Annotated in this window: 55 protein-coding genes (2 of these 55 running past the window's edge); 24 read left to right on the top strand and 31 right to left on the bottom strand. The window is 65.4% G+C overall.

Translation table 11 applies throughout. The features are described from left to right. The 8 genes from xdhA to DFK10_RS05540 all read left to right on the top strand — a co-directional run. Positions 1–596, top strand: the 3' end of a protein-coding gene (gene xdhA / locus DFK10_RS05575) for a xanthine dehydrogenase small subunit (RefSeq protein WP_109387457.1). Its footprint begins 799 nt before the window's first position; only the last 596 of its 1,395 coding nucleotides appear in the window; its start codon lies beyond the left edge, outside the window; the stop codon is at positions 594–596. After that, positions 593–3,028: a xanthine dehydrogenase molybdopterin binding subunit gene (xdhB, locus tag DFK10_RS05570; RefSeq protein WP_109387455.1), complete on the top strand. Its 2,436-nt coding sequence runs from the start codon at positions 593–595 to the stop codon at positions 3,026–3,028. Before xdhA ends, xdhB begins: the two co-directional genes overlap by 4 nt. Further along, complete coding sequence (gene xdhC / locus DFK10_RS05565) at positions 3,025–3,771, top strand: xanthine dehydrogenase accessory protein XdhC (protein WP_109387453.1); 747 nt, start codon at positions 3,025–3,027, stop codon at positions 3,769–3,771. Before xdhB ends, xdhC begins: the two co-directional genes overlap by 4 nt. Then, the gene (locus DFK10_RS05560; RefSeq protein WP_109387451.1) at positions 3,768–5,291 is read left to right on the top strand and encodes an ABC transporter ATP-binding protein; all 1,524 of its coding nucleotides are present in this window, start codon (positions 3,768–3,770) and stop codon (positions 5,289–5,291) included. The genes xdhC and DFK10_RS05560 overlap by 4 nt, the downstream gene beginning before the upstream one ends. A 24-nt stretch (positions 5,292–5,315) precedes the next feature. Continuing rightward, the gene (locus DFK10_RS05555; RefSeq protein ID WP_109387449.1) at positions 5,316–6,401 is read left to right on the top strand and encodes an ABC transporter permease; all 1,086 of its coding nucleotides are present in this window, start codon (positions 5,316–5,318) and stop codon (positions 6,399–6,401) included. After that, positions 6,401–7,315, top strand: coding sequence for an ABC transporter permease (locus tag DFK10_RS05550; RefSeq protein ID WP_109387447.1), 915 nt, complete (start codon positions 6,401–6,403; stop codon positions 7,313–7,315). The genes DFK10_RS05555 and DFK10_RS05550 overlap by 1 nt, the downstream gene beginning before the upstream one ends. Before the next feature lie 50 nt (positions 7,316–7,365). Then, positions 7,366–8,451 (top strand): BMP family ABC transporter substrate-binding protein, encoded by a 1,086-nt coding sequence (locus tag DFK10_RS05545; protein WP_109387445.1) that lies wholly within the window; start codon positions 7,366–7,368, stop codon positions 8,449–8,451. Between the two features lie 195 nt (positions 8,452–8,646). Continuing rightward, positions 8,647–9,726, top strand: coding sequence for an NAD(P)/FAD-dependent oxidoreductase (locus tag DFK10_RS05540; RefSeq protein ID WP_109387443.1), 1,080 nt, complete (start codon positions 8,647–8,649; stop codon positions 9,724–9,726). A gap of 6 nt (positions 9,727–9,732) precedes the next feature. Here the strand turns inward: DFK10_RS05540 and DFK10_RS05535 are convergent, their stop codons facing one another. After that, positions 9,733–10,614, bottom strand: a complete 882-nt coding sequence (locus DFK10_RS05535; protein ID WP_109387441.1) for a LysR family transcriptional regulator — start codon at positions 10,612–10,614, stop codon at positions 9,733–9,735. Positions 10,615–10,716: 102 nt separating this feature from the next. Here DFK10_RS05535 and DFK10_RS05530 point away from each other — a divergent pair, with 102 nt between their 5' ends. Both DFK10_RS05530 and DFK10_RS05525 read left to right on the top strand, forming a co-directional pair. Then, on the top strand, positions 10,717–12,255 hold the full coding sequence (locus DFK10_RS05530; RefSeq protein ID WP_109387439.1) for a proton-conducting transporter transmembrane domain-containing protein: 1,539 nt from the start codon (positions 10,717–10,719) through the stop codon (positions 12,253–12,255). A 30-nt stretch (positions 12,256–12,285) separates the two neighbouring features. Beyond that, complete coding sequence (locus DFK10_RS05525) at positions 12,286–14,643, top strand: YbcC family protein (protein WP_235866774.1); 2,358 nt, start codon at positions 12,286–12,288, stop codon at positions 14,641–14,643. Positions 14,644–14,702: 59 nt separating this feature from the next. On the opposite strand, the gene DFK10_RS05520 is transcribed toward DFK10_RS05525, so the two are convergent. Further along, positions 14,703–17,201, bottom strand: a complete 2,499-nt coding sequence (locus tag DFK10_RS05520) for a GcvT family protein (protein ID WP_109387435.1) — start codon at positions 17,199–17,201, stop codon at positions 14,703–14,705. Between the two features lie 333 nt (positions 17,202–17,534). Here DFK10_RS05520 and panC point away from each other — a divergent pair, with 333 nt between their 5' ends. The 3 genes from panC to DFK10_RS05505 all read left to right on the top strand — a co-directional run bounded on the left by panC (position 17,535) and on the right by DFK10_RS05505 (position 19,604). After that, positions 17,535–18,386, top strand: a complete 852-nt coding sequence (gene panC, locus DFK10_RS05515) for a pantoate--beta-alanine ligase (RefSeq protein WP_109387433.1) — start codon at positions 17,535–17,537, stop codon at positions 18,384–18,386. Next, positions 18,383–19,195, top strand: a complete 813-nt coding sequence (gene panB / locus DFK10_RS05510) for a 3-methyl-2-oxobutanoate hydroxymethyltransferase (RefSeq protein ID WP_109387431.1) — start codon at positions 18,383–18,385, stop codon at positions 19,193–19,195. Before panC ends, panB begins: the two co-directional genes overlap by 4 nt. Positions 19,196–19,388: 193 nt before the next feature. Next, positions 19,389–19,604 carry a hypothetical protein gene (locus tag DFK10_RS05505; protein ID WP_109387429.1) on the top strand — a complete coding sequence of 72 codons (216 nt, stop codon included), beginning with the start codon at positions 19,389–19,391 and terminating at the stop codon, positions 19,602–19,604. An 82-nt stretch (positions 19,605–19,686) separates the two neighbouring features. On the opposite strand, the gene DFK10_RS05500 is transcribed toward DFK10_RS05505, so the two are convergent. Beyond that, the gene (locus DFK10_RS05500) at positions 19,687–20,673 is read right to left on the bottom strand and encodes a 2-hydroxyacid dehydrogenase (RefSeq protein WP_109387427.1); all 987 of its coding nucleotides are present in this window, start codon (positions 20,671–20,673) and stop codon (positions 19,687–19,689) included. A gap of 110 nt (positions 20,674–20,783) precedes the next feature. Here DFK10_RS05500 and DFK10_RS05495 point away from each other — a divergent pair, with 110 nt between their 5' ends. The 3 genes from DFK10_RS05495 (at position 20,784) to DFK10_RS05485 (ending at position 22,566) form a co-directional block, all read left to right on the top strand. After that, positions 20,784–21,302, top strand: coding sequence for an SH3 domain-containing protein (locus DFK10_RS05495; RefSeq protein WP_109387425.1), 519 nt, complete (start codon positions 20,784–20,786; stop codon positions 21,300–21,302). Positions 21,303–21,406: 104 nt separating this feature from the next. Beyond that, positions 21,407–22,324, top strand: coding sequence for a cation diffusion facilitator family transporter (locus DFK10_RS05490; protein WP_109387423.1), 918 nt, complete (start codon positions 21,407–21,409; stop codon positions 22,322–22,324). Then, complete coding sequence (locus tag DFK10_RS05485; RefSeq protein ID WP_109387421.1) at positions 22,321–22,566, top strand: hypothetical protein; 246 nt, start codon at positions 22,321–22,323, stop codon at positions 22,564–22,566. Before DFK10_RS05490 ends, DFK10_RS05485 begins: the two co-directional genes overlap by 4 nt. Here the strand turns inward: DFK10_RS05485 and DFK10_RS05480 are convergent. From DFK10_RS05480 to DFK10_RS05455, 6 genes are all read right to left on the bottom strand, one after another. After that, positions 22,540–24,558, bottom strand: coding sequence for a M3 family metallopeptidase (locus DFK10_RS05480; protein ID WP_109387419.1), 2,019 nt, complete (start codon positions 24,556–24,558; stop codon positions 22,540–22,542). The two genes, DFK10_RS05485 and DFK10_RS05480, sit on opposite strands and share 27 nt — an antisense overlap. Further along, entirely contained in the window at positions 24,555–25,616 is a 1,062-nt protein-coding gene (locus DFK10_RS05475; RefSeq protein WP_109387417.1) for a HesA/MoeB/ThiF family protein, read from the bottom strand. The genes DFK10_RS05480 and DFK10_RS05475 overlap by 4 nt, the downstream gene beginning before the upstream one ends. Beyond that, positions 25,613–26,065 carry a dUTP diphosphatase gene (dut, locus tag DFK10_RS05470; RefSeq protein ID WP_109387415.1) on the bottom strand — a complete coding sequence of 151 codons (453 nt, stop codon included), beginning with the start codon at positions 26,063–26,065 and terminating at the stop codon, positions 25,613–25,615. Before dut ends, DFK10_RS05475 begins: the two co-directional genes overlap by 4 nt. A gap of 52 nt (positions 26,066–26,117) precedes the next feature. Then, positions 26,118–27,311 carry a bifunctional phosphopantothenoylcysteine decarboxylase/phosphopantothenate--cysteine ligase CoaBC gene (gene coaBC / locus DFK10_RS05465; protein WP_109387413.1) on the bottom strand — a complete coding sequence of 398 codons (1,194 nt, stop codon included), beginning with the start codon at positions 27,309–27,311 and terminating at the stop codon, positions 26,118–26,120. A 70-nt stretch (positions 27,312–27,381) separates the two neighbouring features. Then, a complete protein-coding gene (locus DFK10_RS05460) occupies positions 27,382–28,173 on the bottom strand; it encodes a ChaN family lipoprotein (RefSeq protein WP_109387411.1) in 792 nt (263 codons plus the stop codon). After that, positions 28,170–29,048 (bottom strand): RNA polymerase factor sigma-32, encoded by an 879-nt coding sequence (locus DFK10_RS05455; RefSeq protein WP_109387409.1) that lies wholly within the window; start codon positions 29,046–29,048, stop codon positions 28,170–28,172. The genes DFK10_RS05460 and DFK10_RS05455 overlap by 4 nt, the downstream gene beginning before the upstream one ends. Positions 29,049–29,371: 323 nt before the next feature. On the opposite strand from DFK10_RS05455, the gene DFK10_RS05450 reads away from it, so the two are divergent. Next, positions 29,372–30,883, top strand: a complete 1,512-nt coding sequence (locus DFK10_RS05450) for a YifB family Mg chelatase-like AAA ATPase (protein WP_109387407.1) — start codon at positions 29,372–29,374, stop codon at positions 30,881–30,883. On the opposite strand, the gene DFK10_RS05445 is transcribed toward DFK10_RS05450, so the two are convergent. From DFK10_RS05445 to rsmI, 4 genes are all read right to left on the bottom strand, one after another. Further along, positions 30,853–31,749, bottom strand: a complete 897-nt coding sequence (locus DFK10_RS05445; protein ID WP_109387405.1) for an alpha/beta hydrolase — start codon at positions 31,747–31,749, stop codon at positions 30,853–30,855. The two genes, DFK10_RS05450 and DFK10_RS05445, sit on opposite strands and share 31 nt — an antisense overlap. Further along, entirely contained in the window at positions 31,746–32,684 is a 939-nt protein-coding gene (gene gshB / locus DFK10_RS05440) for a glutathione synthase (RefSeq protein ID WP_109387403.1), read from the bottom strand. Before gshB ends, DFK10_RS05445 begins: the two co-directional genes overlap by 4 nt. Positions 32,685–32,773: 89 nt before the next feature. Continuing rightward, a complete protein-coding gene (locus tag DFK10_RS05435; RefSeq protein WP_109387401.1) occupies positions 32,774–33,142 on the bottom strand; it encodes a YraN family protein in 369 nt (122 codons plus the stop codon). Continuing rightward, complete coding sequence (gene rsmI, locus DFK10_RS05430; RefSeq protein WP_109387399.1) at positions 33,139–34,002, bottom strand: 16S rRNA (cytidine(1402)-2'-O)-methyltransferase; 864 nt, start codon at positions 34,000–34,002, stop codon at positions 33,139–33,141. The genes DFK10_RS05435 and rsmI overlap by 4 nt, the downstream gene beginning before the upstream one ends. Before the next feature lie 114 nt (positions 34,003–34,116). Here rsmI and DFK10_RS05425 point away from each other — a divergent pair, with 114 nt between their 5' ends. The 4 genes from DFK10_RS05425 (at position 34,117) to murJ (ending at position 39,944) form a co-directional block, all read left to right on the top strand. Continuing rightward, positions 34,117–35,319, top strand: coding sequence for a penicillin-binding protein activator (locus tag DFK10_RS05425; RefSeq protein ID WP_109387397.1), 1,203 nt, complete (start codon positions 34,117–34,119; stop codon positions 35,317–35,319). Then, positions 35,279–38,083: a [protein-PII] uridylyltransferase gene (locus DFK10_RS05420; protein WP_235866769.1), complete on the top strand. Its 2,805-nt coding sequence runs from the start codon at positions 35,279–35,281 to the stop codon at positions 38,081–38,083. The genes DFK10_RS05425 and DFK10_RS05420 overlap by 41 nt, the downstream gene beginning before the upstream one ends. Positions 38,084–38,153: 70 nt before the next feature. Next, entirely contained in the window at positions 38,154–38,390 is a 237-nt protein-coding gene (locus DFK10_RS05415; protein WP_109387393.1) for a YdeI/OmpD-associated family protein, read from the top strand. A gap of 12 nt (positions 38,391–38,402) precedes the next feature. Then, positions 38,403–39,944, top strand: coding sequence for a murein biosynthesis integral membrane protein MurJ (murJ, locus tag DFK10_RS05410; protein WP_109387391.1), 1,542 nt, complete (start codon positions 38,403–38,405; stop codon positions 39,942–39,944). Here the strand turns inward: murJ and DFK10_RS05405 are convergent. Continuing rightward, a complete protein-coding gene (locus DFK10_RS05405) occupies positions 39,941–40,618 on the bottom strand; it encodes a rhomboid family intramembrane serine protease (protein ID WP_109387645.1) in 678 nt (225 codons plus the stop codon). The genes murJ and DFK10_RS05405 overlap by 4 nt on opposite strands. 97 nt (positions 40,619–40,715) lie before the next feature. Between DFK10_RS05405 and trpS the strand changes: the two genes are divergently transcribed. After that, on the top strand, positions 40,716–41,735 hold the full coding sequence (trpS, locus tag DFK10_RS05400) for a tryptophan--tRNA ligase (protein WP_109387643.1): 1,020 nt from the start codon (positions 40,716–40,718) through the stop codon (positions 41,733–41,735). Here the strand turns inward: trpS and DFK10_RS05395 are convergent. Together DFK10_RS05395 and DFK10_RS05390 are read right to left on the bottom strand one after the other, a co-directional pair. Beyond that, on the bottom strand, positions 41,732–42,331 hold the full coding sequence (locus DFK10_RS05395; RefSeq protein WP_109387389.1) for a hypothetical protein: 600 nt from the start codon (positions 42,329–42,331) through the stop codon (positions 41,732–41,734). The genes trpS and DFK10_RS05395 overlap by 4 nt on opposite strands. An 82-nt stretch (positions 42,332–42,413) precedes the next feature. Continuing rightward, positions 42,414–42,878, bottom strand: coding sequence for an MmcB family DNA repair protein (locus tag DFK10_RS05390; protein ID WP_109387387.1), 465 nt, complete (start codon positions 42,876–42,878; stop codon positions 42,414–42,416). 161 nt (positions 42,879–43,039) lie between these two features. Here DFK10_RS05390 and DFK10_RS16420 point away from each other — a divergent pair, with 161 nt between their 5' ends. Further along, positions 43,040–43,183 (top strand): hypothetical protein, encoded by a 144-nt coding sequence (locus tag DFK10_RS16420; RefSeq protein WP_217810064.1) that lies wholly within the window; start codon positions 43,040–43,042, stop codon positions 43,181–43,183. Between the two features lie 229 nt (positions 43,184–43,412). Here DFK10_RS16420 and DFK10_RS05385 read toward each other — a convergent pair whose 3' ends face one another. Then, positions 43,413–43,964, bottom strand: coding sequence for an HdeD family acid-resistance protein (locus DFK10_RS05385; RefSeq protein WP_109387385.1), 552 nt, complete (start codon positions 43,962–43,964; stop codon positions 43,413–43,415). Between the two features lie 21 nt (positions 43,965–43,985). After that, entirely contained in the window at positions 43,986–44,306 is a 321-nt protein-coding gene (locus DFK10_RS05380) for a hypothetical protein (protein WP_109387384.1), read from the bottom strand. Positions 44,307–44,442: 136 nt separating this feature from the next. On the opposite strand from DFK10_RS05380, the gene DFK10_RS05375 reads away from it, so the two are divergent. Beyond that, positions 44,443–45,972 (top strand): ATP-dependent DNA helicase, encoded by a 1,530-nt coding sequence (locus DFK10_RS05375; RefSeq protein WP_109387381.1) that lies wholly within the window; start codon positions 44,443–44,445, stop codon positions 45,970–45,972. A 3-nt stretch (positions 45,973–45,975) separates the two neighbouring features. Here DFK10_RS05375 and DFK10_RS05370 read toward each other — a convergent pair whose 3' ends face one another. The 13 genes from DFK10_RS05370 to DFK10_RS05310 form a co-directional block, all read right to left on the bottom strand. Next, complete coding sequence (locus DFK10_RS05370; RefSeq protein WP_109387379.1) at positions 45,976–46,731, bottom strand: TIGR02186 family protein; 756 nt, start codon at positions 46,729–46,731, stop codon at positions 45,976–45,978. Beyond that, complete coding sequence (locus DFK10_RS05365; RefSeq protein ID WP_109387377.1) at positions 46,731–47,654, bottom strand: sulfite exporter TauE/SafE family protein; 924 nt, start codon at positions 47,652–47,654, stop codon at positions 46,731–46,733. Before DFK10_RS05365 ends, DFK10_RS05370 begins: the two co-directional genes overlap by 1 nt. A gap of 57 nt (positions 47,655–47,711) precedes the next feature. After that, positions 47,712–48,515: a purine-nucleoside phosphorylase gene (locus tag DFK10_RS05360; protein ID WP_109387375.1), complete on the bottom strand. Its 804-nt coding sequence runs from the start codon at positions 48,513–48,515 to the stop codon at positions 47,712–47,714. Beyond that, entirely contained in the window at positions 48,499–49,467 is a 969-nt protein-coding gene (locus DFK10_RS05355) for an ABC transporter permease (protein ID WP_109387373.1), read from the bottom strand. Before DFK10_RS05355 ends, DFK10_RS05360 begins: the two co-directional genes overlap by 17 nt. Beyond that, positions 49,467–50,567, bottom strand: coding sequence for an ABC transporter permease (locus tag DFK10_RS05350; protein WP_109387371.1), 1,101 nt, complete (start codon positions 50,565–50,567; stop codon positions 49,467–49,469). Before DFK10_RS05350 ends, DFK10_RS05355 begins: the two co-directional genes overlap by 1 nt. A gap of 2 nt (positions 50,568–50,569) precedes the next feature. Further along, complete coding sequence (locus DFK10_RS05345) at positions 50,570–52,174, bottom strand: ABC transporter ATP-binding protein (RefSeq protein WP_109387369.1); 1,605 nt, start codon at positions 52,172–52,174, stop codon at positions 50,570–50,572. A gap of 98 nt (positions 52,175–52,272) precedes the next feature. Continuing rightward, positions 52,273–53,271, bottom strand: a complete 999-nt coding sequence (locus DFK10_RS05340) for a BMP family ABC transporter substrate-binding protein (RefSeq protein WP_109387367.1) — start codon at positions 53,269–53,271, stop codon at positions 52,273–52,275. A gap of 157 nt (positions 53,272–53,428) precedes the next feature. Continuing rightward, a complete protein-coding gene (locus DFK10_RS05335) occupies positions 53,429–53,839 on the bottom strand; it encodes a GNAT family N-acetyltransferase (RefSeq protein WP_109387365.1) in 411 nt (136 codons plus the stop codon). Further along, positions 53,836–54,417: a tRNA (adenosine(37)-N6)-threonylcarbamoyltransferase complex dimerization subunit type 1 TsaB gene (tsaB, locus tag DFK10_RS05330; protein WP_109387363.1), complete on the bottom strand. Its 582-nt coding sequence runs from the start codon at positions 54,415–54,417 to the stop codon at positions 53,836–53,838. Before tsaB ends, DFK10_RS05335 begins: the two co-directional genes overlap by 4 nt. Then, entirely contained in the window at positions 54,407–54,967 is a 561-nt protein-coding gene (locus DFK10_RS05325) for a NifU family protein (RefSeq protein ID WP_109387361.1), read from the bottom strand. Before DFK10_RS05325 ends, tsaB begins: the two co-directional genes overlap by 11 nt. 156 nt (positions 54,968–55,123) lie before the next feature. Further along, on the bottom strand, positions 55,124–55,468 hold the full coding sequence (locus DFK10_RS05320) for a hypothetical protein (RefSeq protein ID WP_109387359.1): 345 nt from the start codon (positions 55,466–55,468) through the stop codon (positions 55,124–55,126). 190 nt (positions 55,469–55,658) lie between these two features. Beyond that, positions 55,659–56,114 carry a universal stress protein gene (locus tag DFK10_RS05315; RefSeq protein WP_109387357.1) on the bottom strand — a complete coding sequence of 152 codons (456 nt, stop codon included), beginning with the start codon at positions 56,112–56,114 and terminating at the stop codon, positions 55,659–55,661. 56 nt (positions 56,115–56,170) lie between these two features. Next, positions 56,171–56,461 carry the 3' portion of a branched-chain amino acid aminotransferase gene (locus tag DFK10_RS05310; RefSeq protein WP_109387355.1) on the bottom strand. It continues 570 nt past the right edge of the window, so the window shows 291 of its 861 coding nt (coding positions 571–861); its start codon lies beyond the right edge, outside the window; its stop codon occupies positions 56,171–56,173.

Here is a 56,461-nt window from a genome sequence, read left to right as displayed (position 1 = left end):
AGATGGTGCGCCGCTACGGGTCCGAACAGGTGCGCAACGCCGCCACGATCGGCGGCAACATCGCCAACGGGTCGCCCATCGGGGACAATCCCCCGGCCCTGATCGCGCTGGGGGCGACACTGCACTTGCGCCACGGGCAAACCCGGCGCGAGATGCCGATCGAGGATTTCTTCCTCGATTACGGCAAGCAGGATCGCCAGCCCGGCGAATTCGTCGAGGCCGTGACGATCCCGAAAGCCGCCCCGGCGCTGCGCTGCTACAAGATCTCGAAACGGTTCGACCAGGACATCTCGGCGCTTTGTGGCTGTTTCAACGTGACCGTGGCCGTTGGCGTCGTCACCGGGGCGCGCATCGCCTTCGGCGGCATGGCCGGCATCCCGAAACGGGCAGGCGCGGCCGAGACGGCGCTGACCGGCGCAGCCTGGCAACCCGAAACGATCGAGGCCGCAACCGCCGCCCTCGCCGAGGACTTCCAGCCGCTCACCGATATGCGGGCCTCTGCCGCCTACCGGCTGGAGGCCGCACAAGGCCTGTTGCGGCGGTATTTCGATGATCTCGATGGAAAGGGCCAACACGTTCTGGAGGTGACCCCATGAGCGTGCACAAGCCAAGCCCCCATGACGCCGCCGCCCTGCATGTCACCGGGCAGGCGCGCTATGTCGATGACATCCCCCTGCCCGGCAACGCGGTGCACCTGGCCTTCGGGCTGTCCTCCATCGCCCGTGGCCGCATCACCGCGATGGCGCTTGATAAGGTCCGGCAGGCCCCCGGCGTGATCGCCGTGCTCACCGCCGCCGACCTGCCCGGCGCCAATGACGTTTCGCCGTCGATCCATGACGAACCCCTGCTCAGCGATGGAGACGTGCATTATGCGGGTCAGCCGCTGTTTCTCGTGGTGGCCGACAGCCATCTTGCCGCGCGCAAGGCCGCGCGGCTGGGCGAGGTTACCTATGAAGAAGAACCGCCCGTCCTCACGATCGAGGACGCGCTGGAGAAGGATTGGCGCTTCGAGGACGGCCCGCGCATCTACACCAAGGGCGACGTGGACGCCGCGCTGGCCGCCGCCCCGCACCGCTTGTCGGGCCGGATCGAGATGGGTGGGCAGGAACATTTCTATCTCGAAGGTCAAGCGGCGCTGGCCCTGCCCCAGGAAGGCGGCGACATGGTCGTGCATTCCTCGACCCAGCACCCGACCGAGATCCAGCACAAGGTGGCCGACGCGCTGAACATGCCCATGCATGCCGTGCGGGTCGAGACCCGGCGCATGGGCGGCGGGTTCGGCGGCAAGGAAAGCCAGGGCAACGCGCTGGCTGTCGCCTGTGCCGTCGCGGCACAACTGACCGGGCGGCCGGCCAAGATGCGCTATGACCGCGACGACGATATGACCATCACCGGCAAGCGCCACGATTTCCGCATCGACTACACGGTGGGACATGACGCCGAGGGGCGCATCCTCGCCGTCGATTTCACCCAGTATACCCGCTGCGGCTGGGCGCAAGACCTGTCGCTGCCCGTGGCCGACCGCGCCATGCTGCATGCCGACAATGCCTATCTGCTGCCCAATGCGCGGATCACCTCGCACCGGCTGCGCACCAACATGGCCTCGGCCACGGCCTTTCGCGGCTTCGGCGGACCGCAGGGCATGGTGGGGATCGAACGGGTCATGGACCACCTGGCGCACGATCTGGGCATCGACCCGGTCGAGCTGCGCCGCCGCAATTACTACCGCGCGGCCCCGCTGGCAGAAACCGGCAAACCGGAAACAACGCCGCCCACCCCCGGCAACAAGCTGGACCCCGGTGATGTCGCCAGCCGCGGCGCAACGCAGGTCAGCTCCGGTCTGGGGGCGGCAAAGCGGTTCGGCGGGGAATTCTCGCCCGCGCAACCGGCCGAGGACAGCAACACGACCCCCTATCACATGGAGGTCACGGATTTCATCCTGCACGAGATGACCGACAGCCTGCTGGAGCGCGCAGATTACGCCAGTCGCAAGGCCGCGATCACGGAGTGGAACGCCAGTAATGACCGCCTGAAAAAGGGCATCGCCTTCAGCCCGGTGAAGTTCGGCATCTCCTTTACCCTGACCCATCTTAACCAGGCCGGGGCGCTGGTCCATGTCTACCAGGACGGCTCGGTCCACATGAACCACGGCGGCACCGAAATGGGCCAGGGCCTGTTCCAGAAGGTCGCCCAGGTCGCGGCCAGCCGCTTTGGCCTGCCGCTCGACGCGATCAAGATCACCGCCACGGATACAGGCAAGGTGCCCAATACCTCGGCAACCGCCGCCTCTTCCGGGTCCGATCTGAACGGGATGGCGGTGAAGGCCGCCTGCGACACGATCCGAGACCGGATGGCCGAATGCCTGGCCGAACTGCATCAGGTGCAGCCCGCCGAGGTGGTCTTTGCCGAGGGCGAGGTGCGCGTCGGGACCGAGGTCATGCCCTTTGCCCGGGCTGCCCAGATCGCCTATGAAAACCGCGTCAGCCTGTCGGCGACCGGGTTCTACAAGACGCCCGAGGTCGCCTGGGACCGGATCGCCGGTAAAGGCCGCCCGTTCTTCTATTTCGCCTATGGCGCGGCAATCACCGAGGTGGTGATCGACACCCTGACCGGCGAAAACCGTATCCTGCGGACGGATATCCTGCACGACGCCGGCGCCTCTCTGAACCCGGCGCTGGATATCCGCCAGGTCGAAGGCGGCTACGTGCAGGGCGCGGGCTGGCTGACCACCGAAGAGCTGTGGTGGGACGATGCTGGCCACCTGCGCACCCATGCGCCCAGCACCTACAAGATCCCGGCCTGTTCCGACCGGCCCGATATCTTCAACGTCGCCCTTTGGGAGGGCGAGAACCGCGCCGAAACGATCTACCGGTCCAAGGCGGTGGGGGAGCCGCCCTTCATGCTGGGCATTTCCGCCCACTTGGCATTGTCGGACGCCTGTGCCGCCTGCGGGCCTGCCTTCCCCGACCTACAAGCCCCTGCCACCGCCGAAGAAGTGCTGCGTGCGGTCAAGAGGGCGCAGGCATGATCCGTGTCCGGGTGGCATCGACGGCAGGCTCGACCCCGCGCGAGGCGGGCACCGAGATGCTGGTCGGCCCGGATCAAATAGAGGGCACGATCGGCGGTGGCGCGCTGGAATGGCAGGCCATCGCCACCGCCCGCCGGATGATTGCCGAAGACCGCGACGCCCACAGGGAAACCGTGCCGCTGGGCCCATCCCTGGGCCAGTGCTGCGGCGGATCGGTGGTGCTTGAATTCGCCCAGGCCGAGGCCCTGACCGCATCGGAAGGTCGCCCACTTTGGATCTGGGGAGCGGGCCATGTTGGCCGATCCCTTGCATCCGTCCTTGCCCCCCTTCCGGATTTTGCCCCCAGTGTGATCGACGTAGAGGCCGACCGGTTTCCGAACGCCCTGCCCGATGGGGTCACCCCGATCGTGGCGGCAGAGCCACCCCGGCTGGTCCGGCACGCGCCGACACAGGCCGACCACCTGATCGTCACCTATTCCCACGATCTCGACCTCAAGCTATGCGACGCCTTGCTGCACCACGGCTTCGCCAGTTGCGGCCTGATCGGTTCCGCGACCAAATGGGCGCGGTTCCGGTCTCGACTCGCTGCCTTGGGGCACACGGACGCACAGATTTCACGCATTGCCTGCCCGATCGGGGATCCGTCCCTTGGCAAACACCCGCAGGCCATTGCCGTTGGCGTCGCCGCCAGTCTATTGTCGGCGTCGGGCCGGCAAAAAGCCCAGGGGGACAGGACAGGATGACACGAACGCTGCTGGCGCTTGCTGGGCTGACCAAGGCCTATCCGGGCGTCGTCGCAAACCGCGACGTTTCCTTTGAAATCCAACAAGGCGAGGTTCATGCCCTCTTGGGCGAGAACGGCGCGGGAAAATCCACCCTGGTCAAATCGATCTACGGACTGGTCAAGCCCGATAGCGGGGTGATGCACCTGAACGGTCAACCATTCGAGCCTGCCGATCCAAAGGCTGCACGCGCGGCCGGTATCGCCATGGTTTTCCAGCACTTTTCGCTGTTCGACGCGCTGAACGTCGCGGAGAACGTTGCGCTCGGCATGGAAAACCCGCCGCCATTGCGCGACCTGGCGGCGCGCATCCGCGACGTGTCGGAACAATACGGGCTGCCGCTGGACCCGTCGCGCATCGTGGGCGACCTGTCGGCAGGCGAACGCCAGCGCGTCGAGATCATCCGCTGCCTGTTGCAGGACCCCAAGCTGCTGATCATGGACGAGCCGACCAGCGTTTTGACTCCGCAGGAGGTCGAAATTCTCTTCGAGACCCTGCGCAAGCTCAAGGCCGAGGGCACGGCGATCCTCTATATCTCGCACAAGCTGGAAGAGATCCGCGCCCTCTGTGACACCGCCACGATCCTGCGTCTGGGCGAGGTGGTTGGCGATTGCGTCCCGTCCGATGTGTCGGCCCGCGAAATGGCGGAGATGATGGTCGGCGGCACGCTGCATGTGCCCGAACGAGAGGCCGGCCCCGAGGGCGATATTCTGTTGAAGCTGGAAGGGCTGTCGGCCCGCTCGCCACAGGAATTCGGCACGCCGCTACGCGACATCTCGGTCGAGGTGCGCGCGGGCCAGGTGCTGGGCATCGGGGGGGTCGCGGGCAACGGACAGGACGAATTGCTGCTGGCCCTTTCGGGCGAAATGCCGACCGCCCCGCAAATGGTGCAGTTCAAGGGCCAGCCCATCGGACAAGTGCCGCCCAATGCCCGGCGTGGGCTGGGCCTGTGCGCAGCGCCCGAAGAACGGTTGGGCCACGCCGCAGCACCCGACATGACGCTGACAGAGAATGCCGCCCTGTCGGGCAAGACCCGGAAGAACCTTGTGAAGAACGGGTTCGTCGATTGGGGCGGGGCGCGAGATTTCGCCAGCGTCATCATCGACCGGTTCGATGTGCGCACACCGGGAACCGAAAACGTGGCGCGGTCGCTGTCGGGGGGCAATCTGCAAAAATTCGTCATCGGCCGGGAAATCCTCCAGGACCCCGAGGTGCTGGTCGTGAACCAGCCGACATGGGGCGTCGATGCCAGCGCGGCAGCGGCGATCCGTCAGGCCATCCTTGACCTTGCAGCCAAGGGCGCCGCCGTCATCGTCATCAGCCAGGATCTGGATGAGCTGATGGAAATCTCGGACAATTTCGCCGCCCTGAACGAGGGCCGGCTGAGCGCCCCGCGCCCGGCAAAGGGCCTGACCATCGAAGAGGTCGGGCTGATGCTGGGCGGCGCCCATGACATGGAGGTGGCGCATGTGGACGCCTGATCGTTTCGGTAAGGGGGCCTTGGCATGATCACGTTGGAACGCCGCCCCCAGCCCTCAAGGGCCTGGTCCTACCTGTCGCCGCTGCTGGCCGTGATCGTCACCATGATCGTCGGCGGGCTTGTGTTCGCGGCCCTTGGCAAACCGCCGGTCGAGGCGATCCGCACGATCTTCTGGGACCCGCTGTTCGGCGATTTCGCCAGCTATTTCAGGCCGCAGCTTCTGGTCAAGGCCGCGCCGCTGATCCTGATCGCCATCGGGCTCAGCTTCGGTTTTCGCGCCGGGATCTGGAATATCGGCGCCGAGGGCCAGTATATCATGGGCGCGCTGTTCGGGGCCGGGCTGGCCTTGGCCTTCTACCCGTCCGAGGCACGCTGGCTGGTCTTTCCGCTGATGATCGTGGCCGGCACGTTGGGCGGGCTGATCTGGGCGATGATCCCGGGGCTGTTGCGCGTCTATTTCCGCACCAATGAGATACTCGTCTCGCTGATGCTGGTCTATGTCGCCGATTTCCTGCTGGACGCGATGGCGCTGGGTCTGCTGCGCAACCCCGATGGCATGGGCTTTCCGGGCAGCCGCAACCTGCAGCAATACCCGGCGGCGCATAATGCCGAGCTGATCGCCAATACAGGCATGCATTGGGGCGTCATCGCCGCGTTCTTCGCCGTGGTGGCCGCCTATATCCTGCTGAGCCGACATATCTTCGGGTTCAATGTCCGCCTGGCCGGGCAAAGCCCCCGCGCCGCCGCCTTTGCCGGGGTAAGCGCCGACAAGATGGTGCTGATCTGCCTCGGGCTGTCCGGGGCACTGGCCGGGATGGCCGGCATGTTCGAGGTGGCGGGCCCCTCGGGGCAGGTGCTGGCCAGTTTCAACGTGGGATACGGGTTCACCGCGATCATCGTGGCCTTCCTGGGCCGCCTGCACCCGGTGGGCATATTGCTGGCCGGGTTCCTCATGGCCCTGACCTATATCGGCGGCGAGCTGGCGCAAATGAATCTGCAACTGCCGCGCTCGGCGATCCAGCTCTTCCAGGGCATGCTGCTGTTCTTCCTGCTGGCGGTGGACGTGATGACGAATTTCCGGATCCGGTTCGGCCGGCAAAAGGTGGCGTGATGGACCTGTCTTCGATCAACCCGCTCCTTCTACTGGCCTCGCTCATGGTGGCCTCGACCCCGATCCTTCTGGCCGCCCTCGGCGAGTTGGTCGTGGAACGCGCTGGCGTGCTGAACCTGGGCGTCGAGGGCATGATGATCACCGGCGCGGCCTGCGGCATCATCTTTTCCACGCTAACGGGCAATGCCTGGCTCGGCTTCGCGGGGGCGGCGCTGGGGGGGCTGATGCTGTCTTTCCTCTTCGCGGTGCTGACACAGGTGCTGCTGTCCAACCAGGTGGCAACCGGCCTGGCCCTGACGCTGTTCGGGCTGGGCCTGTCTGCGCTTCTGGGCCAGAGTTTTGCCGATGCCCGCCCACCGGCCTTTCCGAAACTCGACATTCCCATCCTGTCGGATCTGCCGGTGCTGGGGCCGGTTCTGTTCCGCCATGACGGCATGGTCTATATTGGTCTGCTGCTGGTGGTCGCGGTCTGGTATTTCCTGTCCCGCACCCGCGCCGGCCTTGTGTTGCGCGCGGTCGGCGAGAACCACGAGGCCGCCCATGCCCTTGGCTATCGCGTGGTGCTGATCCGCTTCGGGGCGATCATGTTCGGCGGGGCCTGCGCCGGTCTGGGGGGCGCTTATATCAGCCTTGTCCGGGTGCCCCAATGGACCGAGGGCATGACCGCCGGCGCCGGCTGGATCGCCCTGGCCATCGTCGTCTTCGCGGGCTGGAAGCCCTTGCGGCTTCTGCTGGGCGCCTATCTCTTCGGCGGCGTGACCGTGTTGCAGTTGAACCTTCAGGCGGCGGGCCTCGCGATCCCCGTCGAGTACCTGTCCATGTCGCCCTATGTTGCGACCATCCTCGTTCTTGTCATATTGGCAGCCGGACGCGCGCCCGGGTCACTGGGCAAGACATTCCACGCCTCGCGCTGAGGCCAAACACGAACCGGGGCGGCTGCCGCCCCACCAACCGGGAGAATACCATGAAAAGAAGAACGCTACTGAAAACCGGCGCCACCGCCGCATTCGCCGCCGCCCTGGGCGCCCCGCTGCGGGCGCAGGACGGGCCGATGAAGGTCGGCTTCGTCTATGTCGGCCCGATCAACGATGGCGGCTGGACCCAGCACCACCACCATTCGGCCAAGGAAATGGTCGAGCATTTCGGCGACGCGGTCGAACTGGTTTACCAGGAAAGCGTGCCCGAAGGCCCTGACGCCGAACGCGTGATGACCCAGATGTGCCTGCAGGGGTGCCAGATCATTTTCACCACCTCCTTCGGCTTCATGGACCCGACGATCAACGTCGCCGCCAAGTTCCCCGACGTGGTCTTCGAACACGCCACCGGCTACAAGACGGCAGACAATGTCAGCGTCTATTCCGCCCGCTTCTACGAGGGCCGCGCCATCCAGGGTCACCTGGCCGGCAAGATGACCCAGTCCAACAAGGTCGGCTACATCGCGTCCGTTCCGATCCCCGAGGTCGTGCGCGGCATCAACTCGGCCTTCATCCACGCCCGCAAGGTGAACCCGGACGTGGAATTCAAGATCATCTGGATCTTCGAGTGGCTGAACCCGGCCAAGGAAGCCGACGCCGCCAAGGCGCTGATCGAACAGGGCTGCGACGTGGTGCTGCAACACACCGACTCCACCGCGCCCCACGCCGCCGCGAAAGAGGCCGGCGGTGTTTACACCTTCGGTCAGGCCGCCGACATGGCCGAATTCGCGCCGATGCCGCGGATCTCGTCGATCATCGACAACTGGGCGCCCTACTACATCGACCGCGTTCAGGCCGTGATGGACGGCACCTGGGAAAGCGTGAACACCTGGCAGGGCATCGGCGAAGGCATGGTCGGCATCGGCGAGATTTCCTCGGCCGTGCCCGATGACGTGAAGGCCGAGGCCGAAGCGATGCGCGACGCCATCGCCGCGGGTGAGTATCACCCCTTCACCGGCCCGTTGACCGACCAGAGCGGCACCGAGTTCCTTGCCGAGGGCGAGGTGGCGGATGACGGCCTGCTGGCCGGCATGAACTTCTACGTCGAAGGAATCGAGGGCGACATCCCCTCCTGACCTCCGGCTCCGGTTCGAAACGAAAGGCCCGCCGATCCGGCGGGCCTTTTTTCATGCCGGAGACCTGTTGGCTGCGCGCGTTGTGGGGGAAGGCGGGTTCGTGTCGCCACGGTCTTGCGGTCGGGCTACAGCCCCCTTTTCCTTTCCCGCGCGTCGTGATTGTCTGCCCGCAGCGACAACACGGACACGGATAGAATGACGGATTTCCTCATCATCGGCGGCGGCATCGCCGGGGCCTCGATCGGGGCGCGGCTGGCGCATCTGGGGGCGGTCACGCTTCTGGAACGTGAGGACGCGCTGGCGTTTCACGCTTCGGGTCGGTCGGCGGCACTGTTCGAGACGCGCTATGGCAAGCCCTCGACCATGGCGCTCAGCCAGGCCAGTGCCACCTATCACCACGAGGCGAATGGCGGCGTTCTCAGCCCGCGCGGCCTGATGCTGGCCGCGACCGAGGCGGAACGCGAGCTGTTCGAGGAAGAAGTCGTCGCGATGGGGATGGAGCGGATCACCCCCGACGAGGCCCGCGCGTTGTTTCCCATTCTCGACACCAAGGCCGCGCCGCTGGTCGGCCACCATGACGAGGCCTGGGATATCGACACCGACCGGCTGGTGCAGAACTTCGCCGCCGAGATCCGCGCCAATGGCGGCAGCATCCGCACCCGTGCCGAGGTGCGCCATATCGAGAAAACGGCCGCCGGCTGGCGCGTCGATATCGGCAGCGAGGTTCTGGAGGCGCGCAACCTGGTCAATGCCGCCGGCGCCTGGGTCGACGAGATCGCCCATATGGCCGGGATCGCGCCGCTTGGCGTGCATCCGCTGCGCCGCTCCATGGCGCGCATTCCCGCCCCCGAGGGCCTGGATCCGGCCAACTGGCCGATGGTCTTCGGCGCGGGCGAATCCTGGTATACGAAACCCGATGCCGGAGCGCTGATCGTCTCGCCCGGGGATGAGGACCCGCAACCGCCCATGGACGCCTGGGCCGATGACATGGTGCTGGCCGAGGGGCTGGCCCGGTTCGAGGCGGTGATGGAGTACGAGGTCACCCAGATGCTGGCCAACTGGGCCGGCCTGCGCACCTTTGCACCCGACCGCCAGCTTGTCCTTGGCCCCGACCCCGACGATGCCAGTTTCATCTGGATGGCCGGGCAAGGCGGCTACGGGTTCCAGACCGCCCCAGCCGCAAGCCAGCTGGCGGCCGACCTGGTGGCGGGCCGCCCGCCCGAGATCGAGGCCGGGATCGTCGCGCAACTGACCCCGCACCGCCTGCGCGGCTGACCTGACCTAGCTGTCCGCACTCGAAGGCGACAGCAACTGGGCCAGGAGCGGGTTGGGATTGCGGCGACGCATGGTCACGGCGCAGAAAGTCTCGCGAATCTCGTCCAGACGGGCGAATTCCACCAGCCGCCCGGCGCGCAATTCCTGGTCCACCACGATGGGCGGGATAACGGCAACCCCCGCATCAGCCCGCGCCAAGAGGCGCAGCATGGCCATGTCATCGGCCTCGGCGGCGATACGCGGCACGATTCCAAGACGGTCGAGCAAGGCATCGAAACCCGCCCGCAGCGCTGTTTCCGGCGTCGGCAGGATCAGGGGATGTGAGGCCAGCACGCCCTCGATCCCCGCGCCCGGTGCCGGGGCCCGCCCCGGCGCGCCAACGAGGCTGACCGGCTGTTCATCCAGCCGTTGCACGAGATAGGGGCTGGCTGCATCCCGTGGCGGCACGAGGTTGGTGAGCACCACGTCCAGTGCCAGCGCGTCGAGCCCCCGCAGCAGGCTGTCCTGCGATCCGGACCGCAGCACGACCTCGACATCGTCGCGCCCCAGAAGCGGCTTCAGAAAGGCCATCTGGAAATTGCGCGACAGGGTGGCCAGCGCCCCGACCCGTAAAACCTTGCGCCGGGTTTCGGCGGATCGCAGCGTCGCGGTCAGGTCCTCGGCGGTGCGAAAGATCTCTTCAGCGTGATCCAGCGCAATACGCCCCGCCTCGGTCAGGACAAGGCTGCGACCGCTGCGCTCGAAGAGGTCCTGGCCCAGCGCTGTCTCGAGCGCGCGCACCTGGGTCGAGACCGCCGATTGCGAGATGTTCAGCGCCCGGGCCGCACCGGTAAGGGTGCCATCACGGGCCACGGCGCGAAAAAGGCGAAGGTGGTGCAGGTTCAGCATGACATTATTCTATATTATAGAACGATAATTCCAAACAATGAATTTTTATTGATACCTCCGCGCCGGTAGGACAATCAAAGCCACTTGCACCGGAGGTATCCCATGGCACCCATGATCCCGCTGTCCATTCTTGCACCGCTTGCCCTGCTGCTCGTCGCGGCACTGGCGCTGCGCCGTCCGGGTCGGCGGCCCGGTGCCCTGCCCCGCCAGTCGGAAGCCGGAACGCTGATCGCCCTTGCACTGGTGGCACTTGGTGGCCTGCAATACCTCTCCCAGGGGCCGGTCAGCGGCCTTTTGCGGGCCGATGCGATCAGCCTGTCGCTGGCCCTGCTGGTGGCCTTTCTCGGCTGGGTGGTCATAAGGTTTTCCCGCAGCTACCTGGACGGAGAAGCTCGCGAGGGCGCGTTTCACGGGCAGATGCTGGCGACGCTCGCCGCAGTGCTGATCCTCGTGCAGGCGGGCAACCTGTGGCTTTTGGCGGGGACGGCCGTCGCGGTCGGACTCGGGCTGAAACACCTCCTGCTGTTCTATGCCAACCGCCCCGAGGCCCGGCGCGCGGCACGCAAATTCACACTGGCCTGGCATGGCGGGGACGGGGCGTTGATCCTTGCCGCCCTATTGCTGACCGCCCGTTTCGGCACGACCGATCTGACTCAACTCGCAACGCTGTCCACGCATGATGGTCTGGGAAGCGCCGGCGGTCTGGCGGTGGCGCTGCTGGTGCTGGCCGCACTGCTCAAATGCGCGGCCTTCCCGCTGCATGGCTGGCTGACCGAGGTGATGGAGGCCCCCACCCCTGTCTCGGCCCTGCTGCATGCCGGGATCATCAATTCCGGTGGCGTCATCCTGCTTGCCACCGCACCGCTGGTGCAGGAAAGCCCCGGCGCCATGGCCGCGCTGGTCATGGCGGGCGGGTTTACCGCGCTGTTCGGGGCGACGGTCATGCTGACCCAAAGCGCGGTCAAGACGGCGCTGGCCTGGTCGACCGTGGCGCAGATGGGGTTCCTGATGCTGCAATGCGGTTTGGGCCTCTGGCCGCTGGCGTTGCTGCACATCCTCGCGCATTCGCTCTACAAGGCGCATGCCTTCCTGTCCTCGGGCGGCGCGGTGACGGCGGTGGCTGCCCTGCGGCGGCCCGGGCCGGTGGCGGTGCCCGACCTGGGCGCGGTACTGAAGTCCTTTGCCCTCGCACTCTTGCTTTATGCCATGATCGCCGGGCTGTTCATGACGGTCTTAGGAGCGAAGTCCCCGCAGGCGCTGGCGCTGGGGGCGATCCTGATCCTCGGGGTGGCCTACCTGGTGGCCCAGGGGCTGGCCGATACGGCCCCCGCCCCACTGACCCGGCGCACCGCGTTGGCCTCCCTGGCCGCCGCCACGGGATACTTCACCTTCCAAGCCCTGGCCCAGGCGCTCTGGGGCCCCGCCCTGCCCGCCGCGCCAACCCCCGGCCCGCTGGAATGGGCGCTGATCCTGCTGGCGCTGGCCTCGTTCGGGCTGGTGGCGCTGGCACAGGCCCTGTTCCCGCTTTGGGCGCATCATCCGGCCATGGCGGGGCTGCGGGTGCACCTGGCGAACGGCCTCTACCTCAACGCGCTGCTCGACCGGGCCCTCGGCGGGCTGCGCACGGGCAAGACCAGCTGAAACCGACGGACCAAGGAGACCAAGATGTTCATGACCAAGACCCAGGCCGCGCCCTTGCGGCAGTCCGAAATCCTGGCCGCGGCCGACGCTGCCCTGCGCGCCATCCCCCCGGCTTTCCCGCTGGACGCGACCGTTGCGGTAAACCCCTTCCTCGGCCAGTCGGGAGAGGACCTTGCCACCGCGTCGGTCCGCCTTGGCCGCGTCGCGGGGGTTGCGACGACCCGCACCATGGCCGACTACGCCGCCGACCTGAAGGCGGGCCAGATGACCGAAGCCGATATCGAGGCCGCGATGGCCGCCTGCACGTCACCGGCGAGACCGACAGACATGGCCAGCCTGCGTGCGATGCTGGAACGCGGCACCGCGCCTGCCGGATCGGGCCGCCTGCCAAACCTGGCCGAGCTGGCCGCTGAGACCACCGGCACGGACTGGCCCGCCTTGATCGAGCGCGGCATCGGCCTTTGGGCCGCCGGCCATTTCGACCGGGGCCAGGCGCTGTGGACACCGCGGCCCGGACAGGGGGCCTATGCCGCCTGGCGGGCCTGGGCAATCCATGACCTGACGCCCGAGATCGCGGGCCTTTCCGGGTTCTGCGCCCATGTGGCGGCCCTGCCCGACAGCGCGGACCGGGCCATTCTGGCAGCGGCGCAGGATATGGGACTGTCCGAGGCGTCGGCTGAAACCGTCTTTCACGGCCTGCTGATGGACCTGGGCGGCTGGGCGCAGCATGCCCGCTGGCTGCTGTGGCAGGCCGAGATGCAGGGCGGCAGCGATGCCACGCTGCTGGACCTGCTGGCCATCCGGCTGGCATGGGACGCGGCACTGCTGAGCCATCTGCCCGATCTTGCCGACGCATGGGCCGACACCGTCGCCGCCCATGCGCAACCCGTTGCCCCCACGACAGACCAGGTGGCGCTGGCCATCCTGCAAGAGGCCCGCGAACGCGCCCATCAGCGGCAGCTGGGCGCGGCACTGACTGGCGGCGCACCGGCCCGTGACCGGGCCGAATTGCAGGCCGCTTTCTGCATCGACGTGCGGTCGGAACCATTCCGGCGGGCGCTGGAAAGCCTCGACCCCGGCATCGAGACCATCGGCTTCGCCGGGTTTTTCGGCCTGCCCGTGGCGCACAAGGCGCAAGGCTCGGATATTGTGGACTCGCATCTGCCCGTTCTGCTGTCCCCGGCTTTGGACACGACCAGCCAGGCCGACGCGCGCACCGAGACCGCGCACCGGATCAAGGCCCGGGCCGCACGGGCCTGGGGCCGGTTCCGGCAGGCGGCGGTGTCGTCCTTCGCCTTCGTCGAGGCCGCCGGGCCGCTCTATGCCGGAAAGCTGCTGCGCGACGCCACGGGGCGTGTCGGAAAGGATGCTCCCCCCGGCCCCGCGCCGCAGGTGGTCGGCGGGCTGAGCGCCGAGGCCAAGGCTGACACCGCCGCGGCGGTTCTGGGCGCCATGAGCCTGACCGAGGGGTTCGGGCGGACCATCCTGCTGCTGGGCCACGGTGCCAGGGTGACGAACAACCCCCATGAAAGCGCCTATCACTGCGGCGCCTGTGGCGGCCAGACCGGCGAGGTCTCGGCGCGTCTTCTGGCGGGGCTTCTCAACGATCCCGATACGCGGGAGGGGCTGGCCAGCCGTGGCATCGACTTGCCCGAGGACACCGCTTTCGTCGCCGGGCTGCACGACACGACGACCGATCGCATCACGCTCTATGACACCGAAACCCTCGACCGCGACTTGGCGCAGGTCCGGGACTGGCTCGACCGGGCCGGGACCATCACGCGGGCCGAACGGGCGCGCGACCTGCCCGGCGCCGACGCCAAGACCGTGGCGGCGCGGGCGCTGGACTGGGCCCAGACCCGGCCCGAATGGGGGCTGGCCGGATGCGCCGCCTTCATCGCCGCGCCGCGCCATGCCACCGCCGGGCGCGACCTGGGCGGACGCTGTTTCCTGCACAGCTATGACTGGCGGCGTGACAAGGAATTCGCCACGCTGGAGTTGATCCTGACCGCTCCGGTGGTCGTGGCCAGTTGGATCAGCCTGCAATATTACGGGTCGTCCATCGCTCCCGATGTCTTCGGCGGCGGCAACAAGCTGATCCACAATGTCGTCGGCGGGATCGGCGTGGTCGAAGGCAATGGCGGGCGCCTGCGCCCGGGCCTGCCCTGGCAGGCCGTGCATGACGGCGAGCAGCTGATGCATGACCCGCTGCGCCTGTCGGTCATGATCGAGGCCCCGCAACAAGCGATCACCGATGTGCTGGCCCAGCACCCCGATGTGCGGGCGCTCTTCGACAACGGATGGCTGCACCTGTTTGCCCTGAAGGACGGGCGCATCGCCGCCCGCTATCGGCCGGGTCTCGAGTGGCAGGCCGAGACCGCCGGTTGAAACCGAAAGCGCCCCCGGAAAACCGGGGGCGCAATCCGTTCAGGCATGACGCACGGGGGTTACCCGTCGACGCGGATTGCCTCGTTCTTGGGGTCATAGGGGCTGTCCTGCACCACCTCGGCATCCCACAGCTGGTCCAGCATCTTGATCTTGAGCCTCGTGCCGGGCGCGGCCAGTTCTGGGCTGACATAGCCCATGCCGATGGACTTTCCGAAATGCACGGAATAGCCGCCCGAGGTCAGACGCCCGACCCGTTTGTCACCATCATAAAGCGCCTCGACACCCCAGGGGTCGGCATCCTCGGGCCCGTCGATCAACAGGGTGCAGCACTTGCTCCGCACGCCGATCTCTTCCATCGCGGCCTTGCCCTGGAACTCCTTGGACAGATCGACAAAGCGCGGCAGATCGGCCTCCAGCGGGGTCGCGTCACGGCCCAGCTCGTGTCCGAAGGCGCGATAGCTCTTCTCCTGGCGCAGCCAGTTCTGGGCGCGCGCGCCGACAAGCTTCAGCCCATGCTTCTCACCGGCCTTTTCCAGCAAATCGAACAGGTAATTCTGCATCTCGATCGGGTGATGCAATTCCCAGCCAAGTTCCCCCGTATAGGCCACGCGGATCGCGTTGACCGGGCACATGCCAAGCTCGATCTGGCGGGCGGACAACCACGGGAACCGTTTGTTCGACAGGGCAGTTTCCGGTTCGGCATCCTTGATGACCTCGGCCAGAACGTCGCGCGATTTCGGCCCGGCGATGGCGAAGACACCCCACTGGGTGGTCACGTTTTCGACCGCGATATAGCCGAACTCCGGCGCCTTGTCCTCGGCGCATTTACGCAGATAGTCGCCATCGTAATCGGTGAGCGCACCGGCGGAGACTAGGTAGTATTCATCCTCGGCCAGCCGCACGATGGTGTATTCGGTGCGCGTGGTGCCCGCGGGGGTCAGCGCGTAGGTCAGATTGATCCGGCCCACCTTGGGCAGCTTGTTGCAAGTGAACCAGTCGAGGAAAGCTGTCGCACCCGGCCCCTTGACGGTGTGCTTGGTGAACGCGCTGGCATCCAGCAGGCCCACGCCCTCGCGGACGGCCTTGGCCTCGTCCACGGCGTATTGCCACCACTCACCGCGGCGGAAACTGCGCGCGTCATGATCAAAGGTCTCGGGCGCATCCAGCGGGCCGAAATAGTTGGGCCGCTCGAAGCCGTTGACACAGCCGAATTGCGCGCCGCGCGCTTTCATCCGGTCATAGCAGGGGGCGGTCCGCAGCGGGCGGGCCACTTCGCGCTCCTCGTCCGGATGGTGCAGGATGTAGACGTGTTCGTAGGCCTCTTCGCATTTGCGGGCGCCGTATTCGGTGGTCATCCAGCTGCCGAACCGTTTGGGATCGAGCGACGCCATGTCGATCTCGGCCTCGCCGTCGACCATCATCTGCGCCATGTAATAGCCGGTGCCACCGGCGGCGGTGATCCCGAAAGAGAACCCCTCGGCCAGCCACATGTTGCGCAGGCCGGGGGCCGGGCCGACCAGCGGGTTGCCGTCCGGCGTGTAGCAGATCGGGCCGTTGAAATCGTCCTTCAGCCCCACCTCTTCGGTGGACGGGATCCGGTGGATCATGGACATGTATTCTTCCTCGATCCGCTCGAGATCCAGCGGGAAGAGGTCCGCCCGGAACGTATCCGGCACGCCGTATTCGAACCGGGCCGGCGCGTTGCGCTCGTAAGGGCCGAGAATCCAGCCGCCGCGCTCTTCGCGCACATACCACTTGGCGTCGGCATCGCGCAGGACCGGGTGTTCGCCATGGGTCTTGCGGAACTCCACCAAGGCCGGGTCGGGCTCGGTGACGATGAACTGGTGCTCGACCGGGATCGCCGGCATCTTGATGCCCAGCATGCGCGCGGTGCGCTGCGCGTGATTGCCCGACGCCGTGACGACATGCTCCGCCGAGATCACGATCTGCTCGTCGCTGGGGACAAGGTTGCCGCCCTTTTCCACCATCTTGGTGCAGGTGACATCCCAGTGGTCGCCCTTCCATTCAAAGGCATCCGCCTGCCACTTTCGCTCGATCATCACGCCGCGCTGACGGGCGCCCTTGGCCATGGCCATCGTCAGGTCGGCCGGATTGATATAACCGTCCTCGGGGTGATAGATCGCGCCCTTCAGATCCTCGGTATTCACCAGCGGCCAGTTTTCCTTGATCTGGTCCGGAGTCATCCATTCGTAGTGGACGCCCACCGTCTCGGCGGTCGAAGCATAGACCCGGTATTCGTCCATCCGTTCGTCGGTGCGGGCCATGCGCAGGTTGCCCACCACCGAGAACCCGGCATTCAGACCGGTTTCTTCCTCGAGAGTCTTGTAGAACTTGACCGAATAGTCGTGGATGTGACTGACCGCGTAGGACATGTTGAACAGCGGCAGAAGGCCGGCGGCATGCCAGGTGCTGCCGCTCGTCAGCTCGTCGCGTTCCAGCAGCATGATGTCATCCCAGCCGGCCCGGGCCAGGTGATAGGCGACCGAGGTGCCGATGGCTCCGCCACCGATGACAAGAGCACGGACATTGGTTTTCATCTTGGCGACTCCAGTTTTCTTTTCCGACGCTACCATGCCCGTTCTGGCCGATTTCGGCGAACCGCAGCCGACGCCAAAACCTTCAAAACCGACGCCCGGCTTCTTTGGGTCGAAAATACCGCGGGGGAGTCGGCCCCGGCCGACGGGGGCAGCGCCCCCATCCCGCCCGCAGCCCGCACCCGGCCGGGGCGGTGCGATCATGCTGAATTGGCCGGATGAAAGCCTGCGGAAGCAGCCCTTTCGGTCCCGCCCAACAGTCGCAAGACAGCTTGCCCGCATCCCCTCCCCCGGTGTAGGCCTGCGAAACCGACCATATCCGCCCGGACCCGCCCCATGCAGATCTGCCGAACCGTTTCCGATATCCGCGCCGCCGTGGCCCGGTTCCGCGCCGCCGGAGAGGGCGTGGGCCTGGTCACCACGATGGGCGCGCTGCATGACGGCCACATGGCGCTGGTCTCCGAGGCACGCGGCGCCCATGACCGGGTCGTCGCCACGATCTTCGTCAATCCCACCCAGTTCGGCGAGGCCGCCGACCTGGAAAACTACCCCCGCACCGAGGCCCGCGATCTTGAGATGCTGGAAGCCGCCGGCGTCGATGCGGTGCTGATCCCCGAGGTGTCCGAAATCTACCCTGAAGGTGATGAAACCATCGTCGAGACCACCCGCCTGGCCAATATCCTGCATGGCGCGGTCCGGCCCGGTCATTTCCGGGGCGTCACCACCGTGGTAGCCAAGCTGTTCAACATCTGCCAGCCCGACGCCGCCTATTTCGGGGAAAAGGATTTCCAGCAGCTGCATGTGATCAAACGCATGGTCCGCGACCTGCACATGCCGCTGAACATTCGCGGCGTGCCCACCGTGCGAGAGGCCGACGGACTGGCCATGTCCAGCCGCAATGTCCGTCTGACGCCCGAGGATCGCGCCGCCGCGCCGGTTCTGTCGCGTGCCCTCGATGCCGCGCAAACCAGCGGCGCGGGCCGGGTCGAAGACCTTGCCCGGATCATCCGGGAGACCATCGCCACCGAACCCCGCGCGACACTCAAGGGGCTCGATATCGTTTGGCTGTCCGATTTCTCGCCCGCCACCGGCCGCCTGACCGCGCCGGTCGGCATCATGATTTCCGCCGAATTCGGCCGCGGGGACAACCATGTCCTCTTGATCGACCAGAGGGAGGTCCACCCATGAGCGCCCAGACCGAAACCGTTCGCCGCATGACCGTGCCGCAGATCCGTTCCCGCAAGGGAGGCGAGCCGATCGTGTCGCTGACCTCCTACCACGCGCATACCGCGGCGCTGGTCGACAAGTATGCCGACTTCATCCTTGTCGGCGACAGCCTCGGCATGGTGATGCACGGCATGGAAAGCACCGTGGGCGTGCCGCTGGACCTGATGATCATGCATGGCAAGGCCGTGGTGCGTGGGACCAAGCGGGCGCTCGTCGTCGTGGACATGCCCTTCGGCACCTACGAGGAAAGCCCGAACATGGCCTTTCGAAACGCTGCGACGATCATGAAAGACACCCAGTGCCAGGCGGTCAAGCTGGAAGGCGGCGCGCGGATGGCGGAAACGATCCGCTTCCTGGTCGAACGGGGCATCCCCGTGATGGCTCATATCGGCCTGACCCCGCAATCGGTGAACACGATGGGCGGCTTCAAGGTGCAGGGCCGGGATGAAGAGGCCTGGAAGGTGCATATCGAGGATGCGAAAGCCGTCGCCGAGGCCGGGGCCTTCGCGGTCGTGGTCGAAGGCGTGGTCGAGGAACTGGCCGACCGCATCACCGAGGCGGTCGACATCCCCACGATTGGCATCGGCGCGTCGAAGAATTGCGACGGGCAGATCCTCGTGCTTGAGGACATGCTTGGCCTGAACCCCTGGACCCCGAAATTCGTCAAGGTCTACGGCCAGTTGGGCCCGATGATCGAAGAGGCGGTCAAGTCCTACGCCGACGAGGTCAAGACCCGCGCCTTTCCGGGACCGGACCAGGTCTACAAATAGCGCCGGTTCCACGACTCAGCGTGATTTCGCGGCAGGCGCCACACCGATATAGGGTTGTTTCTGCGACAATTTTATCTCAGGGGCGTCATTGCGGGCGGGTTTGCCCTAGCTCAACGAGAGCCGAATCCTTAATACCTCTGGCAGGTAATGCGAGGATGCCGCACCAAAAGCGGCCCCGCGAGGAGAGCAGGCTATGACCAGATACACGCTTGTGGCGCTTTGCGCCGTGACGGCCCTTGGCGCGTGCGGGTCACCGGAGATCGCGTCGCGGATGGACAATCGCGGCATGCTGTTTCCCGGTTTCGACGGATCCGACACCGCGACCAGTAGTCCCTACGTCCCCGAGATCGTGGGCGCACGGGCCGACAACGACTTCATGCGGTTCTCGACCCTCTCCATGACGCGCTGACGATACGGGTCGGCAATGTCCGCGATGTCGCCGTGAAACAGGGCTGGATCGCGGTTTCCAACAACCGCGAAATGCGACAGCACTAGAGCATCGAGGGCACGACCTGATCCGGCGGGCGGTGCCCGTCATCGAAGGTCTTGATGTTCAGCAGGACCTTCTCACCCATCTCGATCCGCCCCTCGCGCGTGGCCGATCCCATATGCGGAAGCAGCACGACATTCTTGAGCTCCCGCAGGCGGGGATTGATCTGGTTGCCATGTTCGAAAACGTCCAGACCGGCCCCGGCCAGTTCGCCATTGCGCAACATCCGGGTCAGTGCGTTTTCGTCGATCACCTCGCCGCGCGAGGTGTTCACGATCACCGCATCCTCTTTCATCAGCTTGAGCCGTCGCGCATTCATAAGGTGGAAGGTCGATGGCGTATGCGGGCAGTTGATCGACACCACGTCCATCCGCGCGATCATCTGGTCGAGGCTTTCCCAATAGGTGGCACCCAGGTCTTCCTCGGTCTCGGGGCGCAGGCGGCGGCGGTTGTGATAATGCACCTGCATACCGAAGGCCGCCGCCCGCCGCGCCACCGCCTGGCCGATCCGGCCCATGCCCAGGATACCCAGCCGCCGCCCGGCAATGCGCCCGCCCAGCATCGCGTTGGGGGCCCAGCCGCTCCATTCTCCCGACTGCATCCGCGCCAGCCCCTCGGGAATGCGCCTTGTGACCGCCAGTAGAAGCGCCATGGTCATGTCGGCGGTATCCTCGGTCGCAACATCCGGCGTGTTGGACACCAGGATGCCGCGCTGGCGTGCGGTTCCCACGTCGATATGGTCCACGCCCGCACCGTAATTGGCGATCAGCTTGAGGTTTTCACCAGCCTGCCCGAGCAGTCCGGCATTGATAGTGTCCGTCAGCGTCGGCACCAGCACGTTGCAATGCCGCACCGCCTCAACCAGTTCCTCGGGGGTCATCGGGCTGTCATCGTCGCGCAGTTGCACGTCGAACAGTTCCTTCATGCGGGTCTCGACCACCTCGGGCAACCGTCGCGTGACGACAACACTCAGGCGTTTGCGTGGCATCCGTGGTCCTCCGTCGCTTTCCTTGACTTGCTCTGTGTGGCAACGTGCCTGTATCCGCGACGCGGCACAAGAACCCCGCGCGGACGAGGTGCAGAATACCAGGTGGGCCCATGAAAATCCTGCGGCACGTTCTGACGTGTTTTTTCGTGCTTAGCGCGGGCACGGTCCCGGCGCAGGAGATTGCGCAGGCCGCGACCATAGAACGCGGGCCGGTGACCAACCTGCCTTTGCCGCGCTTCGTTTCGCTGAAGGCGAACGAGGCCAATGTGCGCCGCGGACCAAGCCTGTCACACCGCATTGACTGGGTGTTCGCCCGGCGCGACATGCCCCTGCAGGTGGTCGGGGAATACGGCCATTGGCGCCGCGTGACGGATCGCGAGGGGATGGGCGGCTGGGTGCATTACACGCTTCTGTCCGGCAATCGCACGGTGATCGTGGAACGCGATATGCTGCCGCTGCTGTCACGCCCGGAGGAGGACGCCAGCCAAACCGCCATGCTGGAGCTGGGCGTCATCGCCGAGCTGGACGAATGCGGCCCTGATTGGTGCCGTCTTTTTGCAGGGGGCTACAAGGGCTGGGCCCCGAAGGCCGCGCTCTGGGGCGTCGATGCCGAAGAGATTCGGGACTAGCGCAGACCGCCGCCGTGAGGCACCAATGCAAAGTCGCCGGCGCCGTCGCTTCATCGCGCAGCACATTCTTTCTCTGGCGCGCGCGCCACGCTAAGCATGGGATCATGACCCGTTCGGACACCACGCTCAACCTGTCTGCCGGCATCGCTTCGGTCACCGTCGCGCTGGTGCTCGTCCTGGCCAAGCTCTGGGCCCTGCGCGAAACCGGGTCTCTGGCGGTTGCGGCGGCCCTCGCCGACAGTGCGCTCGACCTGATGATGTCCCTGGGCGGCCTGGCCGCCATCGCCTATGCGGCAAAACCGGCGGATGCCGACCACGCCTTCGGCCATACCGCCGTCGAGGACCTTGCTGCACTGGCGCAATCAATGATCATCATCGCCTCGGCCGGGGTCATCGGCGGGGCGGCGACCATGCGTCTGGTGGCCGGGAACAGCCCCCTGCCCGCGCAGGAAAGCAAGGGGATCGCGGTGATGATCCTCTCGATCCTGCTGACCGGGGCGCTGGTCTGGTGGCAGCGCCGGGTCGCGCGGCGCACCGGCAACAAGGTCGTGGCCGCCGACAGCCTGCACTATATCGGTGACCTGGTGCCCAATCTGGGCGCGCTTCTGGCGCTGGCCGCGTCCGCCCTGTTCGGGCTGGGCCAGGTGGACAGCATCGTCGCACTGGGAGCCGCCGCCATGCTGATCGTCGGCGCGGTGCGGATCGGGCGCGGCGCCTGGCATGCCCTGATGGACCGGCAGGCCGATGCGGACACAATTGCGGCAATCTCGCAAATCGCCCGCGACTATCCCGGCGTGCTGGGGCATCATGACCTCAAGACCCGGCAATCGGGCAGCCGCCTGTTCGTCAACCTGCATATCGAGCTGGACGGCACCCAGACCCTGTACCAGGCCCATTCCATTGGTGCCGGGCTGCGGCGTGCCATCCTGAAGGAGTATCCGCAGGCGGATGTTCTGATCCACAAGGACCCACATGGTGTGACGCCGCATCCCGACGACCCGCAAAAGGAGAACGCAACGTGACCCCAGAGACATTGGAGGCCCGCCTGATCGCACAGCGCAAACTGCTGGCGCGGATCGTGGCCGTGCTGCAGGAACCATCACTCGACAGTTTCCTGGCCGACCGCAATCACCTCGAACTGGGCGCCGAGGACCCCGGCGCGGTGCCAGACGAAGCCTTGGCGTTTGCCGGGGCCGTGGCTGACGAGTTGCGCGAAATCGAGAAGCTGGCCGAGCGTTTACGCGGCCAGGCCCCGGCCCCGTAGCAGCGCCGCCGCGTCGGGCATCTCTCCTCGGAACCGGGTATAAAGCGCCGCCGCGTCCTCGGACCCGCCCCTTGACAGGATGTGCGCTTCCAGCGCTTGGGCCATCTTGGCGTCGAAGGGGCCGCCGGCCTGCTGGAACGCCTCGAAGGCATCCGCGTCCATGACCTCGGACCACATGTAGCTGTAATAGCCCGAGGAATAGCCATCGCCCGCAAAGACATGGGCGAAATGCGGCGTGCCGTGGCGCATCCGAATGGCCTCTGGCATCCCGATCTCTTCGAGAATCTCGGCCTGTTTCTGCATCGGATCCACCGGGGCGGGGCCATCGTGAAAGGCCAGATCCACCAGCGCCGAGGCGAGGTATTCGACCGTCTGGAAACCCATATCATAGGTCGTGGCCGCCAGAAGCCTGTCCAGCAGATCACGCGGCATTGGCTCGCCGGTCTCGGCATGGGTGGCATAATGTTCCAACACCTCGGGCACCTCCAGCCAGTGCTCGTAAAGCTGGCTGGGCAGTTCCACGAAATCGCGGGCCACAGAGGTGCCGCTGATCGAGGCGTAGGTCACGTCCGAGAGGATATGGTGCAGGGCATGACCAAATTCGTGGAACAGCGTGCGCGCATCATCATAGGACAGTAGTGCCGGCTGTCCCTCGCCCGGTTTGGCAAAATTGCACACATTCACGACATGCGCGCGGATATCGCCCGCCAGCTTCTGCTGGCTACGGATGGCGCTGCACCATGCGCCCGAACGTTTCGAACCGCGCGCGAAATAATCACCGATGAAAACGGCCATGTGCGACCCGTCGCGTGTCACCTCCCAGGCGCGCACATCGGGGTGGTAGAGGGGCGCCTCGATTTCCCGGAACTCCAACCCGAACAGGCGATACGCACAGTCGAAGGCCGCTTCGATCATCCGGTCCAGTTGCAGATAGGGTTTCAGCTCGGCCTCGTTCAGATCATGTTCGGCGGCGCGCCGTTTTTCACTGTAGTAGTGCCAGTCCCATGGCCGCAGCGGCCCTGTGATTCCGTCGGCATGCAGCATGGTTTCAAGAACCTGCGCATCCGCTTCGGCGCCGCGCTTGGCCGGCGTCCAGACCTGCATCAACAGATCGCGCACGGCGCCCGGGGCGCCGGCCATCTCGGTTTCCAGCTTGTAGGCCGCGAACGTCTCATAGCCAAGCAGGGCGGCGCGCTCCTCGCGCAGCTTCAACACCTCGGCGGCGATGGCGCGATTGTCGGTTTCACCGCCCATCGCCCCGCGCGCGGTCCAGGCCTCGTAGGCTTTTTCCCGCAGGGCCCGGTCAGGACAGAATTGCAGAAACGGCACGATCAAGGATCGCGAGGTCGTCACGACCGGGCCTCGCCCCCGTTCTGCCCCGGCAGCGCGGGCGGCGTCCTGCACGAAACCGGGCAGGGCCTGCAAATCCTGTTCGGACAGGTCCATGAACCAGTCCCGCTCATCAGCCAGCAGGTTCTGCGTGAATTGCGTGCCCAGCTCGGCCAGCCGTTGCTTTATCTCCGTCAGCCGGGCGGCCTCGGCCCCTTGCAACTGCGCCCCCGCCCGCACGAAACCGCGCCGGGTCAGCATCAACACGCGGGCCTGTTCCTCGGTCAGGTCCAGCGTCTCGCGGTCCTGCCAAAGCGCCTCGATGCGGGCGAACAGCGCCGCGTTCGACGTGATCTCGGAGCCGTAGGCGGCCAGTTTCGGGGAAAACTCGCGCATCAGGGCCTGGCGCGCGTCGTTGCTGTCGGCTCCTGCCTGGGCGTAGAACGCCCCCAGCACCCGGCCCAGCGTTTCATCGGCCAGTTCCAGCGCCTCGATCGTGTTGGCAAAGCTCGGCGCATCGGGGTTTTCGGCAATCGCGGCGATATTGGCGCGCGCCTCATCCAGCGCCGCCTCGACCGCCGCGGCATAGTCGGCATCGGTGATCCTGTCATAGGGCGGCAGGCCGAAGGCTGTGTCCCAGTCGGCAAGCAGGAGGTTGGTCATGTGGTCTGTCCTTCTCGGTCACCCCCGCAGATGGGGCAATCGGCCTTCGGTTTCAACGCCATCACACGGGTCTCGCCATAAAGCGCGTCATGGATCATCATCCGCCCGCGCAACCCTTCGCCCGCACCGGTGATCGCCTTGACCGCCTCGACGGCCATCATCGCGCCTATCACGCCGGGCAGCGGACCCAATACCCCGGCCTCGGCACAGCTGGGCACCAAACCCGGTGCGGGGCGCTGCGGGAAGATGCATTCATAGCAGGGCGTGCCCTTGGCCGGATCATAGAGGCTGATCTGCCCCTCCCACTGGGTCAGCGCGGCAGCGATCAGTGGAATTCCAAGGGCCGCGCAAGTGCGGTTGACAAGGTAGCGCGTGTCGAAATTGTCCGATCCGTCAAGGACAAGGTCGTACTCAGTGAACAAGTCCGTCGCGATTTCTTCGCTCAGGCGGCGCTGGTAGGGGCGCACCGTCACATAGGGGTTAAGCGCCTCCATCGCCTCGGCCGCGGAATGGACCTTGGGCATGCCGATGCGGGCATCGGTGTGGATCACCTGTCGTTGCAGGTTCGAGTTGTCCACGACATCATCGTCGATCACACCAATCGTGCCGACACCGGCAGCAGCCAGGTATTGCAGCGCAGGCGCGCCCAGCCCCCCGGCGCCAATGACCAGCACGCGCGCCTCTTTCAGGGCCTTCTGCCCCGGTCCGCCGATCTCGCGCAGCACGATATGGCGGGCATAGCGCTCCAGTTCGGTCTCGGAGAAACTCCCGGCTTGCGGGGCCTCGTCACGGGCCTGCCCCCGCCTTGCCCGCGCCTTGATGCGGCGGAAAACAAGGCTGTAGGCCCAGACGACCAGCCCCAGCCCGATCAGCAACCCCCACAGGCGCGGATCGCCGCCCGTCGCCTCGCGCAGGGGGTGCCCATCGGGCAGAACCAGCTGCACCAGAAGCACTGCCGCCAGAAGAACACCGATCATCGTGAAGCGCGCCGAATAGGGCGCCTTCATCGCGATGCCGATCCCCCAGAGCGCGGCCGCCATGGCCAGGACAACCGTCATGCCGCCCCCGTGGACCCGAACCCGCCCGCGCCGCGATCCGTGTCATCGAGCAGGCCAGTTTCAAAGGCAGCCTGCACCACCGGGGCCACGACCATCTGGGCGATCCGGTCGCCATGGGCCACGGTGAACGGGGCGTCGCCGGTGTTTTGCAGGATCACGCCCAGCGGCCCGCGATAGTCGCTGTCGATGGTGCCGGGGCTGTTGGGCAGCGTGATCCCGTGCTTGAGCGCCAGCCCGGACCGAGGCCGAAGTTGCACCTCGTAGCCCGCCGGAATCGCGAGCCGCAGCCCGGTCGGGATAAGCGCCCGCGTGCCGGGGGCCAGCTCAACCTGTCCGCGATCCTCGAAATTGGCGCGCAGATCGGCCCCGGCCGCCCCCGCGCTGGCATAATGCGGCAGGCCAAGCGCCTCGTCCGCGCCGTCGACCCATTCGAACCGTATGGTCACCATGCCCGTTTTCTTCCCTCTTTCACTCTGGAAGGTAGACCCGATGCCGGGGCGCTCAACCCAGCGCCTCGGCGATCTTTTCCGCCAACCGCGCCGCCACCGCATGCTTGTCCATGCGCGGCCAGTCCTCGACCCCCTCGGCGGTGACAAGGTGCACCTTGTTCTCTGTGCCGCCCATGATACCCGTTTCCGGGCTGACATCATTGGCCAGGATCCAGTCGCAGCCCTTGCGCTCCCGCTTGGCGGTGGCGTGTTCGATGACGTTTTCGGTCTCGGCCGCGAAACCGACCACAAGGCCGGGCCGGCCGGTTTCGCGCTGGCTGACCGTGGCCAGGATATCCGGGTTCTCTGCAAAACCGAGTGTCGGCAAGCCGCGGGCATCTTTCTTGATCTTCTGGTCGCGGGCCTCGGTCACATGCCAATCGGCCACGGCGGCGGCGAAGATCGCCGCATCCGCAGGGTCCGCGGCCTCGACCGCCTCCAACATTTGCCGGGCGGTTTCCACGGCCACCACCTCGACCCCCGCCGGCGCGGGCACCGAGGCCGGCCCAGTCACGAAAGTCACCCGCGCCCCAAGGTCGCGCAAGGCAGCGGCGATGGCCGCCCCCTGTGCCCCCGAGGACCGGTTGGCGATATAGCGCACCGGGTCGATGGGTTCATGGGTCGGCCCGGACGTGACCAGCACATGGCGTCCCTTCAATGGCCCGTCGCCCAGCGCGGTGCCGATCGCTGCGACGATTTCGAGCGGCTCGGCCATGCGGCCGGGTCCGTATTCGCCGCACGCCATGTCCCCGTCATTCGGGCCGACGAAAAGGATCCCATCGCCGCGCAGAGTGTCGGCGTTGCGCCGAGTCGCGGGATGGTCCCACATGCGCACATTCATGGCCGGTGCGATCAGGACCCGCTTGTCCGTGGCCATCAGCAATGTCGAGGCCAGGTCATTGGCCAGCCCGCCGGCCATCTTGCCCATCAGGTCCGCCGTGGCCGGGGCCACGACCACGAGGTCGGCCGCGCGGGACAACTCGATATGGCCCATCTCGGCCTCGGCGGTCAGGTCGAAAAGCTCCTGATGCACCTTTTCCCCGGCCAGCGCCGAGACCGAAAGCGGCGTGACGAATTCCGCCCCCGCGCCGGTCAGAACAGGGGTCACGCGGGCACCCCGTTCGCGCAGCCGCCGGATCAGATCCAGCGATTTGAAGGCGGCTATTCCTCCGCCGATGATCAGAAGGATGGATTTGCCTTGCAGCACGGGCCGGGCCTTTCGTCAGAAGCGTCGGCAAACCGTATCGCGCCCCATCCGGCAGGGCAATGGACCGGCGTCAGCGGAACGCGTCGCAGGGGTCCTCGCGTTCGACGGCGGGCGTGGTGACGACCATATCGAACCCGCCGTCTAGCACCGTGCCGGTCTCGGCCTGCCCGAGACTGAACAGCTGCACGTCCGGACGGGCCAGCGCGATCATTGCGGGCATTCCCCAATCCTTGCGGGCGTGGCCATTTCCGGTGATCACCACCACCGGCCCACCATAGGCGTCAAGCCCCGCCAAGGCCGCGCGCGCAAGCTCGGCGTCGCGCAAGCGCTGCACCTCGACCATAGATGGCAACAAGTCTTCTGGCAGCGCATTGCAATGCACCTCGGCCTGAAGCGCCAGCCGCTGCGACAGCTCCGCCTCGGGCAAGGGCTGGTCCAGGTCGAACCGCGGCCCATAGCCGCTGAATACCTCCAGCGTGCCGCGCCGCATCGCCATTCGCGCGCTTTCCCGGGGAACAAGCGCGCCCAATACTGCGGCATCTGGCGCGGCGGCGAAGATCGGGTAATACATCGAGAAGTCCGGCAGCCCCGCCGCCTCGTCCCAGCCCAGCGCAGCCTTCAACTCGGCTTCGGGCGCGCCGGGCACATGCCGTTGCGCCTGCTCGAATGTCAGGAACTCGAAGACCAGCACGGTCGGGTCAAGCGCGGCGACGATCTCGGCCTGACGGGCATGATGGTGTGGGTTGTCATGGGTTTCGCCCAGAACGACGATCTGCGCACCGGACGCCTTGACCGCCTCGATCTCGGGATCGGCCGCCGCGGGCATCGCCACGGCGGCCAGCAGGAAAACCAGATGCCTCATACCAGGAAGTTGAGCACTTCCTTGGACTGGCCTTCAAGCGATTTGCGCATTTTCCCGAAGGCTGCGGCCTCCAGTTGCCGGATGCGCTCCTTGGACAGGCCGAGCTCGTCGCCCAGGCTTTCCAGCGTGCGCGGGTCGTCGCGCAGCTTGCGTTCGCGGACGATGAACTGTTCCCGGTCGTTCAGGGCCGACATGGCGGTCAGCAGCCATTGCCGCAACGTATCATTGTCGTGGTTGGCTTCGACCGTTTCGGCGGCCTGGTCACTGTCGTCTTCCAGCGCGTCGATCCATTCGCGCCCCTCGTCCTCGGTCGATTGCGTGGCGTTGAGCGAGAAATCCGAACCAGAGAGCCGGCCCTCCATCATCTCCACGTCGTGCAAGGGAACCCCGAGCTCGGTGGCGATGGCTTCGCGCAGCGACTGTCCATCCAGGGTTTCGCCACGGGCGCTTGCTTCACGCTCCAGCCGTGCCTGAATGCGGCGCATGTTGAAGAACAGTGATTTCTGGCTGCTGGTGGATCCGGTGCGCACCATCGACCAGTTGCGCATGACGTAATCCTGAATCGAGGCCTTGATCCACCACACCGCATAGGTCGAGAATCGCACGCCACGGTCCGGATCGAACTTGTCTGCGGCCTTCATCAGGCCCAGCGACGCCTCCTGGATCAGGTCGTTCATGGGGGCGCCGTAGCGCCGGAACTTCGACGCCATGGAAATGGCCAGCCGCATGTAGGCAGTGATCAGCCGATGCAGGGCTTGCTCGTCGCGCTGGTCGCGCCACGCATAAGCCAGTTTCAGTTCAGTCTCGGCGTCAAGCAGCTCGGCTTTCATGGCCGAGCGCGTGAAGTTTTGGTCGTTGGCAGTATCAAGCGCCATTTCTAAAACCCCCTGTCTGGTCATTCTGGGTAGACTTGAAAGAGTTACGCAGGACTTGCCGCCCCGGATCACCAAAACAGCAGAAATCCGCCGGGTTTCGCATCGAACAGTGCGCGGCATGACGCGCATGAGGGGGCTGATGAACCGTCCCTTTGCGAATGCAGCTGTCTTGCGACTGGTTCTCGCATGGCTGGCCGATGTGGGCCGGTTCCGACCTGTCCGTTGGCGAACCGGCGCTTGGACACCATTCCCGGTGATCCATTCACCGATCGTTAACCAACGGGATGGTTAACGTTGACCCAACTCAAGTCCGGGGTCGGTTCATGGTCTCAGTCGCCTACACGGTCGCCTTTGAAGGCGTCGATGCCCGCATGGTCGAGGTGCAATGCGCCGTGTCGCCCGGCCTGCCGGCCTTTTCCATCGTCGGCCTGCCCGACAAGGCCGTGTCCGAGGCGCGCGACCGGGTCCGCTCGGCCCTGTCGGCCATGTCCATCGCCCTGCCCTCCAAGCGGATCACCGTGAACCTCTCCCCCGCCGACCTGCCCAAGGAAGGCAGCCATTTCGACCTTCCCATCGCGCTGGCGCTGCTGGCCGCGCTGGATGTTCTGCCCGATGACAAGGTGGCCGAAACCGTGGCCTTGGGCGAATTGTCGCTGGACGGCTCACTTGTGCCGGTCATCGGAGCGCTTCCTGCGGCCATGGCGGCCGCCGAGGAAAGCCGCACCCTGCTCTGCCCGGTCGCCTGCGGGGCCGAGGCCGCCTGGGTCGATGCGGCGACGGTGATCGGCGCGGCCTCGCTGGGTGAAGCCGCGCGGCACTACACGGGCCAGACGACGCTGTTGCCCGCCGAACCCGGCGAGGTCACGAGCGGCCCGACCGGGCGCGACCTGTCGGACGTGAAGGGCCAAGAGCGCGCCAAGCGCGCGCTTGAGATCGCCGCTGCCGGGCGCCACCACATGCTGATGATCGGCACGCCGGGGTCCGGAAAATCCATGCTGGCCGCCCGTCTGCCCGGCATCCTGCCACCGCTGACCGCCACAGAGGCGCTGGAAACCTCGATGATCCATTCGCTGGCCGGGCTGCTGGACGAAGGCGGCATTTCCCGCCAGCGCCCGTTCCGCGAACCTCACCACACGGCCTCGATGGCCGCGATCGTCGGCGGCGGGCGCGGCGCGAAACCGGGCGAGATCAGCCTCGCCCATAACGGCGTGTTGTTCATGGACGAGTTTCCCGAATTCCCGCGCACCGTTCTGGAGACCCTGCGTCAGCCCATCGAGACCGGCGAGGTCATGGTCGCCCGCGCCAATGCCCATATCAAGTATCCCTGCCGCTTCATGCTGGTTGCCGCGGCCAATCCCTGCAAATGCGGCTACCTGTCCGACCCGGCCCGCGCCTGCGCCCGGGTTCCGCAGTGCGGCGAGGACTACCTGGGCCGGATCAGCGGGCCATTGATGGACAGGTTCGACCTGCGGGTCGATGTGCCGCCGGTGGCCTTTGCCGACCTGGATCTGCCGGACCCGTCGGAAAGCTCAGCCCAGGTGGCGGGGCGGGTCATGGCCGCGCGCGATGTGCAGTCGGCCCGGTTCGAGGGGCACGCCGCGCGGGTCAATGCCGACCTCGAAGGCGGCGCACTGGAAGAGGCCGCCGCGCCCGATACCGAGGGCAAGGACCTGTTGTTGAAAATTGCGGAACGGTTCGGCCTGTCGGCACGGGGCTATCACCGGGTGCTGCGCGTGGCCCGCACCATCGCCGACCTTGACGGGTCGGCCGATGTGCGCCGCCCGCATGTGGCCGAGGCCGTGGGCTACAGGCTCGCGCTGTCCAGCGAGGTCTGAATGACGTTCGCGATCTCGGCCACGGTGGCCGTCGACTCCGGCAATTGCCAATCCGCGAAGATGGGCCAGACATGGGGCAGGTTGTGTGCCTCGGTCAGATGCACATCGACACCCTGCCGTCGCAAGTGATCGGCCATCCGGCGCGCGTCGTCCAGCAGGATCTCGGTATCACCGACCCACATGTGAACTGCCGAGGCCCCAGGGAAATCCGCGTTCAGAGGCGTGGCGCGCGGATCGGCGGGATCGGCCCCCGCAAGATAGACTTCACCCGCTTTGGCCAGGCGCTCTGGCGGCAAAACGGCCTCGACCCGTGCATTGCCCGAGAATGACACACCGGAAAAGCTCAGGTCGGTCAGCGGCGAAAGCGCAATCGTGACGACGGGTTGCGGCAGGCCCTCTGCACAGATCAGCGACAACAGCACCAAGGCCAACCCGCCGCCCGCGCTGTCGCCGGCAAGGATCACAGGGCCCTTGGCAGAAAGCTCTCGATAGATGGCAATGGCAGCCTCCGGAGCCGCGGGAAAGGGCTGTTCGGGGGCCAGGGGGTAGTCGGGGATGATGACCCGCCGCCCGGCGGCCCTTCCGATGCGGGTACACATCCCATGGTAAGAGGCCGGATCACCAAAGACGTAGCCTCCGCCATGCAGGTAGAGGATGGGCGCGGAGTCGTTCTGCGGCCCGACCTCAAGCGCCGGAATTCCGGCAACCGAGATCTGACGCGCCTTGCGCGGCCGCCCGTAGATCAACCGCATGTTCATCGCGAAGCGGTTGCGCAGTTTCTCAGGTCGGTCGGCGGGCATCCGCGCCAGCGCGGGCCGCTCGATGCGGCGCAGCCAGGTATTGAGAAGCCGCGCACGCAGACTCATTTCTTCGCCTCGATCGCGTCCCAGATCAATCCCGCGACGTTGATGCCGTCGAACCGTTCCAGTTCCTGAATGCCAGTGGGCGAGGTCACGTTGATCTCGGTCAGCCAGTCGCCGATGACGTCGATGCCGACAAATATCTGACCCTTTTCGCGCAAAAGCGGCCCGATCCGCGCGCAGATCTCGCGGTCGCGGTCGGTCATCTCGACCTTTTCGGGACGGCCCCCCACATGCATGTTGGACCGGGTCTCGCCCTCGGCCGGAACGCGGTTGATGGCGCCGACCGCTTCGCCATCCACGAGGATCACGCGCTTGTCGCCCTTGGACACGGCGGGCAGGAATTTCTGCACGATCAGCGGCTCGCGGTTGATGCCCGCGAACAGCTCGTGCAACGAGACGAGGTTGCGGTCGCTTTCGGGCAGGCGGAAAACACCGGCGCCCCCGTTGCCATAAAGCGGCTTCAGGATGATGTCGCCGTGACGCGCGCGAAAGTCCTTGAGTGTCTGAAGGTCGCGGGCAATCGCCGTGGGCGGCGTCAGGTCCGGGAAATCGAGAACCAGCAGCTTTTCGGGGTAGTTGCGCACCCAGAACGGGTCATTCACCACCAGCGTATCGGGGTGGATGCGTTCCAGCAGGTGCGTGCTGGTGATGTAGCTCATGTCGAAGGGCGGGTCCTGGCGCAGCCAGACCACGTCCATCTCGGACAGGTCCACCTCGCGCTCCTCGCCCAGGGTGAAATGGTCTCCTTCGACGGCGCGCAATTCCAGATCCCAGCCGCGGGCCATGATGCGGCCCTCTTGGTAGGACAGGCGATCAGGCGTGTAATAGAACAGGCTGTGACCGCGCGCCTGCGCTTCCAGCCCGATGCGAAAGGTGCTGTCGGCTTTGATGTCGATGGGGCCGATCGGGTCCATCTGGAGGGCGACGGAAAGGGGCATGGGCGCATCCGGGTCTTGTTGGTGTTTCTCCCTACATGGCCCATCGCCCCCGATTGGGCAACGGCCCGCGGCGCACAAGCCCGGTGCGCTCAGGTCATGAAAGCGTTTTCCACGACCTCGACCCGGCCCGTGCCATCGACCAGCGCGACATCGAAGCGCATCTCCGAATCCGCTCCGCGCCCGGTGGCGTCCAGGTAATCCAGCGCAGCGGCCATGATCCGCCGCGCCTGCACAGGGGCGATCCTGGCCGCCGCGGCCGGGTGGTCGCGGGCCTTCTTGACCTCGATGAAGACCGTCTGCGTCCCGTCCCGTGCGATCAGGTCCACCTCCCCGGCCTGAGAGCGCCAGCGGCGCGCCTCGGCGATATAACCACGGCGTTCATAATGCCGCGCGACGCAATGCTCGGCCGCTTGACCGGCATGAAAGGCCGTCAGGCCCTTGTGTGACGCAGGTTTCATTCAGGTTCGTCCTTCAGGGCCAGCGCCATCTGGTAAACCTCGCGCCGGGGGCGGCCCATGGCCCCGGCAACGGCCGTGGCCGCATCCTTCACCCGCATGGTTTCCATCGCGTTAACAAGTGCTGCTCGCACCGCATCGTCATCGGCCTTCTCCTCGCGGCCCGGGGCGATCAGCACGACGCATTCGCCCTTGACCGAGTGCTCGGCCAGCCGCCGGGCTAGGTCTTCTGCCGGTCCCGACAGGCGTTCTTCGAAGCGCTTCGTCAATTCGCGGCATACCACCACCTCGCGCCCCGGCCCCATCGTGGTCGCGATGTCGGCGACAAGGGCCGCCAGGCGCTTTGGCGATTCATAGAGCACAACGGTGCCGGCCTGGTCGCGCAAGGCCGACAGCGCCGCGCGACGCGCGGTTTCCGCATTGGGCAGGAATCCCGCGAAATGGAACTGGTCGGTGGGCAGGCCGGCAACCGCCAACGCCGCCAGAAGGGCCGAGGCCCCCGGCACCGCCCAGACGGCCTGCCCCGCGTCGCGCACCGCGCGTGCCAGCCGGAACCCCGGATCGGCAAGAAGCGGCGTGCCAGCCTCGGACACATAGGCAACCGACTGCCCGCCGGCGATGGCACCGACCACCTTGTCGCGGGCCGCCGCACCGGAATGATCGTGATAGGCCAGCATTGCCCGTCCCTTGGTGACAAGGCCATGAATTTCCATCAGCTTTCGCGCCGTGCGGGTGTCTTCGGCCGCAATCAGATCGGCGCTCGCCAACACATCCAGCGCCCGCAAAGTGATGTCGCGGGCGTTCCCGATGGGGGTGGAGACAAGATACAGGCCGGGGTCCAGGGGAATTTCACGGTGATTCATGACTCGAAACTTCCGACATGGGCCTTATGATGCAAGCTTGAATCTTGAGGGCGTTCCTGCCCGTACCGACCACGGATCGCCAAAGCGGCGCCCGAGAAAGAAGTGAGACTGTTCATGTTTGCCCGTACCATGCGCCATGTCGATATTCCACGCCGCTTCGCTGCCCGGCTGTTTGCAGTGCTCTCACTGGTCTGGCTCGCCGCCTGCGACATGCCGGCCATGAACACCACCGGCCCCAGCGGCCAACGGATCGACCCCGCCGCGCCCGTGCAGGTGGCCCTGCTGGTGCCCGGCGGCGTCAACTCCGAGATGTCTCTGATCTCTTCGAATATCGAAAACGCCGCGCGCATGGCCATTTCCGAACTCGACGGGGCTCAGATCGACCTGCGTGTCTATACCACGAACCGCGATCCGGCGACGGCCGCTGCTGTGGCATCCCGCGCGGTTAACGAGGGCGCCAAGATCATCCTCGGCCCACTTGACGCCCAGAGCGCGATTTCCGCCGGCAATGCAGTGGCCGGGTCGAATGTGAACGTCCTGGCCTTTTCCAACAATCCGGTGGTGACCAACACGACCGGGTCCAACACCTTCGTCCTTGGCAGAACCTTCGAAAACATCGCAGAGCGCCTTGTCCGCTATACGATGGGCCAGGGGATTTCGCGCTATGCCATCGTGCATCAGGACGATCTGGCGGGCAGCGTCGGTCGTGATGCCATCGCCAGCACGGTCCGCGGCAGCGGTGCGACCGTGACCTCGATCCAGGTCTATCCCTTCTCGCAGCAAGGCATCTTCAGTGCGGCGCCGCAGATCACAAGCGCCGTGCGCAATTCCGGCGCGCAGGCGGTTTTCGTCACCGACACGATCAATGGAGGCTTGGCGCTTCTGGCGACGTCGATGGTCGACCAGGGGTTGGATCCTGCCCAGACGCCCTTCGTCGGCCTCACCAACTGGGAGGCAACTGGCCAGGCACTGACCCTGCCGGGACTTCAGAACGGCTATTACGCGCGACCCGACACCTCTTTGGCCGAACAGTTCTCTGCGCGGTATGCAGCGATCTACGGCGCGCCGCCGCACCCTCTGGCGTCGATCGCCTATGACGGGATCGCCGCCGTCGGCTCGCTCGTGGCCACCGGCGATTCCGGGGCACTGACAACGTCCAGCCTGACGCGGCGGTCCGGGTTCGCCGGGGCGACGGGCATCTTCCGGCTCAATGCCGACGGCACGAATGACCGCGCCCTTGCCGTGGCGCGAATCCAGAATAACCAGGTGGTGGTCGTTGACCCAGCTCCAAGAAGTTTCGGCGTCGGCGGGTCCTGAGCCTACCGCCGCCCTCCCCGATGACCTGATCCGTCCGGCTGCCGAGATCGTCGATCCAGCGGCCCTGCGGACACGACTGCTGGCCGCCGTCGAAGAGGCCGGCAGCGACCAGATGGAACGGCGCAAGGCCGCCGTGGCGGTGCTGCGCTCCGCCCAGTCCGAAGGTCGTGCGGCCATTGCCGAGGCATTCCGCGCAAGCCCCTTTTCCGCCAGCCCCACGACCCGCGCCTACGCCTGGCTGACCGACCAGCTGGTCGCGGCCACGTTCGAGCTGTCACGCAGCGTGTTTCATCCGGCCCACACGCCGACAGAGCAGGAAAGGCTCTGCCTGATCGCCGTGGGGGGATATGGACGCGGTGAAATGGCGCCGCAATCGGATGTCGACCTGCTGTTCCTCGCCCCCTACAAGCTGACACCCTGGGCCGAGAACGTCATCGAGTCGATGCTCTACATCCTTTGGGACCTCAAGATGAAGGTCGGGCACGCCAGCCGCACGGTGAAGGATTGCATCCGCCTGGCCCGTGACGATTTCACGATCCGCACCTCGCTGGTCGAACGCCGCTACCTCGCCGGGGATGCGAACCTGGCCGACACCTTGTCGGACAAGCTGCAATCGGACCTTTTCGCCGACACCGTGGCCGAATTCATAGAGGCCAAGCTGGAGGAACGCGATGAACGCCACCGCAAGCAGGGCGGTCAGCGCTACATGGTCGAACCCAATGTGAAAGAGGGCAAGGGCGGTCTGCGCGACCTGCAGTCGCTCTACTGGATCGGCAAGTATATCCACGGGGTCCACGATGCCTCGGACCTGGTGCGCCACAAGGTTTTTACCCAAGAGGAATACGACAGCTTCCGCACGGCGCATGAATTCCTATGGGCCGTGCGCTGTCATCTACACCTGATCGCCGGGCGCGCCACGGACCAGCTGACATTCGACATGCAGGTCGAAGTGGCCGCGGCCATGGGCTACGAGGATCGCAAGGGCCGCCGCGCGGTCGAGGTCTTCATGCAGGACTATTTCCGGCAGGCCACCGAGGTGGGCGAGCTGACCCGCATCTTCCTGACTGCACAGGAAGCCGCGCATCTCAAGACCGAACCGATGCTGCAACGGCTGCTCAAGCGTCGCCGCCGGGCCAAGCCGCCCTACGCGATCAAGCAGAACCGTTTGACCGTGGCCGACCCGGACGCCTTCCTGGGCGACAAGCTGAACTTGTTGCGCATATTCGAGGAAGCCTTGCGCACGGGCACCCTGCTGCACCCGGATGCCATGCGCCTGATCAAGTCGAATATCGAGTTGATCGACGATGAAATGCGGGCCGACCCCGAGGCGGCGCGGTTGTTCCTCGACCTGATGCTGAAACATGGCAATCCCGAACGGGCGCTGCGGCGGATGAACGAATTGCAGGTCCTGTCGGCCTTTATCCCCGAATTCGAACCCATCGTGGCGATGATGCAGTTCAACATGTATCACCACTACACGGTGGACGAGCACACGATCCAATGCATCAGCCACCTGGCCCGGATCGAGCGCGAGGAGCTGGACGAGGAACTGCCCGTTTCGACCGACATCATCCGGGGCGGGATCAATCGCAAGGTGCTCTATGTCGCGCTGCTGTTGCACGATATCGGCAAGGGCCGGGACGAGGACCATTCGGTTCTGGGCGCCCAGATCGCGCGCAAGGTCGCCCCGCGCCTGGGCCTGACCAAGAAAGAATGCGCCACGGTGGAATGGCTGGTGCGCTATCACCTGCTGATGTCCGACATGGCCCAGAAGCGCGACATCGCCGACCCGCGCACCGTGCGGGACTTTGCCAAGGCGGTGAAAACGCAGGACCGGCTGGACCTGCTTTGCGTGCTGACGGTCTGCGACATTCGCGGCGTCGGACCGGGCACCTGGAACAACTGGAAGGCCGCGCTGTTGCGGGCGCTCTACCGGCAAACCCGCACCGCGCTGGAAGAGGGCATGGAGGCGCTCAACCGCGAGGAACGCGGCTCGGAGGCGCGCAAGAACCTTCGCGCAGCACTCGAAGGCTGGTCGGAAAAGGCCATACGCCGCGAACTGGGCCGGCATTACCCGCCCTATTGGCAAGGGCTGCACGTGACCGCCCATGTGGATTTCGCCGAGCTTCTGCGCGACATCGACACCGACGAAATCCGTATTCGCCTGACCCCGGACGAGGACCGGGACGCCACCCGCGCCTGTTTCGCGATGGCCGACCATCCCGGCATTTTCAGCCGCATGTGCGGGGCGCTGTCTCTGGTGGGCGCCAACGTTGTGGATGCCCGAACCTTCACCACCAAGGACGGTTTTGCGACCGCCGCCTTCTGGATTCAGGATGCCGAAGGCCACCCTTATGACGAGGATCGCCTGCCGCGCCTGCGCAAGATGATCGAACGCACCTTGCAGGGCGAGGTCGTCCCAAGCGAGGCGCTGGCCAACCGTGACAAGATGAAAAAACGGGAAAAGGCCTTCCGCGTGCCCACCTCGATCACCTTCGACAACGAAGGCTCGGAAATCTACACGATCATCGAGGTCGACACGCGCGACCGGCCCGGCCTGTTGTATGATCTGACCCGCACATTGGCGACGCAGAACGTCTATATCTCCAGTGCCGTGATCGCGACCTATGGCGAACAGGTGGTAGATACCTTCTACGTCAAGGACATGTTCGGTCTGAAATTCCACGCCGAAAGCAAACGCAAGGCCCTGGAAAAGAAACTGCGCGAGGCGATTGCCGAAGGGTCGGAGCGAGCCCGGTCATGACCGCGGGGCTTCGCCTGTCGGGACGTGGCCGCGTCACCAAAATTCTGGAATTTTGGTCCGCGCGGACATCATGTCACTGACCCGGCCCCGCAACCCGATGCCCGACGATGTCGCGGCCGCCCTCGCCCAGCGCGGCCTCCGCGATGCCTTCGATGCGCGCCCCGCCTATCAGCGCAATGACTGGCTGGGCTGGATCGCCCGCGCCAAGCGCGAGGAGACCCGGCAACGGCGCATGGAAAAGATGCTGGCAGAGCTTGCGCAGGGCCATGGCTACATGGGAATGGAGTGGCAACCGCCCAGCCGCTGAGGACCGCGACCCTTGAAACCCATTCGCCTTGTCACCGGCTTTCTGACCGTGGGGGTCTGGACCCTGCTCAGCCGTATCATGGGCTTCGTCCGCGACATCCTGATCGCGGCCTTTCTTGGCGCAGGCCCGGTGGCCGAGGCCTTTCTGATCGCCTTCGCCCTGCCCAACATGTTTCGCCGCTTCTTCGCCGAGGGCGCGTTCAACATGGCCTTCGTTCCGATGTTCTCGAAAAAGGTCGAGGGCGGCGATGATGCGCTGGGATTTGCCAGGGATGCCTTTGCCGGGCTGGCAACGGTTCTGATCGTCTTTACCGGGCTGGCCCTGCTGATCATGCCGTGGCTGGTCGTGGCCATGGCGGGCGGCTTCATCGGTGACGAACGGTTCGATCTGGCCGTTCTATATGGCCGGATCGCCTTTCCCTATATCCTGTTCATCTCGCTGGCCGCCCTGCTTTCGGGGGTCCTGAACGCCGTGGGCCGTTTCGTGGCCGCCGCTGCCGCGCCGGTTCTGCTCAACGTGCTTTTCATCGGGGCCATGACCCTGGCCGTGCATATGGGTTGGAACGTGGGCGATGCGCTGGTCTGGACCGTGCCCGTGGCCGGGCTGGCACAGCTCGCCTTGGTCTGGGTCGCCGCCAAGCGGGCCGGTTATCACCTTAGGCCACGGCGACCACGCCTGACGCCGGAACTGAAACGGCTGGCCATCATCGCGGCACCGGCGGCACTGGCCGGTGGCGTTGTGCAGGTCAACCTGCTGATCGGGCGGCAGGTCGCCAGTTTCTTCGACGGCGCCATCGCGTGGCTGTCCTATGCCGACCGGCTCTATCAACTGCCGCTGGGCGTGGTTGGTATCGCCGTCGGTGTCGTGCTGTTGCCCGACCTGTCGCGCCGCCTGCGCGCCGACGATACCGAGGGCGGGGCCCATGCCTTCAACCGGGCGGCCGAGTTTTCTCTGGCCCTCACCATACCGGCGGCCGTCGCATTGGTGGTCATCCCCGTGCCGCTGGTCAGCGTTCTGTTCGAGCGCGGCGCCTTCGGCCCCGACGACACCGCGTCCACGGCGCTGGCGGTGGCCGTCTACGGGCTGGGCCTGCCGGCCTTCGTCATGCAGAAGACCCTGCAACCGCTCTACTTCGCGCGCGAGGATACGCGGCGCCCCTTTTATTACGCGGTGGTGTCCATGGTGGTGAATGCCGCCATCGCCATAGGGTTGGCACCATTCATCGGCTATATCGCCGCCGCCTTCGGGACCACGCTGGCCGGATGGGCCATGGTCTGGCTGCTGTGGCGCGGCAGTCGCGGCATGGGCGTCGCCGCACTTCTGGATATGCGGTTCAAGCGACGGTTGCTGCGTATCATACTGGCGGCGCTATTGATGGGCGGGTTGCTTTGGGTGGCGGTTCTGGCGATCGGGCCGTGGCTGGGTGTGCCAACCCTGCGCTATGCCGCGCTGGCCCTGATCGTGGGGATCGGGATCGCGGGATATTTCGGCCTTGGCCATTTGCTGGGGGCCTTCCGGCTTGCGGAATTCAAGTCCGCAATGCGGCGCGGCTAGCGCTGTCGCACCCGGGACAGGAATTGCTGCCAACCGCCCGGTGCCACGAGCGGCGCCAGGGCAAGACCAATGACAAAGCCGGTGGCTTCGGCGATCCAAATCGGCGTGGCGCCGAAAATCATGGACCAGACCAGCATGAGGCCCATCAGGATGCCGATCAGGGTAAAAGCGCGATACTGGTTCTCGCCCATCCTGCCCAGGGTCAGCCACATCATGTAGGTGTAGGCCCCGATCAGGCCGTAGATGCCCGGATAGGCCCCGACCAGCCCGACATTGCGCGGGCTGAACAGGCCATAGACCAGCGCCCCGAAAATGGCCGAGCCGAAGAACAGGATCACGAAGGGCACGGGGCGATAGGCCTCGCCCACGAACTTGCCAAGCGCCAGCAACAGCACACAGGCCCAGAGCGTGTGCGTGAAGGAATAATGGATGAAGATGTAGCTGACGAAACGGCGCAGCATGTCGACACCGAAATCGCCCGCCCCGAACACCTGTTCCACGACGGCGGGCGCGAAGGCGTAGTCCTGCATTGCCCCGGCGCGCCAACCGATCCCCGACGGCCCGCCCACGAAGCCGCTCTCGGCCGCGGAAAAGACCAGTTCGACCCCGGCGATCAGCAGCACAAGGGCCAGCGGGACCGGCGGGATGGCGTTGAAGGGGCTTTGGTTGTCCATTGCGCGGCTGTCCTTCGGTTGACGGGACTTGCCCCCGTGGGTAAGCGAGTGCGACCCGCTTTTCCAGCCCCCAACAGACCAGATGGCGACCACATCCATGACCGATGCATCCTTCACCCCCCGCGTCTTTTCCGGGATCAAGCCCTCGGGCGGGCTGACCCTTGGCAACTACCTTGGTGCGATCAAGCGCTGGGTCGACATGCAGGACGAGGCGATGGAGAACATCTATTGCGCCGTGGACCTGCACGCCGTCACGGTCTGGCAGGATCCGCACGCCCTGCGCCAGGGCACACGCGAGATCGCAGCCGGGTTGCTTGCTGCCGGGATCGACCCGGCCCGCTCGATCCTGTTCAACCAGAGCCAGGTGCACCAGCATGCCGAGTTGGCCTGGCTGTTCAACTGCGTGGCGCGTGTCGGCTGGATGAACCGCATGACCCAGTTCAAGGACAAGGCCGGCGCGAATGCCGAGAAGGCGTCGCTGGGCCTTTATGCCTACCCGTCGCTGATGGCCGCCGACATTCTGCTGTATCACGCGACCCACGTGCCGGTGGGCGAGGACCAGAAACAGCATGTGGAGCTGACCCGCGACATCGCCGCCAAGTTCAACCACGATTACGGCGTTGATTTCTTCCCCCTGACCGAGCCGGTGATCGAAGGGCCGGGCACCCGCGTGATGAACCTGCGCGACGGGTCCAAGAAGATGTCGAAATCCGGCGAAAGCGACATGGAGCGGATCAACATGCTCGATGACGCGGATACGATCGCCAAGAAGTTCAAGAAGGCCAAGACGGACCCGGAACCCCTTCCCGAAACCGTAGAGGGGCTGGCCGGTCGCCCGGAAGCCAAGAACCTTGTCGATATCTATGCCGGTCTGACCGACCAGACCGCCGAGGCGGTCATCGCGGAATTCGCCGGGGCCGGCTGGGGCAAGTTCAAACCGGCGCTGGCGGACCTCGCAGTGTCGAAACTCGCGCCCATCTCCGACGAAATGAAGCGCCTGCTGGACGACCCCGCCGAAATCGACCGCACGCTTGGCCGCGGCGCGGAAAAGGCCCGGACCATCGCCGCGCCGATCCTGCAGCGCACCTACGAGATCGTCGGTTTCCTGAAAAGCTAGGACTTGTCCCTATCGTCCTCTCTCAGCGAGCGGCGGAGAGCGGACAGGTCTTGCTGAAACCCGGTCTCGTCACCGAAATCGACGAATCGGTGATAATGGCCGTGTGACCCGATCACCGGACGGGAATGCTTGATCGGGCACCAGAAGGTCTCGGTGCGCGCGGCAACCTCTCGCACCCAGCCGATCAGGCCGTTGGCATAGCCGCAATAGATGCAGTTCAGCTTCTGTAGCCCATTGAGATAGGCCAGGTGCTGCCGGTCGATCACGATATGCTCGCGTCGCGGCACCTTGGCGATACCGTAGACCGGAAAACAGATCGCCTGGTACAGGCTGACGAAGAGGTCCAGCAACACCAGAGGCACGATCAGGATATAGATGAACGGCGCGGTCAGCACGACCAGCGGGCGGGTTCGCGACAGGAAGCTGGACAGACGTTCCCGCGCGGCCCGATGACGGGCCCGCATCTCCGTGTCGAAAACCACGCGGCTTCTTTCCAGTTGGTATCGAAACTTGCGCCGCTTTTCTGCAAGCTCGGCTTCCAATGCGTCTTCCAGTTCGGAAATACGGCGTGTCAGGTCTTCGTAAGAGGACGGCATGTCAGGCTCCGATTATGTGCCTCCCAAGCAAAGCATGTTCGACGGCCCAAGTCACCAAATGCCCTGTTCGAAGAGGGTTGGGCTAACCCCAGGATTCCAGAACGCCCGGATCACGCAGCCCCTGCAACCGCAGCGCGGCATGCCGGGCGAATTTCTGGGTCATGACCTTGCGACGCGCGCCGGCCAATTTGTCCTCCGGCCCCATACGAATGATTTCCGCGTCATAGGCATCGGCGATGATCAGGCCGGTTTGCTCGGGCAACAGCTCGGTCGGGAAATGCGCATCCACCGCCCAAAAGAACCTGTCGCACCATTCGAGATAGCCGTCCCATTTGCGATCCGACCGGTAGTCGGCACGCGACGATTTGCATTCCACCACCCAAATCTCGCCCTTGGGGCCCAGCGCCATCACGTCCACGCGCAACCCGCGCGTCGGCACGAGTTCTTCGACGCAGGCAAATCCGTGCGCCTGCCGCAAATGGCGGCAGACACCGCGGGCCAGCACCTGACCGGGCATCAGGGCATCGATTGGACGATCCTCGGGCATGGGTCAAACATGAACAATTCGTGAACATTAATCAAGGCTTCGCCCGATGTGACGAGAATGCGGCGGAATGCACCCGGCTGCACACTGCATTTCCGCGCCCCCGCCACATTTTGAACAGAGCGGCAGGCGATTCAGGTCACATCTGCTAAACGGAGCCTGCCATGTCCATTCTTTCCCAGATCACACCGCTGGAGATCGCACTCGCCGTTCTGACCGTGGGTGCCGTCGAAACCCTGCTGTGCCGGTTTGCGCCAGCGACAATGGTTGGCCCCGAGGGCTGGCTCTTGCGGCGCGATCTGGCCTGACCGGGAACGGACCCCCTTGTCGCTCGGCCCTGCGCAGCCTATGTCGCGACTCGGCGGGTGTCTGCGCTTCGCGTGAAACGGGTTCATTCCGGTGGCCTTAAGCAAATCCGAGGGAGCTGGCTCTGTTCAGGCCGTGGTCTGATTACCTGGCGCCCACCTGTTCAAACAGGTCCTCGGGAATAGCACACCCAAACGGTTGTCGTGGTGCCCGCCACCCCTTCCTTCGACTTCAGACCGAGCGGGACAGCGCGATGAAACCGATGCCGCTGGTCAACAGGTTCAGCCCCACCATAAGGCCAAGCGCCCACATCGCCGCCCCCGGCAGGCCCAGGACCAGCAGAAACGCCAGGACCAGCGACGCGATCCCCGACAGCACCATCCAGACCCAGCCCCGTGCCGCACGATGGGTCAGCCCCATCCACAGTTCCACGACCCCTTGAATGGCGAAGAGCGCCGCCATCAGAATGGTCAGCCCGACAAGCCCGGTCAGCGGAAAGAAGGAAAGGTAGACACCGAGCGCGAGGTGCAGCACCGCGACGAGCCCTGTCCAGAGCGCCGCGTTCCAGCGTCTTGCCTGAAAGGCTTGCCACAGCATCACCGCTCCGGCCAGCAAGAACACCCAACCGATCATCACCTTGGTCAGGATGGACCCGACGACCGGGAACACGATCAGCAGCAATCCGATCAGGCTCAGGATCACCCCGAGCCAGAAGATCCGGCCACGATTTTCACGCAGCCGGTCCAGAAGTTCGCCGGGAAACTGGTTCAGAGGGTCGGTCATGGCAGAGCCGCGCGGCTTGCTTCAGCCGCGCTGGTCGGCGTGGCGCACCGGGATCGGTTCGGCCAAGTGGACTGGGATATGCTTGCCGCCGCGATCGTCGTCGTCATCCTCGGCCATCGACATGATCTTGATGCCGAACTGCACACCGGCAAAGACGATGCCGTTGAAGATCCACATCATGATCACCGCGAGGATACCGGCCGACGACCCCGAGACCAGCCCCCACAGACCCACCACGTCGAATGCAAGAAGCATCCCGACGAAGACAGCCGCCGCAGCGAAGCCGATTGCGCAGCTTTTGATATAGAGCTTGATGAGGTCGGGCGTTTTCTGAGTGGTCATTGGAACAGCCTCCTTTGCATGTAACGTAACAACGAAACGTCATGAGTCCAGTGGTGGCCCATTGGCCAGCGACCTTTTGCCATGGGGCTGCCGCTTCACGCTTGGCATTCGACAAAGCGCTGCCTAGTGTCCCGCCATGCCGCAGACCGCCCTTACCTTCTCCGACGATCAGGCCGAGGCCTGGGACGTGATCGCCGAGTCGCTGAGGGGGGCCGGCGTCGATCTGTTCGAGGCAACGACGACCCCGCCGCGCGACGGCGACGGGGATCGCACCCTTGCGGTTCTGGGCAAGGCCGGCAGCGGCAAGACGATGCTTCTGGCTCGCCTCTACGAGGCCCTGAAAGACGCTGGCGTGCGCGTCGTATCAGGCGATTGGGAGGGACGCCGGCGCAAGGACAAACGCACCCTGGCGATCCTTGCCCCGACCAACAAGGCGGCCAGTGTCCTGCGCACACGGGGCGTGCCCGCGACCACGATCCATCGCATCCTCTATACCCCCGTCTACGACCCGGAATACGAAAAGGTCGCCGAATGGCTGGCCGGAGAAGGCGAAAAACCCGAGATCGAGGGACTGAGCGACACCGCGCTGGACCGTGCCTGGGCCTCCTATCAGGTGAACAGCTCGGTCCCTGCCGCCCTTGCGGCCGCCGGTTTGCGCGGATCGGATTTCATCACCGGCTGGAAACGGCGTGACGATCCGCTGGATATCGGGTTCGTCGACGAAAGCTCGATGCTGGATGCGAAGCAACTGGAAGACCTGCAAGAGATCTTTCCGACTTTGGTCCTGTTCGGTGACCCCGCCCAGCTGCCGCCTGTGAAGTCCGAAGGCGGTGGCATGGTCTTCGACAGCCTGCCCGACAAGCACAAGCTGGAGCTGCACCGCATCCACCGGCAGGACGCGGACAACCCGATCCTCGACCTCGCCCATGCGCTGGCAGACCCGCAGCTGGATTTCCACGGCTTCGAGCGGATGATCGAAGAGATCGCAGCCAAGGACGACCGGGTGGTGATGGCGCAACGGGTCGAATCCGACCTGATGGCGCGGTCCCCCGTTCTGGTCTGGCGCAATGCCACGCGAATCCGCCTGATCCACGCCTTCCGTGCGGCCTTTGGCGCGCCGGATGACGAATTGCTGGAAGGCGAGCCGCTGATCTGCGACGGGATCGAATTGCCGCTCAAGCACCGCAAGAAGCGGCTGGACCTGGAGGCGCGCGGCCTGATCAAGGGCGCACAGGTGATCTATATGGGACCGGGCCGCCGGCCCGGGTTCAGCCGGCTGCACGTGATCGGGGCCGAGGATCCGCAGGTCAGCGCCGCGTCAATCGTCAAGATCGAAAGCCAGGTCGAGGACGAGGAGCCCTTCATCCCCTTCGCGGCGCGCATGGGGGCAACATTTCTGCACGGCGCGGCGGTGACGATCCACAAGGCACAAGGGTCTCAGTGGGAGAACGTGCAGGTCTTCGCGCCCGACATCTACGCCGCCAGCCGCATGGGCCGGGTCGAGGCCGGGCAACCCCTGTGGAAGCGCCTTGCCTACGTCGCGATCACCCGGGCCGAGGAGCGCCTGTTCTGGGTGGTGCGCAACCGCCTGGCCCGCCCGAGCGGCACCTTGACCATCGCCGATCTGAAAGCGCCGGCCGCGCCGCTGGAACTGGAAGCCGAATAGCGCCTAACGCTGCAACAAGCGGAACGCGGCCGAGGCCCCCCACCCCGCCGCGATGGCGATCGCCAGCGACATCAGGCCGTAGATCAGGGGCTGGTTACGGGACAGTTCGTAGAGCCAGCGTTCCAGCCCCACCTTGTTCACCGCAATCGAGGTCTCGTAGATGTCCACCACGTTGCCGTCCCGCGTCAGGAAAATGCGCGTCCGATACGGCCCCTCGGTCAGGTTCGCGGGAAGCGTAACCTGGCCGCGAAACAACGTGTCCTCTTCCAGGTCCACAGCGTTTTCCAGCACCTGGTAGAGCCCGGCCCCGGCGCGGATGCGGATCAGCGCCTCAGTGAAGGCTTCCGCGTCGGTCACGTTCATGGGCGCACCGACCGACCGGATGGCGCGGGGAATGGTGATGTCGTGGCGCAGGTCCTCGACCTGGCGCAAGGCGGTCTCCATCGGGGCAGAGCTGAGTACGGCGTAGAAGGAGGGCGCCTCGTCCACTTCGACCGCGTCGACATTCACCCAGATCCCGGCCACGCGGTCCTTGCGGCGTACCGTGATGGGCTCGGACGGGCCCGCCAGGGCGATGATCACCTCAAGGTTCGAGTCCTCCGGGATCGGCTCTTCGCGCTTGATCGCGCCGAAGATCAGGATGTCGGAACCGTCGAAGGTGGCGGTGATCGCCACCTCGTCGCGTGACAGGCCCAACACGACCTGCTCCGCCCGCAGTGGCAGGGCAAGAACCATGAACAGGACGAGCCAGCGCAGCATCAGTGCCCCCCCGCCGTGCCGAGCGAATAGATCTCCGAGGGCGTCAGCAACAGGTCGAGCGCCAGCTTGCCGCAGACCACCAGCACCAGCGCCGCCAGCAGGATGCGCAGCTGTTCCGCCTTCATCCGGGTTCCGATGCGGGTGCCGATCTGCGCCCCGATCACACCGCCGACCAACAGCAACACGGCCAGCACGATGTCGACGGTGAAGTTCGTCGTCGCATGCAGCAGCGTGGTGAAGGCCGTCACGAAAATGATCTGGAACAGCGAGGTGCCCACGACCACCTTGGTCGGCATGCCCAGAAGGTAGATCATCGCCGGCACCATGATGAAGCCACCGCCCACACCCATGATGGCGGACAGGATACCCACAAAGACCCCGACCAGAAGCGGCGGGATGACCGAGATATAGAGGCCGGACACCCGGAACTTCATCTTGAAGGGCAGGTTGTGGACCCAGGTATGCTTGCGCCGCTCGCTGACGGAGGCGCCGCCGGCCGCGCGGGTCTTGCGCAGGGCGCGCAGGCTTTCGATGAACATCAGCCCGCCGACGATGCCGAGGAACACGACATAGGACAGGCGCACCAGCAGGTCGACCTGGCCCATCGCCTTGAGGTAATTGAAAATCACGACACCCAGCGCCGCGCCGATCAGACCGCCGACCAGCAGCACCGTGCCCATCTTGAGGTCCACGGTCTTGCGCCGCAGATGTGCCAGCACACCGGAAAAGGACGAGGCGACGATCTGGTTTGCCTCGGTCGCGACAGCCACCGCCGGCGGGATGCCGATGAAGAACAGAAGCGGCGTCATCAGGAAGCCGCCGCCGACCCCGAACATGCCCGAAAGCACACCCACCATGCCGCCCAGCCCAAGAAGGAGGAAGGCGTTCACCGACACCTCGGCTATCGGGAGGTAGATCAACATATCCCCAATAGCCATGCCACACGGTCAAGTGCAACTCAAAGCTAAGGGAAATGCCCGCTAAAGCGCCCTGAGGAACCCGCGCAGCACCTTTTCCAGCTTTGCCGCGCCCAAGGGCGCCATGGCCTTGGTGTGTTCGTGACTGATGGCTTCGTCGCTCATCCCGGCGGCCATGTTGGTGATCGTGGAGATCGCGGCGCAGCGCAGACCCAGGAATCGGCCCAGGATCACCTCGGGCACCGTGGACATGCCGACCGCGTCGGCGCCCATGCCACGAATGGCGCGAATCTCGGCCGGGGTTTCGAAGGACGGACCCGAATACCAGGCATAGACACCGTCATGCATCTTGATCCCTTCGGCTTGGGCCGCATTGTGCAGCGCAGCGCGGAAATCCGGGTCATAGGCTTCGGTCATCGGCACGAAGCGGGCATCGGTCGGCTCTCCGATCAGGGGGTTCCGGCCCGAGAAGTTGATGTGATCGGACAGGCACATGATGTCGCCGGTCGGCATGTCCGGATCGAGCGACCCGGCGGCATTGGTGGCGATCATCGCCTCGGCGCCCAGCGCCTTGAGCACTTCCAAAGGCAGGCGCATGATATCGCCGCGCCCGGTTTCGTAGTAATGCGCGCGGCCACCGAAAACGGCAACGCGCTGGCCTTCCAGCTGGCCGATCACCAGTTGCGGGACGTGCCCCGAGACCCCGGCATGGGGAAAGCCTTCGAGCTCGTCATAAGCGATTGCCACGCCGTCCACCGCGCCCGAAAGATGGCCCAGGCCCGACCCGAGGATCAGGCCCAGACGCACCGGCGCATCCCCCGCGATCTCGCGGATCTTGTCGGCCAGCTCCTCAGCGTTCCTTGACATAGGGCTGTCCGATCGCGTTGGGCGGCATGGCGCGGCCGATGAAACCGCCAAGGATGATGACGGTCAGGATGTAGGGCAAGGTCTGGGTGAACTGCACCGGGATGGTGAACAACCCGAAGACATCGATATTCGGATAGAGGTTCGACACGGCCTCTAGCAGACCGAACAAGAGGCAGGCCCCCATGGCATGGAGCGGCCGCCACTTTGCAAAGATCAGCGCGGCCAGCGCGATATAGCCACGCCCGGCGGTCATTTCCTTGCCGAAGCCCGCCGCCTGCGAGGTGGACAGGTAGGCCCCGGCAATCCCGCAAAGCAGGCCTGTAATAAGCAGCGCCTTGAAGCGCATGCCCACAACCGAGACCCCGGCGGTATCAACCGACGAGGGGTTTTCGCCCACCGCGCGCAGACGCAGCCCGAACCGGGTGCGGAACAGCACCCACCAGACCAGCGGCACCGCGAGGAACGCCACGTAGACCAGCGGCTTGTGGCCCGAGATCAGCTCGGAATAGATCGGGCCGAGGATCGGCACATCGCGCAGCGCGTCGGCGAAAGGCAAGGTGATCTCGCTGAACCGGGCGGACCCGGCCAGGGTCGGCGTCTGTCCGCCCTGACGATAAAGCGCATCGCCGACAACAACCGTCAGCCCCGAGGCCAGAAAATTCAGCGCGACGCCGGAAATGATCTGGTCGCCGCGATAGATGATCGAGGCAACGCCGTGGATCATGGCAAATATCAGAGAGGCCAGCATGCCCGCCGCAAGCCCCATCCAGACCGAGCCGGTCTCGTAGGCGATGGCGGCAGCGACGAAAGCCGAGATCAGCATCTTCCCTTCCAGCCCGATATCGACGATGCCCGAGCGTTCCGAGAACAGACCCGCAAGGCAGGCCAGCAACAGGACAGTGGACAGCCGCAGCGTGGAATCCAGCGTCAGGATGAATTGCAGAAAGTCCATCACGCGGCCCCTTTCTTGTGCAGGCGCAGGAAGATCTTCTCGATCGGGTCGCGGGTCATGTTCACCAGTGCGCCGGTAAAGATGATGATCAGCGCCTGGATCACCAGCACCATTTCACGGCTGATTTCGGGCATTTCCCACATCAGTTCGAACCCGCCCTGGTTCAGCATCCCGAACAGGAAGGCCGCCAGAACGATGCCGAACGGGTGATTGCGGCCCATCAACGACACGGCGATGCCCATGAAGCCCGCGCCCTCGACGAAGTCCTTGATCAGCCGTTCCTGTTCGCCCATCACGACGTTGATTGCCATCATCCCGGCCAGCGCGCCGGAGATCAGCATGGCGATGATCGTCACCCGGACCGAGGAAATCCCCGCGTAAAGCGTTGCGCCGGGCGAATTGCCGAAAGCGCGGATCTCATAGCCGATGCGCGACCGCCAGATCAGCAGCCAGACCAGGATGGCGGCGCCGATGGCGAGGAAGAAACTGATATTCGCCGGGGCCGACTTGTTGAAGGCGATGCCGAAGGGTTGCAGCATCTCGTGGAAATTGGGCAGATGCGCCCCTTCCGAGAAACTGCGCGATTCCGGCACCTGTTGACCGGGTTTCTTGAGCAACCCGTTCAGAAGATAGCCCAGGATCGCCGCGCCGATGAAATTGAACATGATCGTCGTGATCACGATGTGGCTGCCGCGCTTGGCCTGCAGATAGGCCGGGATCGCCGCCCAGCCGGCGCCGAACACGCTGGCGCCGATGATCGCGGCCGGCAAGGCCAACGTCCAATGCGGCCAGTCGATCGCCAGAAGCACCAGCGCGGCACCAAGCCCGCCGATCGCCGCCTGCCCCTCGCCGCCGATATTGAACAGCTTGGCGTTCATCGCCACGGCGAAGGCCAGCCCGGTGAAGATGAAATTGGTGGTATAATAAAGGGTGTAGCCGATGCTGCTGGTGGACCCCAGCGCGCCCTTGACCATGAAATAGACCATGTCGATGGGGTTCTGGCCGATGGCCAGCACCACAAGGCCCGCGACGATGAAGGCCAGGGCGATATTGATCAGCGGCACCAGGACAACGTCGGCCCAGCGGGGTAGTTCGTTCATCTTCAGACCTCCTTGCGCGGTGCGCCGCCCGCATTGGCCAGCTGCGCCTCGACCTCCGCGACGGAATGATCCGTCTTGGTGTCGGTGATCCCGGCCATCAGCAGGCCCAGTTCCTTTTCATCGGTTTCCTCGGGCAGGCGTTCGCCCATGATCCGGCCGTCGAACATGACCGCGATCCGGTCCGAAAGACCGAGGATTTCGTCCAGCTCCACCGAGACCAGCAGGATCGCCTTGCCCTCGTCGCGCAGCTCGATGATGCGCTGGTGGATGAATTCGATGGCGCCGATATCGACCCCGCGCGTCGGCTGCCCCACCAGGAGGAGGTCCGGGTTGCGCTCGATCTCTCGGGCCAGGACGATCTTCTGCTGGTTGCCGCCCGAAAAGCTCTTGGCCATCAGGTCGGGGTTCGGCGGGCGCACGTCGAAGCGCTCCATCTTGGCCTGGGTTTCGTCGCGGATCTTCCGATTGTCCATGAGCAGGGGATTCTTCTGGTAGTTCGGATCATGATGATAACCGAACGCCATGTTCTCCCAGGCCTGGAAATCCATGATCAGGCCTTCGTTCTGGCGATCCTCGGGCACATGGGCGATGCCGCGCTTGCGGCGGCTTTGCCCGTCGGAATGGGCACCGGTCAGGTCGATGGCCTGACCGTTGATCAGAATCTCGCCGGTGGCCTTCTCGTAGCCGCCCAGAACCTCCAGAAGCTCGGACTGGCCGTTGCCCGCCACGCCGGCGATGCCCAATATCTCGCCGCCCCGAATCTCGAAGCTGACATCCTTGACGCGGTGCACACCCGCACTGTCCGTCACGTTCAGGCCGCGCACCTCGACCACGGTTTCGCGGGGTTTGGCGGGGGTCTTGTCGACGCGCAGCAGCACCTTGCGGCCGACCATCAGCTCGGCCAGTTCGGCGGGGTTGGTATCGGCGGTCTTGACCGTCGCGGTCATCTCGCCGCGGCGCATGACGCTGACCGTATCGGTGATTTCCATGATCTCGCGCAGCTTGTGCGTGATCAGGATGATCGTCTTTCCCTCTTCCTTGAGCCGGGCGAGAATACGGAACAGCTGATCCGCCTCTGCGGGGGTCAGCACCCCGGTCGGTTCGTCCAGGATCAGGATATCGGCCTGGCGGTAGAGCGCCTTGAGGATTTCGACCCGCTGCTGCATGCCGACGCCGATCTCTTCGATCAGGGCATCGGGGTCCACGTTCAAGCCGTATTCCTGGGCCAGGTTGGTCAGCTCGTCGCGCGCCTTGACCAGCGACGGGGTCAGCATCTCGCCGTCTTCGGCGCCCAGCACCACGTTTTCCAGCACGGTGAACACTTTCACCAGTTTGAAATGCTGGAACACCATGCCGATCCCGGCGGCGATCGCCGACTGGCTGTCGGGAATCTCGGTCTTCTTCCCGTTGATGAAGATTTCGCCGGCATCCGCCTTGTAGAAGCCGTAGAGGATCGACATCAGCGTCGACTTGCCCGCGCCGTTTTCGCCGATGATCCCGTGGATCGTGCCGGGCATGACCCGGATCGAGATATCCTTGTTCGCCTGGACCGGCCCGAAGGACTTGGAAATGCCCTTCAGCTCGATGGCGGGTGCGGTCTCGCTCATGACTGTCCCTCTCCCCTGGGGGCCGTTCCGCCCCTAGCGCGCGGGGCCGCGCCGATCCCTCAGCGCGGCCCCGGCCCTTTTCAATCCGCGGCCGAGCTTCAGAAGCTCATCACCGGGCAGCTTTCGTCGCTGTTGTAGTTGTGCACCGAGATTTCGCCAGCGGCGATGGCAGCGGCGGCCTCGTCCACGGCGGCCTTCATCTCGTCGGTGACCAGTTCCGCGTTGTTCTCGTCCAGCGCGTAGCCGACGCCGCCATTGTCCAGCGTCATGATGCGCAGGCCGCCGGTTTCGATGTCCTCACCGGTCATGAAGCTCTGGTAGACGACGTTGTCCACGCGCTTCATCATCGAGGTCAGAACCTGGCCCGGATGCAGGTAGTTCTGGTTGCTGTCCACGCCGATCGACAGGATGCCCTCGTCGGCGGCGGTCTGCAGGACACCCACGCCGGTGCCACCGGCAGCGGCATAGACCACGTCGGCGCCCTGGCTGATCTGGGCGCGGGTCAGTTCAGAGCCTTTCACGGGGTCGTTCCATGCAGCCGGGGTGGTGCCGGTCATGTTGGCGATGACCTCGGCGTCTTCGTTGACGGCCTTCACGCCCTGGGCATAGCCGCAGGCGAAGTTACGGATCAGCGGGATATCCATGCCCCCGATGAAGCCGACCGTGCCGGATTCAGACGCCATGGCGGCCATCATGCCCACGAGGTAGGAGCCCTGCTCTTCAGCGAAGAGCACGGATTGCACGTTTTCGGCCTCGACCACGCCGTCGATGATGACGAACTTGGTATCGGGGTAGTCACCGGCGGCCTCGGCCAGCGGGGTCGCCCAGGAGAAACCGGCCATGACGACCGGGTTGTTGCCGTTCTCGGCGAAGCGGCGGATCGCCTGTTCACGCTGCGCGTCGGACTGGATTTCGAACTCGTTGTAGGATTCTCCGGTTTCCTCGGCCCAGCGCTGTGCACCGTTATGGGCGGATTCGTTGAACGACTTGTCGAACTTGCCGCCCAGGTCGAAGATGATCGCGGGATCGGCCAGCGCGGCGCCGGCGGACAGGGCCAGCGCGGCGGACGCGCCAAGGAATTTCGTCATGAGGGTCATGTATATCTCCCAGGTTCTTGTTATGCGGCGCGGCCTTCGAGGCCGTCACCGGCGTGAAGCGAGCAGTTCGCTATCATGCGCAATTTAGGCAACGGGGACGGGCGGGGGTCAACCGGTTTTTGCCGCGCCTGCGGCAACTGGCCGGACTGACGCCGGGTCAGAGCCGTTTTTCCAGCATATGCGCCGCGACAGCGTCGCCCTCCGGACGCGGGTAATAGGCCCGCCGCTCGGCGATGCAGACATAGCCAGCGCGATCATAGAGCGCACGCGCCGCGTCATTGTCGGCCGCCACATCGAGAATCGTCCGGATCGCGCCCGCCTCCCGCGCGGCCTGCTCGAACCGCGCGAGGGCGTCCCTGGCAAGACCCGTCCGCCGATGCGCAGGATCGGTCAGCACCATGAAGATTTCCGCCTCTTCGGCGACCACCTGCCCGATGACGAGAACGCGGGCATCGCCGGTCAGGATCGTGCCCGGTCGCGCGGCAAGGTCGGCGAATTCCGCCTCGGACCAGGGCCGCGCATCAGGCATCGCACGGGCCATCAAGACGGCCATGTCCGCGGGCGTCATGTCAGGATCTTCGGGCCGGTGTCGCGGGCCGGTGCGGCATCGGGCGGGCGCACATAGCATGGCACGGGACGCGCCTGTCCGACGCCCTCGGCCAGGCGGCCCGCCGCGATCCGAGCCATGGCCGTCAGGGTCGCAGACCAGTCAGGCGCAGGAGCCGGGCGCGTGTCGAGCCGGGCGGCACCGGCGCTCGAGGCATCAAACTCCTGGCGATAGGACTGGTCACGGGGCGCGGGCAGCGCGACGGAAACCGGGCGCGGCCGCCCGTGGGCCAGCGCCTCGAGCGTGGTGACGCCAATCGCCGGGATGCCGAGGCCCAACGCGAGACCACGGGCCGCGCTGACCGAGATCCGGATGCCGGTGAAGTTGCCCGGGCCGGTGCCAACCGCAAGCGCCGACAGGTCCGACCAACTCATGCCGGCCCCGGTCAGCACCTCCTCCAGCAAGCCCATCAGACGCTCGCCCTGCCCGCGCGCCATGTCTTCGATGCGCAGGTCGGCGATCTCGTCACCGCACAGCAAAGCGGCGGCGCAATGCGCCGCCGATGTGTCGAAAACCAGGATCGCCGGGTCAGGCCGCAACAGGCCGCACCTCGATCACTTCGGGGATGTAATGGCGCAGCAGGTTCTCGATCCCCATCTTGAGCGTCAGCGTCGACGAAGGGCAACCGGCACAAGCGCCCTGCATATGCAGGTAGACGATGCCACGGTCGAACCCGTGGAAGGTGATGTCGCCGCCATCCTGAGCCACGGCGGGGCGCACACGGGTATCCAGCAATTCCTTGATCTGGTCGACGATCTGGCCATCCTCGCCCTCGTGCTCGGCATGGGCCGAGGCGGCACGCTCACCCTCGATCACCGGGGCGCCGGACTGGTAATGCTCCATGATGGCGCCCAGGATCGCGGGCTTCACGTGGTCCCACTCGACCGCATCGGCCTTCGTCACCGTCACGAAATCGGTGCCGAAAAAGACGCCCGTGACACCTTCGACCGCAAAGATACGGCGCGCCAATGGGCTGGTTCCGGCAGCATCCTCGGTCGGAAAATCCGCGGTGCCGCTGTCCAGAACGGCCTGTCCAGGCAGGAATTTCAGGGTGGCCGGGTTCGGTGTGGATTCGGTCTGTATGAACATCTGGTCTAATCCTTATCGCGCAGGTCAGATATGCGCGCGCCAAGGGCCGAAGTCAAGATTTAGAACGGTTCCAATCTCGTGATTTCGGCACCCCACCAATGAAGAGGGGCCGGCCCCGAAAGGACCGGCCCCAAGTCGCAGGTGAGCCTGCATCGGTTACATGTCGTCGTCCTCAAGCTCGATTTCAGCCATCGCGGCCATCTCGCCGTCGATCATCACGACAGCAAGAACATCGCCGCGCGGCGCGGCCCCGAGATCGACCAGAACGTCGTTGTTCGCACCCGCATTCAGCGGCTCGGTCGCGAGCAATTCACCGCGTTCTCCGGTATGATAGTCATAGATCTCCAGAACACCCGCGCTGTCGGCCGTCACGGTCTCGATCATCAGCGAGGAATCTTCCTCCATCACGCCGGTGAGGCCGAAATAGGTGTCGGCCGTTGCAACGCCAGCGGTGGTCATCACGGCGGCGGCAGAGGCATAGATCCATTTCTTGTCAAACATGTCGTGTCCTTTCTGCCCTGTTCGGGCGGATTGGATTTACAATACAACCACAGCCTTCCGCTGCGGCTTGGCACAGACGTGGTGCCCCGCCGGCGCCACGAAAAGGGGCCGGCCGGTCACGAATTTTTCAATGTGTCTTCAGTAGCATATCCCTTGAATCCGACAGCGCGGAAACCACGCGCGTCCGGCTTCAGGTGATCGCTTCAAGCCGCTCTTTGGACATGTCACCGGGCACGATGGTAATCGGGATCGGCAACGATCCGGCATTCTTGGTCAGCTGCGTGACCAACGGCCCCGGCCCTTTCTTGTCGGTCCCCGCACCCAGCACGAGCACGCCGATCTCTGGGTCTTCCCTGACCTGTGCCAGGATTTCCTTGACCGCCTCGCCCTCGCGGATGACCAGTTCGGGGTCGATCCCCTGCTTGTCGCGCATCCACTTGGCGAAGACCTCGAAATGCACCTCGATGCGTTCACGGGCCTCGGCACGCATCACCTCGCCAACGCCGATCCAGTGGTTGAATTCGTCCGGCGGGATGATCGACAGGATTTCGACCCCGCCGCCCGACTTGGCCGCACGCATGGCAGCAAACCGCATGGCGTTGAGGCATTCACGGCTGTCGTCCAGAATGACGAGAAACTTGCGCATTGGTGCCCTCCCTTGGCCGGGCAAGTGTGACCGAGGCCGCCGGCCCGTGCAAGATGTCACACGCTCGCGGCCCAGTCCCAGTAGAGATCGCGGGTGCGGCGGGTGATGGGGCCGACCTCGTATCGGGTATCGTCGAAGGCCGTGATCGGCATGACCTTGGTCATATTGCCGGACAGAAAGAGTTCGTCAGCCTGCCGGGCATCCTCGAAACTCAGCACCGTTTCATGAACGGTGACGCCATCGGCGCGCAGGTTTTCGATATGGCGGGCACGGGTGATCCCGGCCAGGAAAGTGCCATTGGGGATCGGGGTGAAGACCTCGCCATCCTTCACGAGGAAGACATTGGC

It is taken from the genome of Salibaculum griseiflavum (assembly GCF_003129565.1).
GTDB classification, from domain to species: Bacteria; Pseudomonadota; Alphaproteobacteria; order Rhodobacterales; family Rhodobacteraceae; genus Salibaculum; species Salibaculum griseiflavum.
This window is presented reverse-complemented; position numbering and strand designations above follow the sequence as displayed.

Coding starts and splice junctions, on each gene's coding strand:
- xdhB (WP_109387455.1), top strand. CDS start 593: ATGAGCGTGCACAAGCCAAGCCCCCATGACGCCGCCGCCCTGCATGTC.
- xdhC (WP_109387453.1), top strand. CDS start 3,025: ATGATCCGTGTCCGGGTGGCATCGACGGCAGGCTCGACCCCGCGCGAG.
- DFK10_RS05560 (WP_109387451.1), top strand. CDS start 3,768: ATGACACGAACGCTGCTGGCGCTTGCTGGGCTGACCAAGGCCTATCCG.
- DFK10_RS05555 (WP_109387449.1), top strand. CDS start 5,316: ATGATCACGTTGGAACGCCGCCCCCAGCCCTCAAGGGCCTGGTCCTAC.
- DFK10_RS05550 (WP_109387447.1), top strand. CDS start 6,401: ATGGACCTGTCTTCGATCAACCCGCTCCTTCTACTGGCCTCGCTCATG.
- DFK10_RS05545 (WP_109387445.1), top strand. CDS start 7,366: ATGAAAAGAAGAACGCTACTGAAAACCGGCGCCACCGCCGCATTCGCC.
- DFK10_RS05540 (WP_109387443.1), top strand. CDS start 8,647: ATGACGGATTTCCTCATCATCGGCGGCGGCATCGCCGGGGCCTCGATC.
- DFK10_RS05535 (WP_109387441.1), bottom strand. CDS start 10,614: ATGCTGAACCTGCACCACCTTCGCCTTTTTCGCGCCGTGGCCCGTGAT.
- DFK10_RS05530 (WP_109387439.1), top strand. CDS start 10,717: ATGGCACCCATGATCCCGCTGTCCATTCTTGCACCGCTTGCCCTGCTG.
- DFK10_RS05525 (WP_235866774.1), top strand. CDS start 12,286: ATGACCAAGACCCAGGCCGCGCCCTTGCGGCAGTCCGAAATCCTGGCC.
- DFK10_RS05520 (WP_109387435.1), bottom strand. CDS start 17,201: ATGAAAACCAATGTCCGTGCTCTTGTCATCGGTGGCGGAGCCATCGGC.
- panC (WP_109387433.1), top strand. CDS start 17,535: ATGCAGATCTGCCGAACCGTTTCCGATATCCGCGCCGCCGTGGCCCGG.
- panB (WP_109387431.1), top strand. CDS start 18,383: ATGAGCGCCCAGACCGAAACCGTTCGCCGCATGACCGTGCCGCAGATC.
- DFK10_RS05505 (WP_109387429.1), top strand. CDS start 19,389: ATGACCAGATACACGCTTGTGGCGCTTTGCGCCGTGACGGCCCTTGGC.
- DFK10_RS05500 (WP_109387427.1), bottom strand. CDS start 20,673: ATGCCACGCAAACGCCTGAGTGTTGTCGTCACGCGACGGTTGCCCGAG.
- DFK10_RS05495 (WP_109387425.1), top strand. CDS start 20,784: ATGAAAATCCTGCGGCACGTTCTGACGTGTTTTTTCGTGCTTAGCGCG.
- DFK10_RS05490 (WP_109387423.1), top strand. CDS start 21,407: ATGACCCGTTCGGACACCACGCTCAACCTGTCTGCCGGCATCGCTTCG.
- DFK10_RS05480 (WP_109387419.1), bottom strand. CDS start 24,558: ATGACCAACCTCCTGCTTGCCGACTGGGACACAGCCTTCGGCCTGCCG.
- DFK10_RS05475 (WP_109387417.1), bottom strand. CDS start 25,616: ATGACGGTTGTCCTGGCCATGGCGGCCGCGCTCTGGGGGATCGGCATC.
- dut (WP_109387415.1), bottom strand. CDS start 26,065: ATGGTGACCATACGGTTCGAATGGGTCGACGGCGCGGACGAGGCGCTT.
- DFK10_RS05460 (WP_109387411.1), bottom strand. CDS start 28,173: ATGAGGCATCTGGTTTTCCTGCTGGCCGCCGTGGCGATGCCCGCGGCG.
- DFK10_RS05455 (WP_109387409.1), bottom strand. CDS start 29,048: ATGGCGCTTGATACTGCCAACGACCAAAACTTCACGCGCTCGGCCATG.
- DFK10_RS05450 (WP_109387407.1), top strand. CDS start 29,372: ATGGTCTCAGTCGCCTACACGGTCGCCTTTGAAGGCGTCGATGCCCGC.
- DFK10_RS05445 (WP_109387405.1), bottom strand. CDS start 31,749: ATGAGTCTGCGTGCGCGGCTTCTCAATACCTGGCTGCGCCGCATCGAG.
- gshB (WP_109387403.1), bottom strand. CDS start 32,684: ATGCCCCTTTCCGTCGCCCTCCAGATGGACCCGATCGGCCCCATCGAC.
- DFK10_RS05435 (WP_109387401.1), bottom strand. CDS start 33,142: ATGAAACCTGCGTCACACAAGGGCCTGACGGCCTTTCATGCCGGTCAA.
- rsmI (WP_109387399.1), bottom strand. CDS start 34,002: ATGAATCACCGTGAAATTCCCCTGGACCCCGGCCTGTATCTTGTCTCC.
- DFK10_RS05425 (WP_109387397.1), top strand. CDS start 34,117: ATGTTTGCCCGTACCATGCGCCATGTCGATATTCCACGCCGCTTCGCT.
- DFK10_RS05415 (WP_109387393.1), top strand. CDS start 38,154: ATGTCACTGACCCGGCCCCGCAACCCGATGCCCGACGATGTCGCGGCC.
- DFK10_RS05405 (WP_109387645.1), bottom strand. CDS start 40,618: ATGGACAACCAAAGCCCCTTCAACGCCATCCCGCCGGTCCCGCTGGCC.
- trpS (WP_109387643.1), top strand. CDS start 40,716: ATGACCGATGCATCCTTCACCCCCCGCGTCTTTTCCGGGATCAAGCCC.
- DFK10_RS05395 (WP_109387389.1), bottom strand. CDS start 42,331: ATGCCGTCCTCTTACGAAGACCTGACACGCCGTATTTCCGAACTGGAA.
- DFK10_RS05390 (WP_109387387.1), bottom strand. CDS start 42,878: ATGCCCGAGGATCGTCCAATCGATGCCCTGATGCCCGGTCAGGTGCTG.
- DFK10_RS16420 (WP_217810064.1), top strand. CDS start 43,040: ATGTCCATTCTTTCCCAGATCACACCGCTGGAGATCGCACTCGCCGTT.
- DFK10_RS05385 (WP_109387385.1), bottom strand. CDS start 43,964: ATGACCGACCCTCTGAACCAGTTTCCCGGCGAACTTCTGGACCGGCTG.
- DFK10_RS05380 (WP_109387384.1), bottom strand. CDS start 44,306: ATGACCACTCAGAAAACGCCCGACCTCATCAAGCTCTATATCAAAAGC.
- DFK10_RS05375 (WP_109387381.1), top strand. CDS start 44,443: ATGCCGCAGACCGCCCTTACCTTCTCCGACGATCAGGCCGAGGCCTGG.
- DFK10_RS05370 (WP_109387379.1), bottom strand. CDS start 46,731: ATGCTGCGCTGGCTCGTCCTGTTCATGGTTCTTGCCCTGCCACTGCGG.
- DFK10_RS05365 (WP_109387377.1), bottom strand. CDS start 47,654: ATGTTGATCTACCTCCCGATAGCCGAGGTGTCGGTGAACGCCTTCCTC.
- DFK10_RS05360 (WP_109387375.1), bottom strand. CDS start 48,515: ATGTCAAGGAACGCTGAGGAGCTGGCCGACAAGATCCGCGAGATCGCG.
- DFK10_RS05355 (WP_109387373.1), bottom strand. CDS start 49,467: ATGGACTTTCTGCAATTCATCCTGACGCTGGATTCCACGCTGCGGCTG.
- DFK10_RS05350 (WP_109387371.1), bottom strand. CDS start 50,567: ATGAACGAACTACCCCGCTGGGCCGACGTTGTCCTGGTGCCGCTGATC.
- DFK10_RS05345 (WP_109387369.1), bottom strand. CDS start 52,174: ATGAGCGAGACCGCACCCGCCATCGAGCTGAAGGGCATTTCCAAGTCC.
- DFK10_RS05340 (WP_109387367.1), bottom strand. CDS start 53,271: ATGACCCTCATGACGAAATTCCTTGGCGCGTCCGCCGCGCTGGCCCTG.
- DFK10_RS05335 (WP_109387365.1), bottom strand. CDS start 53,839: ATGACGCCCGCGGACATGGCCGTCTTGATGGCCCGTGCGATGCCTGAT.
- DFK10_RS05325 (WP_109387361.1), bottom strand. CDS start 54,967: ATGTTCATACAGACCGAATCCACACCGAACCCGGCCACCCTGAAATTC.
- DFK10_RS05320 (WP_109387359.1), bottom strand. CDS start 55,468: ATGTTTGACAAGAAATGGATCTATGCCTCTGCCGCCGCCGTGATGACC.
- DFK10_RS05315 (WP_109387357.1), bottom strand. CDS start 56,114: ATGCGCAAGTTTCTCGTCATTCTGGACGACAGCCGTGAATGCCTCAAC.